The organism is Shewanella sp. SACH (assembly GCF_001887095.2).
In the GTDB taxonomy this organism is placed as follows: domain Bacteria; phylum Pseudomonadota; class Gammaproteobacteria; order Enterobacterales; family Shewanellaceae; genus Shewanella; species Shewanella baltica.
Genome location: NZ_MPDG02000003.1, coordinates 222,241 through 279,911, shown reverse-complemented (window position 1 = coordinate 279,911; position 57,671 = coordinate 222,241). Strand labels below are relative to the sequence as shown.

The following is a 57,671-nucleotide window of genomic DNA, read 5'->3' as shown; positions in this document are numbered from 1 at the left end:
CATGCTGGGCGACATTGGCGTCACCGGTAACCACGCCGCCATGCAGGCCTTCGTAGTAGAGCATGTCGGTATTTTCTGGCAAGGGTCGCCATTGGGTAAAAGTGCCGGGCATCTGGTTAAAAGGCACGGCCTCATCGAAGGTATGTAAATAGCTGCGGGTTTCACCTTGGCCTGTGGCGCTGTAATCGCGAAAGCATTGTTCCAAGCGGGCAAAGTTATTGGCCTCTGGGCCAAAATAGCTGAGGTTGCGGTTTTCAGCTTGGGATTTACGGATCATCACTTCCATTTCAGCGCGGGTAAAATGATGAAAGCTGTCGCCTTCGACAAAGGCGGCGTTAATCCCTAGTTGGCGAAAAATATGGCTAAAGGCGGTGGTGGTGGTGGTGGTTCCCGCGCCTGATGAGCCTGTAACTGCAATAATGGGATGTTTTGCTGACATTTTTTCTACCTAGCTAGGAACCAAAAGAGCCGCTTACGGGGAAGCGATAAAAACGCGAGTACTATTTATACGGTACAGAGGTAGGACTGGTCAATCTTGCTGCTGTGCTATTTGATCCGCCGAGCGTATCGCGAAGGACTCATCGTCTTCACTGTACTCTAATTTCAGCTTACCTTGTTTAAGTGCTTGTTGACATTGGACTATCGCCTGAGCCAGTTCCTGTTCATCGAGACTGGCAAAGCTGCCATCCTCCACTTGACCGAAGAGATATTCGCGGATCAGATTGGCCAGCGTTTCCTGCGGGAGTTGTAACAGGGTTTCATAGGGAATGAGCATCGGTGCTTCCTTGGAGAATATTGTCGCCGTTGATGGGGTCTACGCTAAGTGGGTCAACACTTTGATCGCCGAGTAAAAAGTGTAAAATCCGTCGCTCAAGATAGAAGCGCGGTTTCCAAGGTGTACCGCCCTCGATAAAGCCAACATGACCGCCATAGGGATGCAGTTCGTATTCTACATAACCCGATAATTGGTTTTGCTGGGGGATCACTTCATCGGTCATAAAGGGATCGTCCTTGGCATGGATGATAAGCGTCGGTTTAGTAATGCGGCTGACAAAGGGTAAACCACTGGCACGCGTATAGTAATCGTCGACGCCGTCAAAGCCGTGCAATGGCGCTGTGACTTTATCGTCAAAATCATAGAAGGTATTTAAACGGTCGACCTGCAACTGGCTCAGCGGCATAGAGATGGCTAAGTCGGGATCGTTCAGCTTATGGCTGATTTTTTGCTGCAACTGTTTGATTAAATAGCTCTGATATACTTTCGAAAAACCATTTTCTAAACGTTTTGCGCAGGCGGACAATTGCAGCGGCGCCGAGACAACCACTGCGCGAGCTAATAAACTGTCATCCTGATATTCGCCCTGATACTTAGTCAGTACATTGCCGCCTAAGCTGTAACCTACGGCTAATAAGGGCGATTGAGGATACGCGCTTTTCAGTGTCGATAGACTAAACTGTAAATCGTCCGTGTCGCCACTGTGATAACTGCGAGCGAGGCGATTAGCTTCACCCGAGCAACTTCTGTGATGATGCACGACGGCTGCAAGTTGCTGTTCTTTACAGGCTTGCAGTATCCGCCGCGCATAATGTGACTGAGCACTTCCTTCTAAGCCGTGGATGATCACCACGATAGGTTTGCCAGACTGCGGAAAATCCTGCCAATCTAAATCGACAAAATCGCCATCGGGCAACTCTAAGCGCTGCCGCTGTAATGCTGGTTTGGCCACTTTAGTGAATACGGGTAAAATCGTTTGTACATGGGGACTCTTGGCCCACCAAGGCGGCATAAAGGAATTTGGCATGGGTGTTTATCTTGGTATCGGCTATTGCTGAAAATTAAAACGTGTGTTTAATTTATATCCAAGCGACTTCAAAATGCTGAAATTCTTATTTTGAGGTCGCTTGGATATAAACGCGTGGGCAGTGTAGCACAATTGTTTTTTATGCTGATATTTAGGCCGACATTTAGATTGATATTTAGGAGATAGAGATGAAGCGACGAACCTTTTTGATGGGTGCGTTTGCCGGTACGGCGGCGTTAGCCTTAGGGGTCAATCTCTATTCTCCTGAGTTTAGTTTGCCCGAGGACAGCGAAGGCAAAGATTATCGTTTGCTGTTTAGCGTGCTTTTACCTGTGATGCTCGACGGTGCCTTGCCGGATGTGGCAACCCATAAGCTTGCGGCGCAAAATCGCACTTTAGATGCCATCAAACAGTCAATTTCTGTGCTACCCGAGGAGCAGCAAACCGAGTTATTTGAACTGCTCGATATGCTCGAAAATCGCCTCGGCTTACTCGTACTGACCTCAAGCATGACACCGTTATTGATGCGCTCTCCCGCCGAGTTAACTGAAATGCTAGAAACCTGGCGCCACAGTTATTTTGCGCTATTACAAACCGCTTATCTCGGGTTGCGGGAATTAGTGATGGCCAGTTACTACGCTTGCCCTGAACACTGGAGCCGCCTGCATTATGCCAAACCTGAACTGTTCAAATAGCTCGCCCGTTTGTAACCGAATCAAACGCCCAATAATAAGCATCTTACCCGCGACAGTGGAGCACTCAAGTTGGCAGTCATAGATCCTATAGTGAATGGTTTAAACTCAGGTTGGTTACATACCGATGCGAGCCAATTGCAAGAAAACCAACAGTTTGAAGCCGATGTTATTATTGTCGGCACAGGTGCTGGCGGCGGTGTGGTGGCCGAAATCCTCACCCAAGCTGGGCTAAGCGTGATCATGATTGAGGCGGGGCCGCTAAAATCCTCCAGCGATTTTAATATGGAAGAGCGGGTCGCTTATCCCAACTTGTATCAACAAGCCGCGGCGATGAAAACCGCCGACAAGGCGATTGGGATTTTTCAAGGCCGCGCAGTCGGTGGCTCAACCACAGTTAACTGGACCACTTCTATTCGCACGCCGACCGAGGCGTTAGCTTTTTGGGCGCAACATAAGTCGGTTGCAGGGCTTAATCGCGAGAGCTTAGACCCTTGGTTTGAGCAAATGGAGCAGCGGCTCAATATCCATGAATGGAACTATGAGCCTAACCGTAATAATGCCGCCCTGAAGCAAGGTTGTATCAATCTTGGCTGGGAATACACAGTTATTAAACGCAATGTGGCGGGTTGTTGGAATACCGGCTATTGCGGCATGGGTTGTCCGGTAAATGCGAAGCAATCTATGTTAGTCACCACTATTCCCTCGGCACTTGAGAAAGGCGCGCAACTGATCAGCCGCGCTAAAGTGACTAAGATTGAGCACCATAATGGTCAAGTGTTTGCGTTAAAAGCGCAGGCGCTGGATGTGAATTTACGACCCACTGACGTTGAGCTGTTATTTAAAGCTAAACATTATATTTTGAGTGCGGGCGCTATCCATACGCCGACGATTTTGATGCGTTCGCAGGTGCCCGATCCCCACAAACTTTTGGGTAAACGCACTTTTTTACATCCGACTTTGTTATCCGGCGGCGTGTTTGCCGATTCGATCAATGGCCATAGTGGCGCGCCGCAATCTATCTATTCCGATGAGTTTGTGTGGAAGAATGACGCCGATGGTGAGCTCGGCTATAAACTCGAAGTGCCGCCGGTGCACCCGATTTTAATTGCCTCTAAAACCTTAGGTTATGGCGCGAGTCATGCCGAGTTAATGGCGCAGTTCAATCAGTTGCAAGTGACGATTGCCTTAATCCGTGATGGTTATCATCCCGACAGTCAGGGCGGTGAAGTGCACTTAACGCCTAAGGGATTTACCCTAGATTATCCGTTGACCGATGCCTTTTGGCGGGCCGCAAGATGCGCTTTTGCCAGTATGGCTGAGTTACAATTCTCGGCGGGCGCCTTAAAAGTGTTGCCGATCAGCGATGGTATGCCTTACTTATCTTCGTGGAAAGACGCCAAAGAGAGCATTGCGCAGATGTCACTCGCCCCACTGCGCACTATCGTCGCATCGGCCCATGTGATGGGCGGTTGTCCCTTCGGCGAAGATGAAAAGCTTTCTATGGTAAATAGTTATGGTCAGTCGCACTATTTAGAAAATCTGTCTGTAATGGATGGGTCTATCTTCCCGACCAGCCTTGGCGCTAACCCGCAGCTATCGATTTATGGCATCACAGCACGTAATGCCACTGCACTCGCGCAAAAGCTCACCGATGGTAAAGGGTGATGTTACCTTCGCCAATGATTCTGATGCAGAAGCTTACTTGCAAAGAGCTCAACTGCAGAAGGTTAAGTTGCAAAAACGTATGTTGCAGCAACTTATACTGTAAAAACGTATGTTGCCTAAGACCATGCTCGCTGTGGGTTAGGGCTGAATCGGCAAATGTCCTGTTTTCACTAAGATAATGGTTTCCTCTTCGACAAAAGGAAAATGACCGCTCATGTGCGGACTGCGTATCCAAGTGTGGCGCGGATATTCCCCTTGCTCATCTTGAAACTTGCCCGATAACACCAATATTTCTTCGCCGCCAAAATGCCGATGGGGTTGAAAGGTTTCACCCTTAGGCCATTTCACTAATGCAGTATGTTCATGCTCGAATTCATGTAGCGGCATCACTTGTAAGCCGCCTATGCCTTGTAACCAAGGAGTCTGCTGAGTGTTAATCTTGACCACATCAAGATCTCGCGGATTGAATTGATTGAGTTTAACTAAGATAACGCAGCCTTCTTGGCTAAATGGTGCGTGTTGGCTCCCTAGCGGATGGCGAAGATAACTGCCCGCGGGGTAATCGCCGTTTTCATCGGAAAATACCCCCTCCAGCACAAAGATTTCCTCGCCCAGCGGATGCGAGTGGGTCGCAAACTGCGAACCCGCGTCATATTTCACTATGCTGCTAGTGTGTCCTGATTCTTTAGCCTCCCGCTCGAGTGGTTTGCGCCAAACGCCTTGAGCAGGACTTGGCAACCAAGGTTGCTGCTGTGTATCAATAACGACACGTTCGCTAAAGTTCATATTGAGCATAGTGTTAGACCTTATTTAACCTTAACTTAGAATAGTGATTGTTTACTGTGTTCGTTGCGTCTTACTGCGCTAATAGTGTGCGAGCTGCGCTCTGCGATGTTAGCTGTGTATTAGCATACTCGCTGTGTCTGCAATATTAGTTGCGTCCTGCCATCACGCCGCCATCAACATCCCAAATGGCGCCTGTCACCCAGCTGGTGTCATCGGACAGAAGAAAGCAAATGCTGTTCGCCACATCGGCTGGCGTACCGACTCGACCAATAGGGTGAAAAGCGTTGAAGCTTTCAATCACTTGGTCTAGCTCTGCCTCTGGGATAAAAGCGTTATAGATGGGCGTATTCACCACGGCAGGTGAAACCGCGTTGACGCGAATATGCTTGTCTGCCAGTTCCATCGCTAAGTGCTGGGTTAATGCGTGTAATCCGGCTTTGGCCATGGAATACGCCGACGAAGGCGTGGCTTTAACCGCTTGTTTTGCCCACATAGAACCTATGTTCACTATACTACCACCGCCCGCATCGATCATCTTGTGGGTCACGGCTTGGGTGATTTTGAATAGGGCTTTATTTAACGCCATATAGAGATCGTAATCAGCCTCTGAGTGGTCGATAAAGGATTTGGGATTGAAATAACCCGCCGCATTGACTAGGTAGCCGACCTTTTGCTCAAGCTGGGTAATGTGCGCAATCAGCCGATTAACATCCGCAGCTTGGTAAAGGTTGGCTTGAAAACCGTCGACGCGTAACTCGGCTGCTGGATGGGCATGTTTGATCGCAGCAACGGCTGCGGTGAGTTTATCTTGCTGATTACCGACGATGAGCACTGATACGCCTTGTTCGGCCAGTTGTTTGGCCGTTTCGAAACCTATGCCGCTGCTACCACCGACAATAATGGCGAGATTTGAGGTATTAAATTGCATTTTCTACTCCTAAGTATTATCAAGGTGGTAATCTTAAGAACTCAATAACTGTTTGAACAGTAAGTACAAATAGGTAAGGCAGGTACTTTTTGGTACATCTTTATGAATAACAATGAAAAAATTATTTCACGCAAATCGCCCCCTGAGCGTTCTGCCCGTATGGTCGAGACGATTTATGGCTGTAAATGGTCATTAACGGTTTATCAGCTGTTGGCCAGTGGGGTACAAAGACCGGGGGAAATGGTGCGCTCCGTTGAGGGGCTCTCAACTAAGGTATTGAATCAATGTTTAAAAAAGAACATAGAATTTGGCATCTTAGATAAGGTCATTTATAACGAGCTGCCGCCGCGTGTCGAGTATCAAGTGACTGAGTTTGGCCAAAAATTTCTGCATATTTTGGATGAGCTGGAAAAGTTACAGCAAGAAATCGATGCTTAATTAACTTTCCTTTGTAGCGGTTCAATGTCGGTAAAGTAAATCGCAGCGGTTTATTTTATCGAGATGAAGCGCTACTTGATGGAACACTACTCGATAAAGTCTGCGGCTGGTCGGAAATGGGAGTGTGTATGCCTAAAAATACATTACGGGAAGGTGGCTGCTTATGCGGCGCGATTCGTTATCAGATTGAAGGTGAACCCTTCGATGCGGATTATTGCCACTGCCGTTCGTGCCAAAAGAGTACGGGCTCTGCATTTGGGGCTTGGATGGATTTTAAAACAGGCCAAGTTAGATGGTTGAAAGGTCAGGTAACTGAGTTCGCATCGTCCGAGCTTATCCGCCGTGGATTTTGTGACCAATGTGGTACATCGTTAACCTACCGACATATTCAATATCCCGATTACTCGACCTTGAGCATAGCGAGTCTGGACGACGCTAACCAAGTTCAGCCTAAGTACCATATTTACACTGAGAGTCAGCTGAATTGGTTGGTGATCAAGGATGACTGTGAACGCTATCCACAAGGCCGCAGCTGTTAGCGGTTCAGATGATCATAGTGTTAATTTGATTGAGCTCGATCTAACTTAGCTGTGCTTGATTTAACGTGATTTGTTTGGATTAGATCAGGGCGCGATGAGGCCGATTTCGTTGGCGTCCATGTCACTGAGTCCAAACAAGCTTAAGTAGCTCACCAGATTCGTTGATTGGCCGCTTGGGCTGAGTTCATTGAGTTTATTCAAGATGGTTCGCTGCGCTTTACGTTCCATCATTAGCTCAACGGCGAGCATCTGCTGATACTCTTGCTCATTCAGGCTGGACTTAGCGAGTTTACGTAATTTGCGGTAGGGCATGAGGAATCTTTCATCCCATTCACCTACGGCGCTCATCAGCGTTTGCCATTGGTCTGTGCTGTATTGCTGCGGCCCAGACACATCCATAGTGATATCTAAATATTGTGCCAGTAGCAGTAGATTGACGTTCACCTGACAGCTATTTTGCAATTCGAGACAGAGCGCTTTGTTTTGCGCATAGCTCATATCACACCATTGCCAGAGTTGACTGTCGAACTGGGTTAAAACTGCCATACTATTTCCTTGTATTGCCGCTGCTACTGACTTTTATGTAAAAGAACGCTGGAGTTATTGTTGCTCCATGACCTCAAGTTCCATTGCATCTATCTCTTCTTGCAACTCGAGCCATTGCATTTCACTGTCTTCTAAGGTTTGCGTCAAGCTCGTTCGCTCGGTTAGTACTGAGGTTAGCTTGGCTTTGTTATCTTGATCATACAATTCGCTATCGGCCAGCAAGTGTTCTAGCTCGGCGAGGCGTTCGCTCAGCTTTTGCTGTTCGGTTTCTAACTTAGTTTGTTTGCGCTTGAGCGGCGATACCTTTTGGCGAATCTCGGCCTCGAGGCGTTTTTGCTGTTTTTTATCGGCGGCAGGTTTGATCTCGTCGCTGGTGCTGTTTTGATTCGAGTTGGCTTTCGCCGCATCGAGCAACCATTGGTGATAATCGTCTAAGTCACCGTCGAAGGCGCGCACTTCACCTTGATCGACCAGATAGTAATCGCTACAGGTTAATCGCAGTAAATGCCTATCGTGCGAGACGACAACCATAGCACCTTCAAAGGTTTGCAATGCCATCGTTAGGGCGTGGCGCATCTCTAAGTCTAAATGGTTGGTGGGTTCATCGAGCAGCAATAGGTTAGGGCGTTGCCAAACTAATAGCGCTAACACTAAACGGGCTTTCTCGCCGCCAGAAAAGGGCCGCACAGGTGAGAGCGCCATATCGCCGTTAAAACCAAAACCGCCTAAGAAGTTGCGTAGTTCTTGCTCTCTGGCATTGGGTGCAAGACGCACTAAATGCTGCATCGGCGTGTCGTCGAGACGTAAAAATTCGATTTGATGCTGGGCAAAGTAACCGATATTGACGCCAGGGTTAGGCTCATACAAACCAGTCATTGGCGACAATTGGCCCGATAACAGCTTGATTAATGTCGATTTACCTGCGCCGTTACGGCCGAGTAAACCAATGCGCGCGCCCGGCACTAAGTTTAAATGCACCTTGCTCAGGATTGGCTTATCGCTATAGCCGATCGCGACTTGCTCCATCTTAATCAGTGGATTGGGTAGGGCTTCTGGAGCGCGAAACTCCATATAAAAGGGGCTATCGGCTTGAGACGGCAACAACTCAGTCATGCGTTCTAGCGCTTTTAAGCGGCTCTGCGCTTGTTTGGCTTTACTCGCCTTATAACGGAAACGGTCAACGAAAGACTGCATGTGCGCACGTTCTTTTTGTTGGCGTTCGAAGGCAACCTGTTGCTGCGACATACGTTCGGCACGAATGCGCTCAAAGGCACTGTAATTGCCTTTGTAGAAATTGAGTTTTTGATTTTCAACGTGGACGATTTCATCAACGATTTCATCGATAAAGTCCCTATCATGGCTGATTAAAATCAGCGTGCCTTGATAGGACTTAATCCAACCTTCGAGCCAGTACATGGTATCTAAGTCTAAGTGGTTGGTGGGTTCGTCGAGGAGCAATAAGTCAGAGCGGCACAGTAACGCTTGGGCTAAGTTGAGGCGCATACGCCAGCCGCCCGAAAAGCTTTTCACTGGATTGCTTTGATCGGCTTCACTAAAGCCCAGACCCGCTAACAATGAACCCGCGCGCGAATGAATCGCATAACCACCGATAGCGTCGATTTTGCCGTGTAAGAGTGCGATGGCATTGCCGTCGTTATCTTCTTGGGCCTTGTGTAATAGGGCTTCTAATTGACGATATTCGCTATCGCCATCGATCACATATTCCAGTGCCGAGACGTCGAGCGCAGGGGTTTCTTGGGCCACAGTGGCAATTTGCCAGCCAGAAGGCAGACTAAATTCACCTTTATCTAGGCTTAAGTGACCTAAAATTAATGCGAGCAGTGAAGATTTGCCTGTGCCGTTGGCACCGACTAAACCGACCTTATGGCCGGGATAAATCGTGAGAGAGGTCTCATCTAGCAGGGTTTTGCTGCCACGGATTAATTGCGCTTGGTTGATGCTGATCATTGACTACAACTTGGTTAGAACGTGAATTCGTCAGGGCACAGATAATAGCGTACAACCCAGTTTCAAACCACAGCCTGACCCGATAACTCGGACAATTATTCGACTTTTCAGGACGATCTTCAGCGAATCGCATCACATCGGCTTAAGGCCTCATACTTTCAGGTAACACTGGTATTCAATCATCAGTGTGGCAAAATAGCGGCAATTTCTTCGGCCGAGTCCCTTGGCCCTGCTATCTGGTCCTTTATCTATTATGACAAACACTAAAATCAAAAAGCGTTTCGTAGCCGGTGCTAAGTGCCCAAAATGCAGCGCCAAAGACAGCATTTTACTCTACAAGGAAAACGGCATCGAAACCGTTGAATGTACTGAGTGTGATTACCGTGAACAGCAAACCGATGAAAAGGTGACAGAAAAAGCCACCGGCGCAGTGATCGGCGTATTTAAACCGGATTAGGTTGAAGATTCAATTCAAGTGAGAATCTGAATGTGACCACTTTTAAGGTCACATTCTGAAGCTTGGCTAACCATTCAAGATAACGGTCTCGTCAGTTGTGCAGCATGAATTGTTATTGTTTCCCAGTGACTCGCCGCCTATTTCTTTTAAAAGAAGCATCCCTGAGGACTCAACTAGAGCATTCCTGTTTTAGAAGGTCACTGGTGCAACAATACCAATCTACACTAACCCTTTGGTTGTTCGTTCAGCTAAAAAGCTATTGCCCCAAAGCTTGCTAGCATTCATTTAGTGAATCGAAAACTGACGAATGAGTTGCCCTACCGTAAAGCGACTAACAATATATGGGTATACAGTCGTATTTAAATTTAGATGCTTTTGAGTGTTTTGACACTCATTAGTTTGCGCGTTTATCCAGCCTAAAATTAACAAAAACCTTTAAAATCATTTGTATATACTTTTCCAAAATTAGTTAATAGGTTTGGAAAACGCGCATGCGCGTTTTTCCGGATGGTGTATTTGATAAAGAGCTGATAAGTTCTTTGCATACAGGTAGTTAAATGTGCGCGTTTTCACTGGTCTAATGAGGTAAACGCGCATGCGTACTAATAAAATGTTATGTATCAGGGAGGCGCCGTGCAGAAATTTAGACTGATTTTGGTACTAATCATTTCAATGCTGTTTGGTTTTGGCACCTCTATAGCATCGACACTTGAGGATAGAAAAGAAGCAATAAAGAAAATGGAAACGTATACGCCGAGCGAAGAACAAACCCAACGTAAAGCGCGTTCAGAGTCAATCCTTAAAGCGGAAAAAGTGCCGTATATTGAGCATCTTCCAGTTATTGAGTCTGAAATAGAAGCGAATATCCAAGATGAAAACGAAGTAGAGCTTAGGGCTTTATGCTTAGTGGTAGTCGCCGTTAAAGGTGAAGGTCTTGAGCAAGAAGTGATTGATGATCTAGTTTCAAGATATGGTTTAGCCAAGCACCTGACCCCGAAAGAAAATGCATTCATAAGTAATCCCTCTCCAACTCAGCACGATAAAATTCAGTTTGTTTGGCGCTATGAATCTGCCTGGGTAATGTTGTGGGCGCTAGGATTTATTGAAGAGTTGCCAAGGCCTGATCAAATTGCTGATGTCCCTAGGTTGGCTGAAATTGTTCGTAGCAATACTACTGAGTCATTTCAAGCCAAAGGCAAACTACGCAAGCCTTCGGAACTGCTAGATCAAGCAGATCTTATCTATCGTTACCATTGGGCCGTAACAGATGCACGTATCAATGGTCGGGAACCTCCGGCTGGCTTAGATGGAAGTGTTGTATATGAGCGTCATTACTCTCTCAATTGGCTTATAGGCTATATGGATGAGTCGTGGGATGATATTTCAACTGATACATAACAATGCCATAAACGCGGATGCCAAAAAGCTGCGCCGCTCGCACCTCACTATGCAGCTTTGTGGCTCCGGTTATGGCTGGCGTTAGCACTCAAGGGAAGTTCGGATGCTCGATAAGATTTATGAAATAGTAGAAAAGACAGAAATACTGAGACACCCAACTTTAATAGCACAGTTGTTAACCTCCGACTATGCTTGGTTAAGCATTAAACAAGGAGGTTTCTATGCCGCGCCCTCGCAGAACTCAGATAAGTGTTGAAGACACTCCCTATTACCATTGCTGTAGCCGTGTCGTGCGGCGTGCGTTTTTGTGTGGCGATGATGCCTATACGGGAAAAAATTATGACCATCGCCGCGCTTGGGTAGAATCGCTACTGTTTGAACTCGAAGCGGTTTTTGCTATTGATGTGGCGGCTTTTGCTGTGATGTCCAATCACCTGCATGTGGTGCTGCGGGTCGATATCGACTGCACGAATCGTTGGACTGACCGCGAAGTACTTGAGCAGTGGCATAAGCTGTTTAAAGGCGATGAATTAACGAAAAAATTCGCCAAAGGTGAGTTAGTTGAAGCGCATGAGGTCAACAGATTAAGGCATTCAATCGCCATTTATCGCAGTCGATTATGCGATATTAGCTGGTTCATGCGCTGCCTTAATGAACCGATAGCAAGACAAGCAAATCAAGAAGATAACTGCACAGGTCGTTTCTGGGAAGGTCGGTTTAAATCCCAAGCTCTACTCGATGAAGCCGCCGTTTTAGCCTGTATGGCCTATGTTGATTTGAATCCTATCAGAGCGCAATTGGTTGATACGCCAGAACAATCCGACCATACCAGTATTCAGCTGCGTATTCGGGCTGCATTAAAAGGTGAGCAGCCAAAAAATCTATTGCCTTTTACCGGCAATGAACACGAGAACCAGCCCAATGGCATTGCGTTTTCCTTAACGGACTACCTCGAATTGGTGGATAATACAGGTCGAATCATCCGCAACGACAAACGTGGTTCCATCAGTGAAAATAGCGCCAAGTTACTGACAAGATTAAATATCCCCTATGACAATTGGCTCAAGCTCACTACTGAGTTTGGCAAGCTATTTCATGGCCCAGTGGGTACGCTGCAAGAACTGACCGATTACTGCGAACATTTAGAAAAACGACGACGGCACTTTGCGGCAAGCTGTCAGCACTTTCACAGCAACTAACTATAATCCTGCTTAACCAAACTAATCACTGCCTATTTGTTTTATTGGGTGGGTTAGCATGTCTTAAATACACCAATTTTTAATGAGTTAGCTCATTTTTATGCCTCAGGTTTAGCCCTTCAACTTTTGATGACTCTACTTTAAGCAATTTTAGCTCGTACAAGTTGTAGACAAACCAAAAGTACATTATGTTGTTGAACTAAAATGGATGGCCAGATTTTTGCCGGAACTAAAATGGATGGCCAGATTTTTGCCGATTTTTGCCGATTTTTGTTACATGAGACCTTCGGCTCATGAACTATATCGTTAACTGTCAAAAGGAGCTTCAGTGCTAAAGCTATACAAATTCACGGACACGAAGAAAGAATATTGGGAAACGTGGGATAACGATGATGGTTCACATACTGTCCATTGGGGCGAGCTAGGAACAACCGGTCAATCCAAGGAAGTTAAAAGATCTCTCTTAAAGAAGCCGGAAAAAATTATCCAGAAAGAAGTAGATGAAATGGTTTCAAATGGCTTTAGGCCAATAGATGATGAGTTTACGCTTCTTATTGAATATGCAGTCGACGGCATGGGTTCTAAAGAAGATGTAGAGAAACGTCACCGTCTTCAAGATAAAATGAATGAAACATTGGGTTGGGCTGGTTTAGGGCATTGCGACGGCGGAAGTATCGGAAGCGGAACAATGGAAGTCTGTAATTATGTCGTAGATTTCGAGGTTGCCAAAAGCGTTATTGAAAATGACCTCAAAGGCACCGAATTCGAGAACTACACAAGAATATACGATGAAGAAGCCGAGTAAACAGTTAACAAGCGCGTTAATTAGGACGCTCGCAAGCTCGGGCCTATTACGCGGGCGTTATAGCGCAATTGAAATACAGCAAGATTCGGGTCGGCATTAGTCGTTCGGCCTCCTAATATAGCATCTGTTCGGGCATATGCCCTTTTATAGTAAGCAGATCCTAGAGGAATAACGATGACTATACTTGCCAACAAAGTCGCTATTGTTACCGGTGCCAGTACCGGCATTGGCTACGCAGCTGCGAAGCTTTTTGCGAGAGAAGGTGCTGCCGTAGTGGTGGCTGCAAGGCGACAGAAGGAGCTTGATGACCTGGTGGACTTAATCAACACGGAAGGCGGGCAGGCACTGGCACTAGCCGGTGATGTTGGTGAAGAAGCTTTTGCCAAAGCTTTGGTAGATAAGGCAGTAAGCCACTTTGGTGGCCTGGATATCGCTTTTAACAATGCTGCCATTCTGGGTGCTATGGGCCCTGTCTCGGAGATGTCGCTCACGGACTGGAATCAAGTTATTGCGACCAACTTAACCAGCGCATTTTTGGGCGCAAAGTACCAGCTGCCCGCCATGGCTGCCCGAAAAGGAGGTTCGTTAATTTTCACTTCTACCTTCGTTGGTTACACCGCAGGTATGCCAGGCATGGCAGCCTACGCCGCCAGTAAGGCGGGACTTATTGGACTGACTCAAGTGCTGGCATCCGAGCACGGGCCTCAGAATATCCGGGTCAATGCCCTTTTGCCCGGTGGTACTGATACGCCGGCAGGACGTGAGTTTGCCAATACGCCAGAAGCATTGGCATTTGTGCATAATCTGCATGCTCTTAAGCGTATGGCGACACCAGATGAAATTGCCCAATCTGCATTGTACCTTGCCTCCGATGCCTCCAGCTTCACCACGGGATCTGCAATGCTGGTCGATGGCGGTGTATCTATAAATCGTGTTTGAGAGGCCGGCCCATGTCAGACTATGACCGAATCGCAAGCGCTATGGCCTATTTGGTTGATCGGGCAATTGATCAGCCCAGCCTTGAAGAGATAGCCGCCCATGTGCATCTGAGTCCGTATCACTTTCAAAGGCTGTTTTGTCGTTGGGCAGGTACTACGCCGAAGCGCTTTTTACAGGTCCTGACATTGGAGCGGGGTAAAGGATTGCTTAATAATTCTCGCTCCTTGCTTGATGTCTCACATGAGCTTGGATTAAGCGGCAGTTCAAGGTTGCATGATCACTTTGTGCAGCTGGAAGCAGTCACACCCGGCGAGTATAAAAATCGAGGTAAGGACGTACAGATCGAGTATGGAGTCCATCCTACCCCACTGGGGCCCATGTTTGTGGCCGTAACCCTGCGTGGTGTTTGCCGGGCAGCGTTTATGGACTTCAATAGCATGGAAGAGTTACTGAATGACTTGTATAACGATTGGCCTCTCAGTTCGATCAGAGAAAATTTGGCATCTACGCGACACGCTATTGATGCCTTTTTTAGCAGTGACACAGCTTCCGAGCAAGGTCCGCTGTCGCTCCATGTGACAGGGACAAATTTCCAGATCGCCGTGTGGCGTGCTTTGTTGAAAATACCACCGGGCGCTGTGGCCAGCTATGCCGAAGTAGCCAGATCACTCGGCGCACCTAGGTCTGCAAGGGCTGTTGGTAACGCTATTGGAGCCAATCCAGTTGCTTTGCTGATCCCCTGTCACCGGGTTATCCAGCAAAGTGGCGCGCTGGGGGGGTATCGCTGGGGACCAACCAAGAAGCTTATGGTACAAACATGGGAAAAAATGCGTGATGAACCGGTTGCGCTATAACAATGCCATGCAACCGCCGCTCGTACATCGCTCGGCTGATGGCGAGCGTTACCCATAGAAATCTTAGTCCGAAAGTTACAAATCAGAGTATTCGCACTAAGAAGCTTTCGTCCAAAAAGTGTGTTGCGTATGTCTTTTAAATCTACAGGTTACGCTAAAGCCAAAACGGTGAGCTAGGGTGATTAGCGAGACGACCGTCCGCCCCATGGCCGCTCTTTGGCGTCCATGCCATCGCGGCATTTGTGAATCCTTTCACATCAGACGGGGCGGTCGAGCATCCAAGAACGGACTGTCTGTGAGTCGGCGAGTAAATGCTATGGCCAACCTGTGTGAGTGGGTATCAGCAATTTACCATTCTATTTTTTCGAATGTTTAGGCCGTGATTTCGCGTTATTCTTTTGTAAACTTCCTTGTTATTCTGCCTCCATCAGCAAAGCGTTTGCATCTTGTGTTAGCCACATGATTTTGGCCTTTCACGCACCGCTTTGCTCAACCGATAGGAGAGCAGCAATGAAAGTATTAAGTCAGTTTTCCGCCAAAGCCGCGATGGATGGCGATGGGGTCAATATTCGCCGTGTCGCCGATTTTGTGACGACTAAATTTGATCCTTTCTTGATGATCGACGAAATAAAATCCGATGATGAACAAGACTTTATTGGCGGTTTCCCCGCACATCCCCATCGCGGAATGGAGACCTTTACTTATATTCGTAAGGGCGGTTTTGAGCATCGCGACCAAATGGGCAATGTGAAGGCGATTCGTGCCGGCGATGTGCAGTGGATGAGCACCGGATTCGGGGTAGTGCATTCTGAAATGCCGTTGGCCGATGCTGTCGATGGTCTGCATGGGTTCCAAATTTGGGTCAACATGCCCGCCAAAGACAAGCTGCGTCCAGCTAAGTATCAAGATACTGCGGGTAGCGCTAGCGTTGAAGTGACCAATAACACTGGCGCTAGCTTAAAAGCCTTAGCGGGTGATTGGGGCTTTAAAGATCAACCTCTGATTAGTGCGGCTATCCAAGGATTAGCGGGCGAAGCTGCCATTGCTGATTTGAGCCTAGCGCCAAACGCTGAGGCCACGCTAAATTTGCCTCGGCATGAGTTTGTCGCCTTGTACTTGTACCAAGGTGACTTAAGCAAGGGTGAAGATTCACAGTGGTTATACCATGAGGGCGAGTTTTTAGTGCTTGATAGCCAAAGTGTGCTTAAGCTTAAAGCCGATGAGCGCGGCGCTGGGATGCTACTGTTTGCCGGTAAACCTATCCGTGAAAAAATCGTCCAGATGGGTCCATTTGTAATGAACACCCAAGCGGAAATTCAGCAGGCGATTCGCGATTATCAAGAAGGGCGTTTCGGCCACATCGCGTAATTTGTTAAATCTGCCGCGCTGAGCTAATTCTAAACCCAAGCCTAAATCTAAATCTAAGTCTAAGCCTAAGCCCTGTATTGCTACAGGGCTTTTTTGTTGCTGTTCACGCCTGCTATGTCTATTGCTTAAGGACTTGAGGCAAAAGCCGCGCTTTGTTGCTACAATAGCCGTGCTTTTGGGTTGAGCGAGCCTAGAGCTTAAATCTAAACTCAAGCTAGTCCAAAGCTAACCTGAATCTTGATAGAACAGTTTAATCGATAAGTAACGCAATTTCAGTAACCTAGCAGCCGCTTCGTTACCCACCACAGGATATTCACCTTGAGCAACTCTGATACTAAGCCTAATCCATCAATGGCTTTTTCGACTCTTAAGCTAAAACCCGAACTGCTTGAGAACCTTTCTTCTATGGGCTACAACGAGATGACGCCAATTCAGGCGCAAAGTTTGCCACCCATTTTAGCGGGGCAGGATGTGATAGGTCAGGGTAAAACTGGCTCGGGTAAAACGGCCGCCTTCGGCTTAGGATTACTGAACAAGTTAGACGTTAAACGCTTTCGTATTCAAACCTTAGTGTTATGCCCAACCCGCGAGTTGGCCGACCAAGTGGCGCAGGAAATCCGTACCCTTGCCCGTGGTATTCATAACGTTAAAGTACTGACACTTTGCGGCGGTGTGCCTATGGGGCCACAAGTCGGCTCGCTGGAACACGGCGCACACATTATTGTGGGTACGCCGGGTCGTATCGTCGATCACTTAGATCGCAATCGCTTAGATTTAAGCAATCTCAACATGTTAGTGCTCGATGAAGCCGATCGCATGTTAGAAATGGGCTTCCAACCCGCCCTCGATGCGATTATCGAACAAGCCCCGCGTGAGCGTCAGACGTTGCTATTCAGCGCGACCTTCCCAGAGCAAATTCAATCGATTGCTAAGCAAATCATGTATGACCCAAGCATGGTTAAAGTTGAAGGTAATCACGACAGCTTGAGCATAGCCCAACATTTTTATCATTTAGACGATGACAAGGCGCGTATGCAAGCGCTGCAATTATTGTTGTTAGAACATAAGCCTGAAAGCGCAGTGGTGTTCTGTAACACTAAACGCGAAACCCAAAAAGTGGCCGATGAGCTTGAAGGCTTAGGCTTTAGCGTATTGGCTTTGCACGGTGATTTAGAGCAAAGAGACAGGGACGAAACCTTGCTGCAATTTGCTAATAAGAGTGCCTGTGTCTTAGTGGCGACCGACGTTGCCGCCCGTGGTTTAGATATCGATGCGCTGGATGCCGTGTTTAACTATCACGTTGCCTACGACACCGAAGTCCACATTCACCGTATCGGTCGTACTGGCCGTGCGGGCAGTAAAGGCGCCGCTTATACCTTCTATAACGATCAAGACGGTTACAAAATTGCCTTGTTAGAAGAGTATTTAGAGCGCGAAATTACCAGCGAATCACTGCCATCTGAAAGCCTGCTCGGCAACACGCCTGCAGCGCCAACCATGATCACTTTGCAGATCGATGGCGGTAAGAAAGAAAAACTGCGTCCAGGGGATATCTTAGGCGCGCTGACGGGCGAAAACGGTATCGAAGGCTCACAGGTGGGTAAAATCCAAGTGACCGATTACCGCGCCTATGTGGCCGTTAATCGTAAGGTTGCCAAGAAAGCGCTGAACAAAATTACTGGCGGCCGCATTAAAGGAAAATCTTACCGCGCTTGGCCAATGAAGTAAGCTTAGCTTGAGTTGAATCGTACCTCGATTTAATTCACTTCACCTTTAAAGGGAATAAACTCAGGTTTATTCCCTTTTTTGTTGGGTGTGATTAATGCAATGACTGAGTCTTTTTGTTTTTTAAATGCTAATTAAGGTGGGCAGTTAAGTAACACTTTGTATTCGCCTGCTTAATTAATATGCCCCTCAGCTTGCCTGTGGTAGAAGTGATTCTGAGTAAAAAATAAATGAGCAGATTAACGGCTTTGTCAGGTGATAAGGCGTACATCGGTTTGGAGTATTTATGTTTCGAAGGACGATTTTACTAAGTATCTTTTTGAGCGCAGCGAGCGCTGCATCAATTCAACCTGAGTTGCAACCAGAGTCACAACCAGAGCGGCAATTAGAGTCTCAGCCAGCGTCGCAACCTTTACAGCACTACATTTACATTAATCATCGTGAGGCAAACGGAGAAAACATACGTGCCGACAAGGCGCTGCGCGATCCCCGTTTTGGCGGTGCGCAGATTGTTTATACTTGGCGCAGTTTAGAGCCTAAGCTGGGCGAATATGATTTCAGCGCGATTAAGGCCGATATTGCGTATCTCGATTCGATAGGCAAAAAATTGTGGATCCAGCTGCAAGATAAATCTTTTACGCCGAGGTTTAACGTGCCTCAGTATTTACTCGATGATCCGATTTATCAAGGCGGTGTGTTGAAGCAAAGCATGCTGAGTGCACCAGAGCGTGATCCCAATAAACCTGTGACGGATGACGAATACGGCTGGTCTGCCAAAATGTGGGAGCCTGCAGTATGTGCGCGTTATCAGCAATTGGTGCGTCAGCTAGGTCAAGAGTTTGATGGGAAAATCACTGGTATTAACTTTAGTGAAAGCTCAATTGAAGTGGGGACTGAAAACGCCGACGGAACAACCACCTTCCCCAGTGATTTTAATCCTAAAGACTATATCGATGCGATTGGCGAAAACATGCAGGTATTAGCTGAGTCATTTCAGCATTCAACCGCTATGGTGTATTTGAACTTTTTACCAGACGAATGGCTGCCATGGAATGACAAAGGCTATATGCGAGGCTTATTTGCGCAAGCCAAAGCGCTCAATATGGGCGTAGGTGGCCCAGATTTAATGCCATATCGTAAAGGCCATATGGGACAGAGTTACGCCTTTATTAAAGAATATCCAGCGGCATTGGTGAAAGGTATGGCGGTGCAAGACGGTAATTTGCGGCAGATTAATCCCAAGACAGGTAAAAAGAATACTGTGCCTGATCTGCTGGATTTTGCACAAAACTACCTAGGGCTCGACTACATTTTTTGGGTTGAAGATGAACCCTATTTTACGGATGAAGTCCTGCAGCAACTACCAGATATTAAGGCGAATTAACTTAGGTTATTGTTTAGGCTGTTGTTTAAGGCTGTGATTGTTCAAGCCGATTATTGGTCAAAGCGTAGAACAATAAACAAAGACAAACAAAAACGCCCAATTCCATGCGGAGTTGGGCGTTTCTTTTTAGGGCTTAATGCGGCTAAATCGCCAAGCGAGTTCGCTCAGCGTGTGCATTAATCCTGTGAATTTCTTGGACGACTCGCACCGTTATTTGGGCGACGGGTATTTTTCTTTGGGCCATTGGCGTAAGGGTTCTCACCCGCTTGGCCACGATTTTCGCCAGAACCTGAACGGCTTTCACTTGGACGACTAGCGCCTGCGCTATTGGCACGGCCATCGTTTGAACGTGGCGGACGTGGTTTAGCATCGGCACGGGGTGCGCTACTGGCTTCACCGCTGTGTCTTGGGTTCTTGTCGTTTGGCTTGTGGCCGCGCGCGACGTCACCGCTGCGTTGACCGTCTTTATGCTCGGCGCTTCTTGGGGCACCATCGCGTGAGCTAGGTTGGTTTGAGCTGCGGGTATTTCTACGGCTGGGTACTGATTTACCGCTGCTTTTTCCGCCGCCACCTAAACGTGACTCAGGCAATACATGGTTAAAGCCTTCAACCATTTCTCGGTCTAATACGCGATTGATCAAACGCTCGATATCGTTCAGCAGTTTGATTTCTTCGTTGCTCACCAGTGACACGGCTTGACCCGATGCGCCAGCGCGGCCAGTACGGCCGATACGATGCACATAATCTTCTGGCACGTTCGGTAAGTCGAAGTTAACCACTTGTGGTAATTGGTCAATGTCCAAACCACGGGCGGCGATATCGGTTGCAACCAGTACGCGAGCTTGACCATTTTTAAAGTCGGCCAAAGCTTTAGTTCGCGCTGTTTGGCTCTTGTTACCGTGGATAGCGGCGGCTTTAATGCCCGCATCTTCAAGGCTTTTCGCCAGACGGTTAGCGCCATGTTTAGTGCGCGAGAATACCAGCACTTGTTGCCAATCGTTTTGCTTGATGAGTTGGATCAACAGTGCCGATTTTTGGCTCTTATCGACTGGGCAAACCCATTGTTTTACTGTGGTCGCCGCCGCGTTACGTGGCGTGACCGAAATTTCGACCGGATTATTCACTAAACCTTTTGCCAGCTCACGAATTTCATCGGAGAAGGTGGCTGAGAACATCAGGTTTTGGCGTTGCTTAGGTAAAATGGCCAGGATCTTACGGATGTCGCGGATAAAGCCCATGTCGAGCATGCGATCGGCTTCATCTAATACTAAGATTTCAAGCTGGCTGAATTTCACCGCTTTTTGATTGTACAAATCCATCAATCGACCTGGTGTGGCGACTAATACGTCGACACCGTGGCGCAATTTCGCGATTTGTGGATTGATAGGCACGCCACCAAATATCACCGCTGAGCGCAGTGGTAAATTCTTACCATAGGTTTCAACACTTTCTGCAACCTGAGCCGCCAATTCGCGTGTTGGAGTTAACACTAATGCGCGCACTTGGCCTGCTTGGGCACGGTTACCTTTACTCAGGAGTTCGAGCATAGGTAGGGTGAAACCTGCTGTTTTACCTGTTCCTGTTTGGGCGGCCGCCATCACATCTTTGCCTTGAAGCACAGCTGGAATTGCTTGAGCTTGGATTGGCGAAGGTGTGTCGTAGCCTTGTTCGGCAACGGCTTTAAGTATCGGGGCCGATAAGCCCAGGGAGGTAAAACTCATAGATTGGTCTCTTGTGGCAACGCTTTGCTGCATTTATGGTCAATAGCCAGGTCTGCTGGCGGGCGTGCAGCTTACAGGATCGGGGCCCTAAGTGCCATCGAATAAAGACTTTTACAGCGGGTTTCATTCATATTGGCACATAAATCGCTTGTCAGCGGCTTTCACTCGGTCTCGCTTATCTTTTAGGCGCAAGTTTCCTCAGCCGAATTTGAGCTTATTGAGGGCGAATCTGTATCCTACGAAGTGCCGTTTTGTATTGCTAGAGGCTTTGGGGGGCACTTTTACTGTTATTTGGGGTGCGGTTGAGCCTAATTGATTCCCCAAATGTACAGTATGGCTATCAGGTTGATTCAATCAGCTAAACAAGCTGGTTTAAAGTTAACTTGTCGACTCTTTTTATCTAAAAGTTAGAGTGAGTTAGCGGTAGATCACGCTAGATAAATTTGAGTGGTATAAACTCAAGGCGATAGGAGTAGAATTCATCAATATCTATTCTCTGCATGCTTGCGATTACTCTCGTGTTTATTTTAGGATGAGCTAACGCGGGAAATGGTTAAACGCCTCTCATTTATAGGTGGATTATGACAGCGATACAGCATATTGAACGTCTTGCTCGAGGTCGCAGTGAACAGGCCGTCGCTGTGATTAAAAATGTGCAGCAGATGTCGAACATCCCCATGCATGAGATGCAACTCGCCCTCAAACAATTGCTCAACTGCGGCCGAATTGCGCTGCATTTTCACCCCGATAGAATCGACAGCCGTGGTATGACAGTGGCCGAAGGTTTGCTGCGAGATGGTCAATACCGCAGTCAGTTTGAGACCCATATTTCCAACGGTCAGTTATCCCCTGAATTAGGCGGCCCACGGGATCACTGGGAAAATCAGCTGTTTGGTGATGTATACAAGGGCACTAAATCTCGGCCTAAATATGGCGCACTCGATCTGGGGATGTGGCAGGACGGCCCTGCGCCGCGTTTTGGTAGCTGCTATTTGCTGACCCACGCCAGTGTGATGGCACGTTCAACCTTTTGTTATCTCGACTCGTACCGCAATCCGAAAGAGAAGGGCACACTGTCATGTTTCGATGATGTGTTAGCGGCGCTGCTGACCGAGAGTTTTGAGCGTCACTATGCCTTAGGCAAATCCGACTTTAAGCCGCTGAATGTGATTCATTATTTGGGGCATCAACTCAATGCTTCCTTGCTGTCACGTTTTGAGCGGCCGTTATCGAATAATCTCGATCATTATATCGAGGCGCAGATCCACGGTGATGTTTCCCTCGATGAAGATATCGCCATGCTGGTGGCCGATCCAAGTTTTAAAGGCACTGATATTGGCGCCAGCTTAAGTAAGATTTGCGACAGATATGATATTGAGCTGCAATATCATGATGGTTTTAGCTTACATACGGCGCAGATCCCAAGCGATTTTCGCGGGCCGACTATGCCATCACTCGCTAATCGTATCGCCATAGAAGACAGAGTCGATGCCTATGCCATAGGTGTGGCCGCGCGGGATTTATATCATTCACCCCAGCATTGGCGTGACCGCGGTAATCGTGCGCAAGTCGCCCACGAACTTAAGTTACTCTGGCATGTGTTAGTGAAATACGGCGCAGTGCAGTAAGGGTTACGTTTTTAAAAAACGTTTGATTGTAAAATGTGACGCTAACAAAAACAGCGAGATAACCTCAGGTTAGCTCGCTGTTTTTCTATTATATTTCAGCTGGGTATAATACCAATCGTATTGAATATCTGTTCATTCAGCGGGAGTTCAACGCGCTTTAGACAAGGCGAAGGCTTGAAGGCTTAGTGGTGCTCTGTCGAAAGCCTTAAACGCAGTATAAAGCTGCGTTGCCATGCCGTTAACATCAGCCGCCCTTCGGGAGCCACACAGGCATCACACTCCGGTGTTGCATTGACTTAAAAGGGAATGACCATTTGTGCGTCAATGCGCCTTGGATTGAGATGCCTTTGAGGCTCTGAACTGATTAGATATTTAATGTGATTGGTATAAGGTCGTTCTAGCAACCTGTGTCGACCTTGTTATAGGTGGGGACTCCCGTCGTCTCCCACTTGTAGTCGATATAGCAATTTGTCGCTTCGACTTGCGCTTGAGTCGGCGTATCAAGGTTCAGTTTTTGCTTCGGTGTGGCAATGACTTGGTAGGTACCACCAGTAGTATGGATTCGATAGGACCATTCATCGACATTGAGCCCAGCAGCCTTAAAGATCTCTGGCGGCGTAGTATAAGCGGCGCTTGGTGCTGTACCGCTGGCACTGGCAGCCCAAGGTTGGTAGTTTTCGCCACGGATCCCGTCGTAAACGACTCGATTGGTGGTGCCGCTGTTAGCAATTTCCGACTTAGCTTTGAATAGGGTGACGGCGGATTTCATCGAAGCCTGTGCACCTGAAAGCTGACTCTTATAGGCATCTGATTGTATATTAATGAATTTAGGTGCAGCAACTACAGCTAATACTCCTAGAATAATAATGACCACAACGAGTTCAATCAGGGTAAAACCGGCATTTTTATTTGGCATAGGTAGAGGATAATTAATACAAAGAGGTTCATGCTACCTAAGTTTCCCCAAACAGGCTAGTGCTAGGGAAAGTTCCGTTAACTCAGGGATTTGTTTATCTTTAGCTCGTTTTTGTGAGTCTGCTAGCAAAAGTCTGTAATAGGGTTTCATCTGCTTTAGATGCCTGCGATACTGCGTCCCTATCGGAACTCTTTAGCCGTTGCAAGCCCCTTAAACTGAGTGTTATCGATAGCCGATCCCCGCTACGAGTCGCTTAATTGTTTTCTTGTTGGAGCACTATGGATAAGTCGTTAGAAAAATCCCTTCTTGTTTGGCTTAAAGCCCAGAAAAAAGCTTGTGGCTTGTTCCTTAAATTGTCGTTATGGCTTGGGATGATAAGTGCCGTCGCTATGGTGGCGCAGGCTTATATTATCGCGATGATTCTGGATGGCGTGATCATGGGGCAGCAAGTCATACCGCTAACTGCCAATGCCCAAATGGTCAGTTCCAGCGTGAGTATTGATACTTATACTCCTCATTTGATTGCGTTAATCGCCTTGATGTTACTGCGCGCCTTGCTGGCTTATGGCCGTGAACGCGCCAGTTTTGAGGCGGGTAAGCGCCTTCGTGGTCATATCCGCGCTCAAGTAATGGACAAGTTGACTAAGCTAGGTCCGGCATTTATTAAAGGTAAACCCGCAGGCAGTTGGGCCAGCATAGTGTTAGAGCAAGTCGAAGATTTACAAGACTTTTATGCCAGATACCTCCCACAAATCAGCCTTGCTGGTTTTATTCCCGTGCTCATCTTAGCGGCTGTTTTCCCGATTAACTGGGCGGCAGGATTAATTCTGTTACTCACAGCGCCGTTAATCCCTATGTTTATGATCTTAGTTGGCATGGGCGCTGCCGATGCCAATCGCAAGAATTTCAGTGCGCTTGCAAGATTGAGCGGCCACTTTATGGATAGATTAAAAGGCTTAAGCACGTTGAAACTCTTCCACCGTGGTGATGCTGAGCTAAAGATAATCGCCACTGCTTCGGAAGAGTTCCGTAGTCGCACTATGTCGGTACTGCGGATGGCTTTTTTAAGCTCGGCGGTATTAGAGTTTTTTGCGGCGGTTTCGATTGCTGTGCTGGCGGTTTATTTTGGTTTCAGTTACTTAGGTCACTTAGATTTTGGCTACTATGGCGCCCATGCCAATATCAGCTCGAGTACAGATCCTCAAATAGTCGGTATTCCATTTAGCCTGTTTACTGGGCTGTTTATTCTGATTTTAGCCCCTGAGTTTTATCAACCCCTGCGGGATATGGGCACTCATTACCACGCTAAGGCGCAGGCCGTCGGCGCCGCGGAAGCCTTGATTACCTTGCTCGAACATCCCGAACCTGAGTTTGTCGGCCAAGTGCGTATCAATAGCATAGAAACCCTGAGTGCTGATAATCTTGAAGTGTTTAGTGTTGATGGCACGCGTTTACTCGGCCCGCTGAGTTTTGAATTAAAAGACAATCAACGTTTAGCCTTAGTTGGCCCAAGCGGCGCGGGGAAAACCAGTTTACTCAATGCCTTATTGGGATTTTTACCCTATAAGGGACATTTGCTGATCAATGGCCATGAGTTAGCCGCATTAGATTTAGCCCATTGGCGACAGCATTTAGCTTGGCTGGGCCAAGAACCGCAGTTATTCCACGGTACTGTGCGGGATAACGTAGCTTTAGCCGACCCCACTCTGCCCGACGATAGGCTGTGGCACTTGCTGGCAGAGGCCAATATTAGCGACTTCGTTAAGGCGCAGCCACTGGGATTAGACTCGCCAGTCGGTGAGCAATCTTCCGGTTTATCCGTCGGCCAAGCCCAGCGTATTGCCTTGGCCAGGGCGCTTGGGCAAAAGGCGAGTTTGTTTATCCTCGATGAGCCTACGGCCAGTTTAGATAGCCAGAGTGAGCAGGCGGTGAGTTCTGCGTTAAATCGGGCCATGGCGGGTAAGATGTGCATTATGGTGACCCATAGATTAGATCAGTTAGATCAAATGGATACTATTCTTGTGCTCGATAAAGGCTTGATAGTACAGCGGGGCGACTTTACCACTTTGTCTAACACGCACGGCTTATTCCAAACCTTGCTGCGTGAGAATATTGAGTCCGTGGCGGATATTGAACTTGTACCGTTATCGGTCAGCGCCAGCGCCACTCCGGTCGATATTGCCGCCGAGCCCACTAAAGGAGATGCCCGATGAAAGTGCTAATCCCCTTTATTCGATTGTTCTCGCGCCAGTGGCTGATGATGTCCGTGGGCTTGCTGCTGACCATCATTACCTTGATGGCTGGCATAGGTTTACTGTCACTGTCGGGCTGGTTTCTTTCTGCTACCGCGGTCGCGGGTTTGACGATAGTTACGGCCCAGTCCTTTAACTTTTTTACTCCTGCGGGCGGCGTGCGTTTCTTATCAATTGCCCGAACTGCCAGTCGTTATGGCGAGCGTTTAGCGACCCATGAGGCGACCTTTAAGTTGCTGACTGAGCTTCGCGTTTGGGCGTGGCGTAAACTCTTGCCGCTAAGCGCTAAAAATCTGCAGGGGCTACGCCGTGGCGACATGCTTAATCGCTTAGTTGCCGATATCGATACCCTAGATCATCTATATCTGCGACTGCTCACGCCTATGGCGGCATCACTGCTGATGACTGGGCTCTTGTATCTATTTCTCGCTTGGTTCGATGCCAAACTTGCCCTCAGTCTTTGCCTATTCTTAGTCGCCGTTTGGCTGGTGATGCCACTGCTATTTTATCGCCTTGGACACGCGCCGAGCCGAACTATGCTCGAAACCAAGCGCCATTATCGGGTGCAATTATTGGATATGTTGCAAGGCCAAGCCGAACTCAGCCTATTTGGCGCCAACGACAGATTCAGGCAAAAACTGAATGATGCGCAGACAGAGCTGTTTCGCAGTCAAAGTGCGATGGCCAATATCACAGCGCTCAGCCAAGCCATGTTGATCCTCTCCACTGGCTCAGCCTTGATCATGATGCTGTATTTAGCCGCTCAAGGTGTGGGTGATGCGGTGCCGCCGGGCCCAATGTTTGCGCTTATGGTGTTTGCCACTATGGCCTGCGTTGAGATGATGATGCCGATTGCGGGCGCGTTTCAGCATTTGTCTGGCTGCGTATTGGCGGCGACACGGATTAATGAAATCACCGAACAAGAGGCCGATATTCAATTTGTTGCCGATACTGGCCTGAGGGCAAAATCTGGCGCCTTACAGATTGAAGATATCCACTTTGGTTATCGAGACGATCAACACGTGCTGCAAGGCTTGTCCCTTGAGATAAAAGCGGGGCAAAAAGTCGCGCTACTTGGGCCAACGGGTTGCGGTAAGTCGAGTTTACTGGCGCTGATTACCCGCGAATGGCAAGCGCAGCAAGGGCACATCAAGCTCGATGGTCTTCCTCTTTCAGATTACAGCGAGCGCGGCCTTAGGGATGCGATAACTGTGATTAGCCAACGCATCTATCTGTTTGCGGGCACCTTGCGGGAAAATTTAGTATTAGCGCTACCTGTTATCGAAGGCGAGAAACGCACGGCCCACGACGCACGCTTGATTGATGTGTTACAGCGGGTCGGACTTGGCGCTTTACTCACGGGTGATAAACCGCTGGATATGTGGATAGGTGAAGGTGGACGTCAGCTTTCGGGCGGCGAGCAGCGCCGAATTGGTGTTGCAAGAGCGCTGCTGCGTGATGCGCCGCTGCTATTGCTCGATGAACCAACCGAAGGGCTTGATAAGCGCACCGAGCGAGAGATTTTAAGTTTACTGTTTGAATTTGCTCAGGATAAAACCTTGCTGATGATTAGCCATCGTTTAACTGCTATGGCTAAGATGGATCACATTCATCTACTCGGCCAGGGTAAGATTATTGCGTCTGGCACTCACCAGAGCTTAATTGAAAACTGTGCAGAGTATCAGGCCTTATACCAAAGACTCGCTTAAGCCTCCTGTATTCAAGCCTTTAACGCTCAAACCTTTGACGTTCAATATGATGAATAGCGATATATTTTACCCATTAAAAGCGGATATAAATCGATGAACCCTGCGATGCCAGAAGCATTAGCCCCACAAATCAATGCCCATTTTAATGGTAAGTTTGAGGTCGAGCTTAAATATCGCTTATTGGACCGCCACGCTTTTTTCGCTGCCTTGCAGATGAGAAATCCTGAGATCATGCTCGAAGATAATCTTGAGCATGACTGTTACTTTGATCTGCCATCGCAATCACTTAAAGGCGAACACAAGAGTTTGTGTATCCGTGAGATGCAGCCATCGGGGATTATGTTGTGGATAGTGAAAGGACCGGAAAAAGACCGCTGTGAAGCCGTTAATATCACCGAAGTGACCAAGGCAAAGAGTATGTTGCATACCTTAGGTTATGAGTGCGTACTGGAAATTAAAAAGCGCCGCAGTATCTATTTTCTCGGTGAATTTCATCTAACAATCGATCATCTCGAAGGCTTAGGGGATTTTGCCGAGCTTGCGATTATGACTAACGATGAAACCTTGTTGCCTAAGTATGAAGCGCAATTACAAGAACTCGCCGCCGATTTGGGTTTAAGTGAAACGCAGCGGGAGTTGTTATCCTATCGGCAGTTGCAGCAGGCTTTAAATGATCAGTGATGGTTCAATCTTGTTGGATTAAAAGCTTAAAGTTCATGGCTTAACGTTTAATAGCTTAAAGTTTAGCGGTGTAAGTTTAATGGCCGGATGCTAAATCCGGCTAAGCAATCCCTCGCAACAAACCGCTATGGCTTAGTTCAAATCCCTTTGAGCGTCACTGTCCATATCGCATTCAAGGTTTGTTTTAACTCGCTATCGACGACTTAAACTTAAGCCTTGTATTTAAACTTAAGCATCGCATTCGCATTCAAGCCACTTTCACAAACTTAAACTCAAAATCAAACGATTTAAGCTGCGGTTACCCCGCTTTATTTGCCGTTAATTGCCAAATGCGTTTTAGCCTAAGCGTTGTGAAAAGGCGAGATAGCGTTTCACTTCCGCTTCAGGAAATTTCAATTCGTCACCATCTTGAACACTCGAGAGTAAATTCTCCCGAGCGAAACGTTTGATGGTCGCAGGTGTTTTATCTAACATTTTGCACACTTCATCTAAGGTTAATAAGTTATCGCTCATAGCACTCTCCCAGTATTTCAATAGAAACATAACCCAAAGAGTATAGAACAATAATTTCAACCAAGATGATACCTGCGACCTAAACCGCTAAGGTTATGATTCTATTTTATGGTTGCGTGCCGTTTCCCGCACTTGACTCTCTATTTGTAGATGCCCTTTTGCCGCAGTGATCGCCAGAACCGCGCGGGACTTAAACTCGCGGCGATATAAGGTCGCGACCACAAATAAGCTCGCCGAGATAAAGAGTATCGGGTGTACAAACCAGCACAATACTGCCATCGAAAAGTAATAGGCGCGTAAGCCATAGTTATAGGAGTGCGCCGCTTGATCTTGCACCGTCGCCATTTGCCTTGCGTAGGCTTTGAGATTGTCGTTCGAGCCATCGCTGTCTAAAGGACCCGCGCCTATCATCACGTTCACAAAACCGTATTGGCGCATCGACCAAGTAAACTGGAAGAAGGCCATCACAAAAATACTGACTAGCAAGGCGAGCTTGACTTGCACCAGCGCATGATTCGGTGGCGTGGCGAAGGGAATCGTCGCAATAACACTTTCTAGTCGTTCAACTTGTGCAAATAAGGTCAGCACACCCGCGAGCACAAATAGGGTGGTCGAGGCAAAAAAGGCAATATTGCGCTCAAGGTTGGCCAGCAGCGCCGCATCACCCACACGCACGCCGCGGGTCATCACCTCAAGCATCCAGTAAATTCTATGCTTATGCAGACCTCGGGCAATACAGTCGGTATCTTTCGCCTTACGACGGGCAAAGGCGGTATAGCCAGCCCAAGAAACGATAAACCACACCAATGCAGAAATATCTAACAGCGAAAATGTCATAGCCACCTTATTTTAAAGTCAAAAGTAGAAGTCAAAACCATCAAGCTCAATTACTGTGTGATTATGAGGGCTTTTATCAGCCGTGCGCAATCCCCCGCAAGTGCTTTGAAATCACAAGGATTAAAAATTTGAGCTAGCTCGCACTCGTTCGATTTTAAAGGCTAGATATTTCATCCTGAGGTTTAGGAATACATCTTTGTGAGAGATAAACCGCAGCCAATAAAAAAGCCAGACTCAGTCTGGCTTTTTAGCAGGCGTTATTAGGTGCGCGAGCTTATTCTTCGCCATCACCCAGTGATAACAACGTTGCGTTACCACCGATGGCGGTGATGTTGTTGGTGCGAGTCTTTTCTGTCACAAAACGGGTTAAGTAGTGTGGGCCACCGGCTTTAGGGCCTGTGCCTGATAGGCCTTGACCGCCGAAAGGCTGTACACCGACCACAGCGCCGATTTGGTTGCGGTTAATGTACACGTTACCCACGTTCACTTTATCTGCAACTTCAAGGGCATGACCTTCGTTACGGCTGTGGATACCTAAGGTTAAGCCAAAGCCTGTGCTGTTGATCTCGTTGATCACTTGGCTTAGCTCTGCTGCTTTGTAGCGAATAATGTGCAGGATTGGGCCAAAGTGTTCTTTCTCAAGCACTTTAATCGAATCGATTTCAACCGCCGTTGGCGAAACAAAGTGACCGTTTTCAGTGCCAGCAGGAAGCGGCATTTGCTTGATAAGCTTGCCGACTTGCTTGATGTGGTCGATGTGCGCATCTAAGTTGGCTTTGGCGGTGGCGTCAATCACTGGGCCTACGTCAGTTTTTACTGAGCTTGGGTTGCCAATCACTAACTCATCCATCGCGCCTTGCAGCACTTCGATCACGCGATCGGCGATGTCTTCTTGTAGGAAGAGCACGCGCAATGCTGAACAGCGTTGACCTGCGCTAGTGAATGACGATGAAACGACATCGTTAACCACTTGCTCAGGTTGCGACGTTGAGTCCACTACCATGGCATTTTGACCGCCAGTTTCGGCGATTAAAGGAATAATCGCGCCATCACGGTTGGCCAGTGTACGGTTAATCAGTTTTGCTGTGCCAGTTGAACCGGTAAAGCATACGCCGCCGATACGCTCATCGGCCGTAATTGCGCTACCTACTGTCGCACCTGTACCGGGTAGGAATTGCAGAACCTCAACAGGAATGCCCGCTTGGTGAGCAAGTTGCACTGCACGGTAACCAATAATCGAGGTTTGCTCCGCAGGTTTCGCGATAACTGTGTTACCCGCCGCTAATGCCGCAGACACTTGGCCGAGGAAGATGGCCAATGGGAAGTTCCACGGGCTAATACACACGAATACGCCACGGCCTTGGAGGAACAGTTCGTTCAGCTCACCCGTTGGGCCAGGAAGCAGTTCAGGCTTAGCCATCATTTTCTTGGCTTGTACTGCGTAGTAACGACAGAAATCAACGGCTTCACGTACTTCGTCGATACCGTCTTGAATGCTCTTGCCCGCTTCACGGGTACACAGGGCGATCAATTCTTCGCGGTTTTCTTCTAATAAGTCAGCGAGTTTTTGCAGTGCAGAGGCACGGGTTTCAACCGGCGTACGTGCCCATGAGGCAAACGCTGCTTCAGCAGACGCGAGTGCTTGTTCTATGGCCGCATCATCGGCGAAGGCTACTTGACCCACAGTTTGGGTGGTGTCGTATGGGCTGACTATGGTTTTGTGCTCACCGGTTAAGGTTTTGCCGTTAACCAGAGGGCCTGCTTGCCATTGGGTATTTTTAAACTGTTCTATTGCCGCGAAAAATGGCTCAGATTCGGAAATGATGTTCATATTGAGTCCCTTGGAATTTTTGCGATCACTACCGAAAATATCGGCAGGTAAAACGATTCTATTGTTAGCCAGGGTTTTATAGCCCGTCAGCGTTTTTAGCGGGTGAATTACTAATGAGTCGATTGGGGTTTTAGGATCAACGAGCTTGTGGACGAACGAAGTGTTGGCCCCGTTTTCCAGCAGACGACGCACTAAGTAGGGCAGTAGATCCTTATGGGCACCAATGGGCGCATAAATACGTACCGATTTGGCGCCAGCTTCCGACAAAATCGTGTCGTACAGCTCTTGTCCCATGCCGTGTAAGCGTTGGAACTCATGGTGACGATCGCCCGCCATATCTGAAATCGCCGCAACGGTTTGCGCATTATGGCTAGCAAATTGTGGGTAGATAGCGCCGCGAGTCGCATCTGATAACAAGTAGCGGGCGCAGGCGAGGTAAGAAACGTCAGTACCGGCTTTGCGAGTGTAAAGTGGGTAAGCGGCTTCGCCAGCTTGTTGGGCCCATTTCAGTTCGCTATCCCAATAGGCGCCTTTTACCAGACGTAAGGGGATTTCATCTCCTTGCTCTTTGGCAAGACGAGTTAACCAAACCAGTACGGGCAGGGCACGCTTAGAGTAAGCTTGAACCACAATGCCGAGTAATCCCCAGCCTTTTGCCGCTTCTGAATTAAACAGTTTTTGGAACAGTTTCAGTGACAACTCGAGACGATCGACTTCTTCAGCATCGATAGAAATACCGATATTTAAGCCGCGAGCCAGTGTAATCAGGCGGATAACTGTGTCGTACAATTCAGTTAAAACGCGGTCTTCATTGGCCACTTCGTAACGTGGGTGCAATGCCGATAGCTTGATTGAAATCGTTGGGCGCGGTGATTCATTTTCGTTATAGCTTTGGGCACCGAGCTCAGTGATCGCATTGGCGTAATCGGTATAGTATTTCTCAGCATCTTTACGCGTTAACGCCGCTTCGCCCAGCATGTCGTAGGAATGGGTATAGCCTAACTTACGCTTGTCTTCGCTGTTCTTCAGGGCTTCTTTCATGTTGCGGCCCAGCACGAACTGCTTACCCATGATCTTCATCGCGGCCATCATGGCTTGGCGGATCACTGGCTCGCCGAGACGATTAACTAAGCGGCTCAGTAAGTTGCTTGGGGTGCCATCGATTTTTTTATCGAGCTTAACAATTTTACCCGTGAGCATAAGGCCCCAGGTCGATGCGTTAACGAGTACAGAATCACTCTTACTCATGTGCTCATCCCACTTAGCGCCTGAAAGCTTATCTTCAATCAGTGCATCGGCAGTGGCCGCATCAGGAATACGCAGCAGCGCTTCGGCTAAACACATCAGGATAATGCCTTCCTGTGTTTCTAAGCTGTACTGTTGCAGGAAGGCATCTATGCCAACCATCAAACCTTTTTTATCGAATTGACGAACCTTGTTAACCAGTTCGTGGGCACGACGAGTGACGCGCGCTATGGCTTCATCACTGGAGGGAACTAGTTGGATCAACTCTGACAAGTATTGTTCTTCATCGACAATGTAGTTGTCGCTGATCGCTTTGAACAGTTCGTCGAGATTGGCAGAATCGTAGCGGCCTGCCAGCACTTCACTCGCTTTGAACATAGTTATCGCTTCCATCTTGGCCGTTATTGGGGCGCTATTGTTGAAACAAATTGGGAGGCGCCAAACGCATTTGATATTTTGTATACAATATGAAGGTTTGCGCGCGCCGATTATACAACCAAAATGTGACGGACAACACTATAGCGTGAAAGATTGTGAAGCTTGTTTGATTGGCTTGTTAATAAGTAGATGTAACGCTTGATTGACAAAAAAGCCAGTGTTTGAAAACACTGGCTTTTGGAAGGTAAATGAAGACTTTTTGTGTGTCAGACTCACATCCAACGTTTTTTACTGCGACGTTGTGGTCTGGGTAAATACACTAAAATAATGCCTAGGATTAAACCCAAACCTGCGATTAACCCGCCTTGACGCCAAAGTTCAAAACGCTCGTCTTGGGCGGTGCGATCTACAGCATTCTTCAGTTGATCACGTTCTTGAGTGGTTTTGGCTAGGTTTGTTTCTAACTCGCTTAGCTTAGCTTTCAATTCGGTCACTTCGTCGGCGTGGTTATCCGTTGAACTTGATACTTCCGCTAGCTTAGCTTTAGCTTGTGCAAGCTCAGTGGTTAACGCTGGCACTTGTTCACGGAAACTTTGAGTTGAGCTGATTAAGTTAGTTTGTACCCAACCTTCACGGCCTTTATGGTCGATGATTTTAGAGTAATCACCTTGGGTTTCGTTGAGCAGTGTCACAGGTTGACCCGCTTCAATTGAGCCAACAATTCGGAACTCAGTACCAGGACCACCTAAAAGATAAAGGAACACGTTATCCGAAATGTAACGGGATTGGCCTTCGGCCAGCAGGTTGGAAGACAGCAACATCATTCCCACCAGAGTCAGGAGTCTTAACACTTTTGTATTCTCATCAACGAAATAGTCTGCACATGCTAGGGATTTGAGGCCTGTAATGCAAGAGGGAAGTCATAGACTTCCCTCAACTTTGCTGCATCCATGCTATGACCATTCCCTTTTCACTCAATCTTTCCTATGACCTTCTAGTCCTAGGCGCTAATGCTACTTAACTTCAGCAACTTATTTAGCGAAACTTCTTAATTAAAGATACCTTTAATCATGTAGAAGAAGATGATTGATAGGCCTGCGCCTGCAGGTAGGGTCACAACCCAAGACACAACGATATTACGCACTACACCGATGTTAATCGCTGCGATACCACGGGCCATACCCACACCTAATACCGCACCCACTAAGGTTTGTGTGGTAGAGATAGGTAAGCCTGTGCCCGATGCGATAACCACTGTCGAAGCCGCTGCTAATTCAGCCGCAAAACCACGACTTGGCGTCAGGTGAGTGATGTTTTTACCGATGGTTTGCATAACGCGCTGACCAAAAATCGCCAGACCCATCACAATACCTACGGCACCTAAAGGTAAAATCCACCAGACTAATGGCGATTTTGATGCAATTTCACCGCCGCTGTTAACGACAGAAACAACCGCCGCTAAAGGACCAATCGCGTTGGCAACGTCGTTTGAACCATGGGCGAAAGCCATACAACAGGCTGTCAGTACCATCAGGATCGCAAACACTTTTTCAACGTTTTTGAACTGAGTTTGACGGTCAGTTTTGTCGCTCATTTTTAAACGTGAAATCGCCACTTTACCCACTAGACCAACCACAACCGCGATTGCGCCCGCTAACATATAAGCTTCAGCGCCGCTTAAGTGAATACCCACGTGGGATAAGCCCTTAAGGATGGTCACTAAAGACATCATAAAGCCAGCAAATGCCATGTAGAAAGGCACATAACGCTTAGCATTACTCAATGGGTCATCAGTGTTGAAGATAAGCTTCTGTACGCTTTGGAATATGATAAATGCCATAAAGCCTGAGATTGCAGGGGTAATCACCCAAGAACCTACGATACCGCCCACTTTACCCCATTCAACCGAATCAGTGCCTACACCAACAGCCGCGAAACCAATAATGGCGCCGACAATAGAGTGTGTAGTCGATACTGGCCAACCTAAAGCAGACGCGACGACTAACCAAATACCTGCCGCTAATAGCGAACCTATCATGCCGTAAACCAGCAATTCAGGTGTATTAGTGAAGTAACTGGGGTCAATAATCCCATTACGGATTGTACTGGTGACTTCGCCACCCGCTAAAAACGCGCCCGCAAACTCAAAGATCATCGCGATAATAATCGCTTGTTTGATCGTAATTGCGTTTGAACCTACAGAGGTTCCCATCGCATTGGCAACGTCATTCGCGCCAATACCCCATGCCATGAGAAAACCAAATGCAGCCGCAACGGCAATAAGCCACGGGCCATTGGTGACTAAGACGTTAGCCACCTCAATACCTGCATCAACCATATTGATACCTTGATAACCTTATTTGTTAAACGCGAGCCAGCATAAGCTCAAGACGTGAACCGACGCGTTCGGCGAGATCTGCAAGACCACCGACCCACTCAATCGTTTTGTATAGGAACATCACATCGACAGGATTCAATTCAGATTCCATGGCGAATAACTGACGGCGTAACTGAATTTGTAGATCGTCAGTATCTTCTTCGATGATATCGAGTTCGTTGATCATTTTTGCCACTAAGTCGACTTCACGACCACGGAAACCTGTTTCTAACAGATCTTCGAGTTCATTAATGACTTGCTTTGCTAGTGCTACCGCATCAATACAGCGTTGTAGATAAGCAATAAAAGGGACTTGCATGACCTGAGGGATTAACAGCTGACGGCCGATAACACGACCAGAAATATCTTTTGCTTTGTTGGCAATCTTGTCTTGTTGAGTTAAAAGTTCCAATAAATCTGTACGTTCTACTGGCATAAACAAACCGCTTGGCAGAGTAAGGCGAATTTCACGCTTTAGTGAATCTGCTTGCTTCTCGGCTAAACTAATTTGCTTACGTAATTGAACCGCACTGTCCCAGTTACCTGTGATAGTGGCTTCGAAAAAGGCGACGAGTAACGATGCACAATCGTGTACTTTGTCCATGTGCTCTTGAAGAGGCTTAATTGGCGATTTTGCAAACACGCCCAAAATAGAGTTTACTGGCATTGCCGTTTACCTATTTAGATTGTTCCATTATTGGAAAAAGCGGGCGCATGTTAACCTATGCGTCCGCGTATTGAAACTGTGTTTTTTCAGAAAAAACGACAGGTTTATTCTAACGGGTTATATACCAACTGCAAAACCAAATCCTACGGGATTTTTATGACACATTTGTGACATTATGAACTAAAGATGACGCATCAATGAATGTTTGATGACAAAATGAGCGGTAACGCAATGAATGCTGAGATTGAATTAAAACTGTTTTTCCTGCCGATATATCAAGAATCCCTGATAAATAAGTTAGATAGTCTCGACAATGCCGTACCTCAAGGTAAACGTCGTTTGGCGAATGGTTACTTCGACACCCCTGACTTACAACTGCGTCAGTGGGACATGGGATTGCGGGTGCGCGGTTACGATGGGTACAGAGAGCAGACCATAAAAACCGCAGGACAAGTCGTGGGCGGGATTCATTCGCGGCCCGAATATAATGTGACTATCCAAGCTGATAGCCCAGATTTAAGTCTATTCCCAGCCAGTATTTGGCCAGCCGATGCCGATTTAGCGGCCACTCAAGCCCAGTTGACCTGTATATTTCACACCGATTTTTATCGCCGCGCTTGGCATGTCCAAATTGATAATAGCGTGGTCGAAGTGGCGTTAGACATAGGTGAAATCACCGCTAATGGTCAGCAAGAAGCCCTGTGCGAGTTAGAGTTTGAACTCCTCAGTGGCGATACCGAAGCGCTACTTAAACTCGCAATTCAAGTGGCGAGTGTGGTGCCCGTGCGTTTAGGCAAAGCCAGTAAGGCGCAGCGCGGCTATCGATTGGCGGGTAAAGCTAAGCCGCTCGATTTAACCGCGTTAGAATTTCTGCCTCTTGCTGAACCCCGCGATTCTTCTACACAGGATTTAACCGCAAACTGCCAAATCCTGCTTGAAACCGCGCTTGAGCGTTGGCAATTATTAGAAAGCATGATTGCAGAGGAAAGCAAACCCGAAGCTTGTGTGGCGCTGTGGTGGCGGATGCGCGCCTGTATTCGTTTACTGCGGATGACCTTAAGTCAGTTCGAATTATTGAATGTGACACTGTCGAGTCAATTCATGTCTATTGAAAAACAGCTCGATTTTATCGAGCAAGCACAGGCGCTAACCGCCTTGCTTGGGAGCCAAAGGGGCTTATTCGCAAAACTTGGCCAACATGCCCAAGTTAAAGCGCGGCTCATGGCGCAGCTGAGTGAAATGAATCTAACAGAACGTTTACTCTCCTTGTGGCAGCAAACTGAATATGGTCAATTACAGCTGGCGATTGTCGAGATTTTGCTTAAGGTCAGCGCCGGTGAAGTGGATATCAGCAATCAGCCTAGCTTACGCCAGCATGCTGACCGCGCCCAGCAAGCCTCTTGGATGGCAATCGTGGAGGTGATGCCACTCAATACTGTCATGACTAGCGCAAATTACCTGCAAGTGGCTGCAGTGCTTGATGAGAGCATCTTAGTCGGTCACGCCTATGGCAGTTTATATGAAGCGAAATCACGGGATGCATTTCGCGCACCTTGGCAAGATTTAGTGCTTGGGATTAAAACCTTAGCCTGTTACCGCGCGGTGCAGGATGCGAGCCGAGAGTTGGATATCGATTTAAATGAATGGCTGGAAGATAAACAGCAGAGTTTGTTATTTGCCATGGAGTCGACGCGTCGAAATGCGATGCAGCAACAGGCCTATTGGTAGGGTTATGTTTATAACTTTGAACTGATTCTAAGTCTATTGACTGGCGCTGCACTGATTCTAGCTCGGCACTGAAAAATACTAAGGGCTCAATCCACATTGGATTGAGCCCTTTCTTTTGCAGATTGTTAGCCCATTCTTCGCTAAATCAGTTATTTCTGGTTTCGATAACCTGTTTAAGCTCTGCAATTTTGGCGAGCATTTGCGCTTGGTTTTGTTCCATTTTCTGCTGGTTTTCTTCCATTCTCGCTAAGGCTAATTCAAGCTCTGATTTGATTTCGGCTTTATGGGCCTCTTGACGTTCCTGACGTTCAGTTTCATCGGGTGCGACAAATACCGATGCCATATAACCTGAGATCACCCCGAAAAAGCTCACGCCGCTGACAATCACAATACCGCCTATGATATGGCCAGCTGTCGTCACCGGATAATAATCGCCGTAACCGACAGTAGAAATAGTCACTAACGCCCACCAAATCGCTTGTTCTGCGGTTTGGATATTAGCGCCTTCTGTGCCGCTTTCGACGATCAAAATGATCACTGAGGCCAAGGTCAGAATCGTCACCATGGCGACGAGCAAACTGGCTAAGGTGGCTTGTTTACGTTGTTTGATCAGCGGAAGCAGCAGTGAACGACTCATACGGATCAGGCGTATTACCCGCAGTATTTGAAACAGCCGCGCCATGCGCAGGGCTTCAATTGCCGGAATACTGGCAATAAAATCAATCCAATGATGCCGAATGAAAAAGCGCTTATCGCGAGCACGGACCAACCCAATAAAGAAGTTGATCATGAAGATCATACAAATGCTGGTATCGACGAAAAAGAGTAAGCGGTAGGTTTCGCTATCGAGGCGACCGAAGGTCATGACGAGCACTATGATCACCGACAGCAAGGATAACAGCATCATCGCCATTTCGAATGGAGAAGGGGTGCCAAGGGTGCGAAGTGACCATGGGGTTTTATCTGTCATGCCAAACATGATCCCTGTTAAGTGCGGCGAATATCTCAACTAAAGTAAAAGACTTTAGGCTATGAGTAAATTGTCTTAGTCAATAAAAGGGCTATTTGTCGATTAATCACGCCAGCCATTCACATAAAGGGCTGGCGCGTGAAGTGATTGCGGCGTTAGGTTTCATCCACAAAGTGAACTAAATCGTCGAGTACACGGCGTTTAATTTCTAGCTGCGAATCGGCGCTTAACCCATATTTTTCTGCCAGTTGCACATAATCATCGGCATTGAGTGACACGGTAAGGCGCGGACGCGATGGCCGCTTCGATACGCTCAAGCCCAAAATAGTGCGAATTTGATCCGAAGGGCTCACGCCTGCATCTAACGCGGCTTTACGAATTGAGTATTGAAATTTTTCATCGAGATCGAAGGCCACTTGCGTTGCTTTTGCGGCTTGTTGGTTCTTCAACCATTGCTCGGGGAGAGGGTGTTTGGTTTTACTCATGGCGTATTACCTATTGCTATCAACCGTTTCTAGCGCTTATCTGTGAGATTGTATTGGGATTATCGATAAAGTGCGAGCACGCACTTTATCTTATTTTTGGGTTATTTCGCTGGCCAGTAATCTCGAATATCCGTCAGTGGACGATATAGGGTCAAGACAACATCAGTGTCGCCACCTTCGTAGACTTCCACTTCGACGGCGCAGCTTTCGTCGTCATCGAGCAGTAAATAGTACTCGAAGGGCTCACCCGTGGCGCCATTGGCGTCTTGTGGTGGTTTTTGACCGCGGTAATCTTGACGATGGAAATAGCCAAAAGCGGCAAACGTCACTTGGTGATATTGCTTTCCAAGCCATTGTTCCAGTTGTTCCGCTAAGTCTGCCGGTAATATTTGAGTGGTTAACTCGGCATGACCCGGTTCATCGAACAGGGCGCTGAACTGCTCAAGATCGAATAACTGTTCCACTTGGGCGCGGGAAATCTTAATCGAAAAGGCGAGATAGGTTTCGTCGTCTTCTTCGATACTTAAAAAGAGTGTATCGCTGCCATGACCTTTGAGTAACCATTCGGTTTGCTGTTTACGTTCAGACTCGTAGGTATGTACGGCTTCGACCCTCAATTGTTGACCACGAAGTTGTGGCGGCAGGGCAAAACTGTCATCAATTGAGATCATGTCGCCCACATTGAGCTGGGATGGGTGATTGAGCTCGCGCTGTGGCGCTGCTTTCTTACCAAAAATACTATTGAAAAATCCCATAGTGACTCCTGCTGACTATGCTCGCGTGCGGCTTCAAATCGATTAGCTGCGGATCGTAACGGGCAATAGTGGTCAATTATTTTATGCGGATGAAACAAAAAAATGCCGAGGTCAGTAGGGGGTGATGATCCCACTGAGACTCGGCATTCGGTCAATCATTGCTTAGCTTTTACGTGCTTTGATTCGGTCTAGCACAGCATTTGCATTCGACTTTTGCTCACCAATACCGGCTTCGGCTAGCTTAGATTGCAGTGACTTGTCACTGTTTTCATCGGCTAAGGTTTCTGCCGCTTTCAGGCGGTCGTCAAACTGCTGCTGACGTGCCTTGATGCGCTCGAGTGAATCTTTAGCGTTCAGCAGCTTAGAGTTGCTAGACGCGAACGAATCAGTAATGGTTGCCGTGGCTTTTTGCACGCTTTCAGTGGTTTTAACCATGCTCAGCTGACGTTGATAATCAGACAGTTGGCGCTCGGTTTTCTTCACTAAGTCTTTCAAACGTGCAGCATGGGCGCTAAAGCTATCGTTGGCGCTTTGTTGCTCAGACAGCTCTTGATCTAACTCGGCAATCTTCTCTGCAATTTCAATTGCTAAGGCTTCATTACCTTTGTCCAACGCTTGAGTCGCATAACCTTCGTGTTCGGCAATCGAACGTTTCAGGCGGTCGATTTCACGGCTGGCTTGCATTTCTTTCGCCATAACATCGGTCAGTTCACGTTTAGCATTGGTTAAATGCTTTTCTGCGTCACGGATTTCCTGTTCGAAAATACGGGTTGAGTTTGCGTCAACGATGCCTTGACCCACTTCGGTAGCACCACCACGAAACGCTGTTAAAATTTTATTCAGAATGCCCATTTTGTGGCTCCTTATTTCAGATAATCGACCATTTCATCGATAACTTCTAAACAGTTATCGGATAAAACTGATAATTCTTGCTCGATTTCGAGCATGCTAGATTGTAGTGATAGCGCACCGTAAACTACGTATTTGTCATCAATTTTTGCAAAGGATGACAGAGGCATTGGAATGTTGAGCTCTAGCATGGTTTCAAACATTTCACTGCGACGATCTTGGTTTACTTCGTTCTCGCCCCACAGGTAGCTGATGCAGAGCACTTGGTTGTCCGTCACCGATACAAATACCGGGATTTCTTCACGGCCAACCACATTCACTTGCAACACTTCGACTTCACCATCGATTGGATAACAATCAAATTGAAAGCCAGTTTGGCTGGTGTTGCCAAGACTGTTGAGGTGATTGGCAATGGTATGGATATTCATATTTGTCCTTATTGACATATTATGTCTGTGTTCAAAGATAGCACTGGGACATAATATGTCAAGCACTATCTCATCCTATTAAAAAAGATTCAGTCCCTGATTCTCGGACCAATCTTGCAAATGGTAGTGATACAGCTGCAACGAACCCAATTCATTGGGTTTTATTTTGGCGGCATCTTGATAAAAATTTGCTGGAAACTCAAAGGCGCCATCCACTAAACCTAAGGTGAGCCAGTCATCTCTGATGGGCAGCTCAGTTAACTTAGCTAATCTGTGTTGTGCATCGAGTCCGCCTGCGGTGGCTATACTCCAGCCCCATTCGCCAAAACTGGGCACATTATGGTGGTACTGTTTGACGTCAAATCCTGCCAATGCCAAGGTTTTTGCTACCGAAATAAAGGCCTTAGGGGCATGGTAAGGCGATGTTGACTGTACAGTCAGAGCGCCATCACTGCTCATAAGTTCCTTTAATTTACGGTAGAAATAATCCGAATACAGCTTATTAAGATCGGGATGGCTCGGATCGGGCAAGTCCACGATAATTGCATCGTATTTCACGCCTGTTGCAATCAGCTTATCGACGCCATTAAATGCATCGTCGTTGATCACAGTGACACGGGGATCGTTTAGCGCATTGCCGTTGAGCGTCAACATAGCGCGGCTCAAACGCTCGGGCATATCCGTATCGGGCGACTTAAATAATTGCACTAGGCCGACATCGAGATCGAGCAGCGTCACTTGCTCAGGCTCCCAGCGCAACACTTGCTTAAGACCGAGTCCATCGCCGCCGCCAATGATCAACACCTTGTTATGGCGGGCACTGGCTGCGAGTGTAGGGTGCACAAGAAACGCATGGTAGATGTGTTCGTCTATGCTAGAAAACTGTAAGCGACCATTGATGTATAACGCATAAACGGGCGGCAGACCGTTACCGCGCAGTCGCTCGGTGAAGGTCAGCTGTTGGAAACGTGTCGCCTTGGCGTAAACCACTTTGTCTTTATAGAGCAAATTATTGAATTCTTGCTCCCAGCGTGGGCCGTGGATGGCTAACACGAGTAAAATGCCAGTCACGATAAAATGCCCAGTTAAAAGCAGTTTAGGGCGGCGGATTTTAGGCCAGAAGCGCCAGATAAACACAAAACCCGCCAACAGGTTAAAACTGGCGGTTAAGGCAGCGGCAAGTTGGATATCGATGGCGAGCATAAAGCCCACCCAAATGGCGGCACCTATGCCTGCGCCTATGTAATCGGCGCCGTAAATTGTCCCCGCATTGTGCAGCAAATGCTCGTCAGAAAGTGACTGGCGCACCCTGGCGATCAGTGGGATTTCCATACCAATCATCAGGCCCAGTAACACGCCCCACACATAGGGTAAGTATTCGCTAAGTTTTTGCAGCGAGCCTATCATGCCGCCTTCAGGCAGTTGATCTGGCGGTAAACCTAAGGTGTTGGCAATTATCAAGGGCAGTTGTTGGCCGAAACCAATCACCGCCGCTGTGATTAAAATGGCGAGTGAGCCACAGAGTGCGACTGTGAGTTCTAAGATCACAAAACCGGTAAAGGCATCACGGATCTTACGGGCGGCGAAGGCACCTAACCCCATGGAGACTATCATCAAGCCAATCATGGTGTAGATGGCGGCTTCTAATGCGCCTAAAATGCGCCCCGCATAGTGGGATAAAAGATATTCGTAAATCAGGCCGCAGCCTGCTAATACGGCCATGATGCCCAATAATAGGACATCGTCGAACCAACCTAGGCGGCTAGGTTTAGCCGCCGAGGGGGTTAAGCTGGTTTCTTGCATTCGATTAGGCCATCAGTGCCGTGAGGATAAGTGCGATAGCGATACTGATCGCCATTTCAACGGCGGCGATGCCGATATTGTGTTGTCTTTCTACTTCATCGGCTAAATCGATACGGGCTAATACCAGTTTCTTCACCACGAACAGCAGTAAGGAAAGCGCGATCAGCATGATGACTGAGAACACTAACCAACCGATCACGTTAGTCACATAAGCCGTTGGATTGAATATAATAAAGTGGCTGGCAGCGTTAAAGCTCAGCGCCATTGCTATCATATAACCCGCATGACGCAGTGCTAATGCCGTATGACCTTGTACTAAGGCTTGCTGCATTGACGAGTCTTGATTGCGGCTCGCAAAACGGTTTTCACGCCAGCGCGTCAGTAGCACTAACATCAACTGCGAAATCGCAAAGGCGCTGAAGATAGCGATAAAGGTATCTAGGGTTAAGTCTTCTGCCCATAACAACACGGCGCGGATAATAATCGCAGTGGCGATGGCGGCACTGGCATCGACAATCGCGACAGACACATTACCTTTGATGATTTGCTCGTTCTTATCGAACTCGTTTAACGCAATCTTATCGTGGAGGAAACGACCCAGTTTAATCAGCACTAAGCCGAATAAACCGTAGGCGCTCATGCCAATGGCTTCATTCAGATAAGAGTGCGCAGCAGCACCAGTGATAGCGCCCGTTAGCACTATACCCAGTGCGGCAACGGCGCCCGCGGTACTGATACCGAAGGCAAAGTTATCACGCTCCGCCAGTTCTTTACTGCTGTTAACCTTTACGCTCCAACCTTGCAAATAACGCATCAGCGTTAGCAAAATTACGGCTATGGTGAGATCGATAGCCAGAATGATGGCTAGCTCTGGTGTGATACCGAAATCCTGAAATAGTGTCATTGGAAATCCTTAGTTACTTGCCCCGGCGCACACTGCGGGTCGTGCGATTACTGGAATTACGGAAACTGCTGTCTTTAGCATAGTTAGAGCGGAACTTACTACTCGAACTCTTGCTTGCGCTCGTGGTGTTGCTGGCCTTGGGCGTGCTGGTACTTTCACGGGATAACGCCGTGCCACCGGTACGCGGTTTGGCATAAGGGCTGTCGAAGCGCTTACCTTGGGAATCGAAACGTTTTTTCGTTTGTTCGAAGGTCTTATTTTGCGCATCCGCTTGTTTGGGTGAGGTATAGCGATAACGACCTACGTCATTGTAATAGCTGTAACCTCGGTTACCCGACCAACGATCGTAGGAAACTGGGCGATTGAAGACATTCGAAAACATCGAATACATGCCATACCAAGCCCAAAACGAAGTGCCGCTCGAGTCGGTTTGCCAGTTACCGTAAGACGGATTACCAACGAGCTGGCTGCCTGGACCAAAATCTTCGCCGCCATTGGCTAATGTTGCGGCCTCACGGCTAATCGCATTCACGCGGGCTAGCTTGCCGTCGGACATATCGGCGACCACGTTGACAGGGTCGGACAACATATCGTTAAACAAACTGGGATCAGCGGCTTGATAAAGATTTTCCGCTTCGGCCAGCTGTTGATCGAGATCGGCAAAGTTACTCGCCACTTTCGACTCATCTAATCGACGTTTCAGCGAGGTATACATGGGACCTTGGGTGCCAGAATCCTTTGCTAATTCATCAAGTAATGGGGCTAAATCAGGTTTCTGCTGCTTTAACAGTGTGGTGTATTGTTTTAAGAGGTTAGCGTTACGCAACTGCCCGTCATCGATCATTGTCGTGAGCGTAGCGAGACGTTGCTGCGTGAGTTGTTGATACTTCGCGATTTTATCCGGTCTCTCATCGCCACATCCCGTCAGCGATAGCATAACGGCTAAAAAGAGGATCGATGTGAGAACACGGGTTAGCATTCCTGCCATGTTTTCTCCAAATGGTAATGAAATAAAACTCAAATACTCGCAGGCAATAATAATCTGCTTGCCCAATATGCCTGCTGCGCAGGTTATAGTACCCTTAAATGCCACAGATAAAAGGGAATACCTTTATTTGTGTGCTACATCAGGTAGCTGCAAGTCTCGTCGAACATAACATGATGTGGCGTCAATCTATATCATTTACGACATAATATGTCGATAGCTAAATTTGTTAGGGATTATTATGACCATGCAAAAAGACAGTAATAAGTCATTGTCTATTCTCGTTAATCAAACCGCTGAGCACAACTGGCTGCGGTTAGAGGAAGTATGGTCCGAAGGACTAGCACAATTAACACCTGCCCAGCAGCAAGAACTCAAAACGGTTCTAGGGCTCAGTGATTACGTGGCGGCCCAGTTATGCCGACATCCCGAGTGGATTAACAGGCTGTTTGCCGGCGAGTTAAGCTTGATTGAGCGTAAAAACTTTGATCTTGAGTTACACGAAGTGCTGAGCAGCGCCACAACTGAAGAGATGGCAAAAGCCAGCCTGCGACGGTTTCGTAACTACCAAATGGTGCGCTTAGCTTGGCGTGACTTTTTAGACTACGCCAGTTTAGAGGAATCCCTGCTCGATCTGTCGGCGCTTGCCGAAGCGTTAGTGATTTGCGCCCGCGACTGGCTCTATAAAGATATGTGCGCCCAATACGGCACGCCGATGGATAAAGAAGGCAATGCACAGCCATTGCTGATTTTAGGCATGGGCAAATTAGGCGGCCGCGAGCTCAATTTCTCCTCTGATATCGACTTGATTTTCACTTTCCCTGAGCATGGTGAAACCGTCGGTGGTCGTCGCAGTTTAGACAATCAACAATTTTTTATCCGCATGGGACAAAGGCTAGTGAACTTGCTCGACCAAGTTACCGTCGATGGTTTCGTGTTCCGCGTGGATATGCGTTTGCGCCCCTACGGTGAAAGTGGGCCGCTGGTGGTGAGTTTTAGTGGTCTTGAGGATTATTACCAAGAACAGGGCCGAGATTGGGAACGCTATGCCATGGTCAAGGCGCGTGCGCTCGGACCTTGGAGCCATTTCTCCGATGAATTACACAGCCTGCTCAGACCCTTTGTGTATCGCCGCTATATCGACTTTTCAGCGATTGAATCCCTGCGAAAAATGAAGCAACTCATCGCCCAAGAAGTGCGTCGCCGTCATTTGACCGACAATATTAAACTCGGCGCGGGCGGTATTCGTGAGGTCGAGTTCGTGGTGCAGAGTTTCCAATTAATTCGTGGTGGCCGCGAGCCTGCGCTGCGTCAGCAGAGTTTATTCGGCGCTATCGATACGCTCTACAGCTTAGGGCAGTTTGAATATTTGGCGGTCGATGAGCTTAAACACAGCTATTTACTGCTGCGCCGAGTGGAGAATTTACTGCAAGCCATAGACGATAAACAAACCCAAACCTTGCCGAATAATCCGCTGGATTGGGCGCGATTGTGCCATGTGCTCGATATGGCAAACGAGGTTGATTTACGCACCCATATTGAAGCGGCAATGAGCAAAATCCATCGTCACTTTAAAGCCACCGTGGGCGGTGAAGAAGGCGAAGAAAAAGCCGAACACTGGACGGCGCAGCTGTGGCATGTGCAAGATGCTGATGATGCCGTCGCGCTATTGGCCGAACAGCAAATCGACGATGACAAGCTGTGCCCTATGCTCAGCAGCTGGCGTGAGACTGTCACTAAGCGTTCTATTGGTCCACGCGGGCGCGAAACCTTAGATAAATTAATGCCAAGATTATTGGAAGAGTTGATTAATCAACAGAGTCCATCGGCTGCCTTTGAGCCCGTGTCTAAGGTGCTGGAGCAGATTTTAACTCGTACCACTTACCTTGAGCTTTTATGTGAAAACCCTGGCGCGCGGCAACAGTTAGTGAGCCTGTGCTGCGCCAGTCCTTGGATTGCCGCACAGTTGGCTAAATTTCCCATGCTGCTCGATGAGCTTATCGATCCCTCGCAGCTTTATGACACGACCTCCATCGATGATTATCCTAGCGAGCTGCGTCAGTACATGTTGCGGGTGCCCGAGGATGATATGGAGCAGCAGATGGAAGCGCTGCGACAATTTAAGCTGTCACAACAACTTAAAATCGCCGCCGCCGATGTCACTGGGGTTTTACCCGTGATGCAAGTGAGCGATCACTTAACCTTTTTAGCCGAAGCCATCATAGAACAAGTGGTGATGCAGGCGTGGCAACAGGTTTCAGTGCGTCACGGCGTGCCCGCTCACCTTGAGGGCAGTGACACTGGCTTTGCCGTTGTCGGTTATGGCAAGCTTGGCGGGATAGAGTTGGGTTACGGCTCCGATCTCGATTTAGTCTTCCTGTGTGAAAACAAAGCAGATAACAGCCAGACCAATGGTGAACGGCCGATTGAAGTCGGCCATTTCTACCTCAAACTCGCCCAGCGTATTCTGCATTTGTTCTCTACTCGTACCACTTCGGGTGAGTTGTATGAAGTGGATATGCGTTTGCGTCCTTCTGGCGCCTCGGGTTTGATGGTCAGTGAGATTGAACGCTTTGGCGAATACCAAGCTAACGAGGCGTGGACGTGGGAACATCAAGCCTTAGTGCGCTCGCGTTTTGTTTTCGGCGACAATAGTTTAGCGGTCAAATTTAGCCGAATTCGTGCTGCGATATTAGAAAAACCACGGGATAAAGTTGAGCTGCAAAAAGCGGTACGTGAGATGCGTCAGAAGATGCGTGATCACTTGCTCAAAGCTAGTGATGGCATGTTTGATCTAAAACAGAGTCCCGGCGGTATTGCAGATATCGAGTTTATCGCCCAGTACTTAGTGCTGGCTAATGCCCATGAGTATCCTGAGTTGACGATTTGGTCTGACAATGTGCGGATTTTTGGGGTGTTGGCTGAGCTTGAACTCTTACCTATGATGAGTGCCCAGCATTTAACCCAAACCTATTGCTTGCTCAGGGATGAAAATCATCGCCTGACTCTGCAACAAAAGGCGGGGCAGTTACCTGTGTTAGAGGTTGAGGAACATGCCGAGCGAGTGCTCAATATCTATCGCGCAGTGCTTGAATAGTACAGTCATCTATACAGTCATTTAAAGGGAGTAAGGCTGAAACGAATATCAGCCTTAACACCGCAAGAATGCACAATTTAGGCTAGAGTTTAATGAGAGCAGTTAGCAGAGAGCACCATGCAATTACCTACTATCCCTGAAAACGAGCTGCAACGTTTGGCCACGTTACGCGCACTCAATGTGCTCGACACCGATGCCGAGGAACGTTTCGATCGTATCACTCGGCTCACGCGCAGAATTTTCTCCTTGCCGACTTGTGTTGTGACCTTAGTGGATGCCGAGCGGCAGTGGTTTAAATCTCGCCAAGGATTGGAGGTGACTGAAACACCACGGGAAATTTCATTTTGTGGCCATGCGATCAATCAAGACGATATTTTTATCGTGAACGACGCCCTCAAAGATCCGCGCTTTAGTGACAATCCTCTGGTGACCGAGCAGCCGCATATTCGCTTCTACGCTGGCTATCCCTTAACCATTCACAGGCAATATCGAGTAGGGACCTTGTGTTTAATCGGCACTGAACCGCGAGAGTTTACAGCTGTAGATATTGAAACCTTGACGGATTTAGGTGAAATGGTAGAGGCGGAATTACTCTCTATCGCGCAAAACACCTTAGATCCTTTGACCACGATTTCGAATCGGCGTGGATTTGAGTTACTGGCCCATCAGGCGCTGGCGAGTTGTCGACGTACCGAATCTGAGGCGGCCTTACTCTTCTTCGATCTCGATTTCTTTAAGGAAGTGAATGACAACTTTGGTCACCTCAAGGGCGACCAAGTCTTATACGATTTTGCCCATATCTTGATGACCGCTTTTAGGGAGTCGGATGTGATTGCAAGGCTTGGCGGTGATGAGTTTGTGGTGCTATTAAGTTTTGTGCATAGAGATACAGTCGATCGCGTGATTGAGCGTTTTAAGCAATTACTTGAGCAATATAATCAACAGCATCCTAAGCAACATAGCTTAGCGACCAGTATTGGTATCGCCCATTGGACGCCAGATTCTGATGTGAGCTTAGAGGATCTGTTAGATTCCGCCGATAAAGCCATGTATCAGGATAAAGCCGCGCACCACAGTGATGCGCCTTAAATTATGTGCACTAAATGATGCGCCTTAAATCATGTGTGCTTAAGCAAGATGAAAAGGGAGACAATAATGTCTCCCTTTTCATTGGTTTTTATTCGGCGAAGAAGTACTAAACTGCACCATTAAGCCGTAATGAGCATGACCCAGTGTTGATATAAAGGTAGGCCAATTAACACGTTAACCGGGAACGTAATGCCGAGTGAGGCCAGCATAGCCAGTCCGATATTAGCTTCGGGTATTGCGGCTCGAATGGCCGCAGGCGCTGCGATATAAGATGCACTGGCACTTAATGCCGCTAGCACTAAAATGCTGCCAGAAGGTAAGTCCAACCATAATCCTACGGCAATACCGCACCAAGCCAATACAAAGGGCGTTACGGCGGCGAACACCAATAAGCGCCATTGTTTTAGTGGTAGCGGCAAACACACTTTGGCCGTCACTAAGCCCATTTCCAGTAAAAATAATGCCAGTAAAGTTTTGAATCCGCCTAGTAGCACAGGTGTGAGCGGCGCAAGCCCCGTTGGGCCGTAAAGCCAACCTATCACTACTCCACCCACGAGTAAGACAACGCCGCGGCTGGTTAACGCTTCGTGCAATACGCTCGATTGAGTTTCATTCTTGGGTGATGTTTCAATTGCTTTTTTGGCGCTTAAGTACCTGTGTAGCCAGAGCATCACGACGATCGCCGGCAGCTCCAGCAGCACGAGATACAGGGTGGTTTCGGGTCTTAATATCAACCCTGATTTTTCCACCATAGCCATCACCACCGCAAAGGTTCCCGCGCTAACGGAGCCGTAATGGGCGGCAATGCTAATGGCATCTGTGTGACCAATGCGAACCAGCCGAGTTAACACTGGGTATAGGGCCAAGGGGATAATAAAGCCTAAAGCAACAACCGCTAACAGCTCAGTGATCACTAAGTTTTGGGTGTGACCGTGGAGCGCCATTCCGCCCTTTAAGCCCAAAGTGAGCATTAACAGTATGGATAGGGTTTCGTAGATCGCGGGGGGGACTTTAAGATCTGACTTCACTAGGCCAGCTAACAAGCCTAAGGCGAAAAAGGCAATGACAATATCGGGCATAAGTATCTCATTAAGTTTGATTTTTAAGCCGTGTAAAACAGGCTTAATTGTCGGGTGATCCTGATGGCTGGTGATTTTGGACCTAATTGGTTATATTGAAAAATAAATTGTTTACCACTTAGGTATAGATAATTGTCTATGGATAAGCGTTCGTCATCGACTCAGCTTAAATTGCGGCACTTGAGTTTCCGTTTGCTGCAGGTGTATGTGCAAGTGGTGCGGTTAGGCAATATTTCCGCAGCGGCGAGGGCCTTGCATTTAACCCAACCCACAGTGTCATTACAGCTTAAAAAGCTGGCCGATGTATTGGGTGAGCCGTTACTTGAGAGTCGTGATGGCCGCATGTTACCGACCTTGATTGGCAATGAACTCTACCGCGCCGCCTGCGATACCTTGAGTCGTTTTGAGGATTTCGATGCCTTTATGCAGCAGGCCAAAGGTGGCAGCGTCGGGCATATTAATATCGGTATCGTCACTACCGCCAAATACGTGTTACCACGGATTTTAGGGGCTTTTTATCGGCAGTTTCCGCAGGTTAAAGTGACCTTAAACATAGGTAACCGTGCCCATGTGTTGGGCCGATTTGAGCACCAAGAGGATGATTTATATCTGTTTAGTCATCCTCCTAGTGGCGATAACGTGCTATCTGCGCGGATCATTAAAAATCCGCTGCAATTGATTGCGCCAAAAGATCATTGGGCGGTGGGCCGTGAGCAAGTGAATTTTAACGATCTCAAACATGAGCGTTTTATCGTGCGCGAGCCAGGTTCTGCCACCCGCTTGATGTTCGAGTCTTGGTGCAGCGGTCAAGGCATCACGCTTAGTGACACTATGCAAATTGAGAGCAATGAGGCGATACGCCTAAGCGTCGCGTCTGGCTTAGGCTTGTCAGTGATTTCGGCGCACACGCTGCAAGAAGGGCGCGAAAAACCGGCTATTTTGCCGGTAACGGGTTTTCCGCTCGAAAGTAACTGGTATCTGGTTGGCCGCAAAGATCGACGCTTGCCCTATGCTGCCATGCAGCTGGTGGACTTTATGGCGGCGCATTTGGCCGAGTGTATCGAGCCAGAATGGGTTGCCGCCGATATCAGTGAACTGGCTATGCACTTTAATCATGCGCCGCAAACTCGGTCTTAGCTGAGTTCATGTTTTTGATACTGAATGATTTTATTAAGTTAAAGATGTGGTGATACATTGAGGGTAACGTTTTTTCGCACATCTTGTGCGTTACCCTCTGGTTCCCTTGTAAAACGAGATTTGACTTCAAATCGAAAGCGAGACTTTTGACCTTAAATCGAGACGACTTTACTTGGCGACTTTACACCTTAAAGCGCGTCAGTAGGTTGTTCAGTTCAACTGCTAACCTTGATAGTTCATGTGCCGATGCACTGGTTTGCTGCGCTCCCGCGGCGCTTTGGCTGGCGAGATCGCTAATGTTAACAATGTTTTTATCAACCTCACGGGCGACTTTCGCTTGTTCTTCGGCGGCGCTTGCGATGACCATATTACTGTTATTCATCGTACTGATTTGAGCGTTAATCGTGTTTAATGCATCCCCAGCGAGCCTTGCGACAGCGAGTGCTTGCTCTGCCTTTTGGCCACTGTGCTGCATCGATAGCACAGCGGTTTCGGTGCCGTGCTGGATCTTGTTGATCATATCTTCAATTTCACGGGTCGAAGACTGAGTACGGTGGGCTAGCGCGCGCACTTCATCGGCAACGACCGCAAAACCACGGCCAGTATCGCCCGCTCGCGCCGCTTCAATGGCTGCGTTGAGGGCCAGTAAATTCGTTTGCTCGGCAATTGCGCGGATCACATCTAAAACTTTACCAATATCGACAGCTTGCATGGCTAAGGTTTGGACAATTTGTGAACTTTGCGTCACATCCTGATTCATGTCGATAATGGCGGCGACGGTTTGATCTACCTGTTTTTTACCTAATTCAGTATTGCGGGCGGTTTCTTCTGAGGCCTCTGAAGCGAGGACTGCGGTATTAGCGACTTCATCCACCGCCGAACTCATCTCGGTAATTGCGGTTGCAGCCTGTTGTATTTCATCATTTTGTTGCTGTATACCGCGGGAAGCATCTTCAGTCACAGAATTGAGTTCTTCGGCGGCGGAGGCGAGTTGGTTAGAGGAGTTTGCGATGTGGGATAAGGTATCGCGCAGGTTCTGCTGCATCCCTGCTAATGAACGCATCAGCTGACTGGTTTCATCATTGCCATCTGTACGGATTTTCTGCGTTAAATCACCGCTTGCGACCGTCACTGAAATATCTACTGCTTCTTTCATCGGCTGCACAATACTGCGGGTTAAGAGTGTGGCCACGACAAATGCGGCAATCAAGGAGGCTATTATCACTACGCTGTTGAGTAGCTTACTTTCCTCGTAGGCTTGTGCTGTGATCTCGCCCTGTTTGCCTGCATATTCGGTATTTAAGTCGCCAATGCTGATAAGCGTTTTAGTTATTTTATCAGCTTGTAACGTCATCACTTCATCCATTATCCGTTTAGCTTCAGTCGTGTCATTGGCCTGCAACTTACTGATCATTTGATCTTGATTCTGTAAATACAGCTCTAAATTATGACTAAAATCCTGATAGAGGGCTTGCTCACCAGGCAAACTAATTAAAGGCTCGTAGGCCTTTTGATCCGTTTTAATGTTCTCGCGAATTTGCCTTAAGGTTTCGAGCCCTTTGTCACGCTCAGCCGCCGAATCGGCGAGTAATAGACGAAATGTAAATACCCTAGCGCGCATCACGTTAAGATTGATGCTCGATAGCGTGACGAGTGTCGGCAGGGTATTTTTTTCAATTTCTTCTGAGGAGACTCGCATGGATGACATAGTTTGTAATGACATCAGCCCCTGAAGTAACAAGACTAGACCGAGTAAGCCAAACGCAGTAATGAGTCGTGAGCCAATTTTAATTTGTCGTAACCACATAAGCGAATCGTCCCTGTATTTAAATTAGTTCCGTCTAAGGTCGTTCTTAACTGTCTTTGAGCTAATACTTTCGAACTACTGCAGTCGAGCCATAAAGTTCGAGTAAATAAAGTCGAACTTATGCTTCCTAACTTTAAAACTAAGCGTTATTGCGCAGAGTCGGAACTATGAGTCTTTGGTTTAATACACTATAGATTATATTTTTAAAATTTCTTGTCGTAGAGTGTAAATTTAATTGATTAAAACCTATAGGGCGTAAATTAGCATAATTGAAACTAAGTTATACCGTACCTTAAATATCTAGGTTAGCAAACCGTATTGCTGAATTGAGTGGAGTAATGCCTCTGGTTTTATTAAGGTTAGTAGTCTAAATAAAGGAGTGAGCTGTGATTAGTTTTTTGATTTTAAATGGTTAAAGTGAAGTTTTGTGCTGATTTGATAAGGTTTTAGATTGGCAATCTAGGTCTTTAGGCTCATGTGTCATGTCTGTCGTTTTAAAGGTGTTATTCAAGCTTTTGCTATTCTGATTGTATAAGTGACTTCGTAATCCACTGTTCCTTTGGACGTTTTTATTTTTTTGCTAATGATTGTCCAATAATAGTTTGAGCAAAATTTTGGTACTTATTTATTGTCTCTTTTTTTGTCTCTGAAAAGCGATAATTCCTTGTCTCTGCAAAGCGATAAAGAATCAATTTTTTTACGCTAATTCATGTCGGCTCATTTCTATTAATCGGCTGTAGGTGCGGCGGAATTCAAAACTAAGTGCGCCACCTTGGTAGAGTTCGCTCAGTGGCACGTCGCAGCTGAGATAGAGGCTGACATTTTGATCGTATAACTCATCAATTAAGCTGATAAAACGTCGCGCAGGGTCGTCGTTGGCGGCGTAGGAGAGTTTGCGCTCGCCCGTAGTTGCGGCTTGGTTTTCTCCTGTGCCGTCCTCCGTGCCGCGGGCACGGATCCAGCCTTTCACTTCGCCGCCTAATTTGGGAACGCCGCTCACCATTAAGATCTTAAATCGACTGGCGATTTCGATGTAATCGAGTTGGGATCTCGGGCCGTCACACAGGGCATAAAAGTTGAACCAAGCAACAGCGTTGTCTATGGGCTCTAAAGCTGCGCGGATCACTGGGATTTCACGGTTGCAGATGGTGAGGCTAGCATTGCTCATTCTGCTATCACTCATGCTAGAACCGCTAATGCCAGTACTACTAATGCCAGTATCGCTAATGCCAATAGCACTCATACTGAGCGCATTTGGCGTTAACCCATTCACTAGCTTGTCAAAAATCTGCTCAAAATCGAGTGTTCCGGTAATGCCGATATTGCGGGAAATCGAGGTACTCATTTCAGCGCTATCAACGGCAATCTCGTTGTTTAATGCGGCATTGATGGCGTGCATCCTGTGGTCTTGGTTGCCATCGAGATGCAGCATTTGCGTGTGTGTTTGCAGCAGTTGGATACAAGGTAAAAATCTGTGTCTGGCTAAGCCGTTCTCATATAAGCGCTCAATAGGAATATTAGAGGTCGCGACCAGCACCACACCTTGTTCGAATAGGCACTCAAATAGCCCTGCGAGTATCATGGCATCGCCAATGTCTGAGACAAAAAATTCATCGAAACACAGCACCTTGCACTCTTTCGCGAGATTTTTAGCAATCAGGGTTAACGGATCGCGTTTACCCGAATGCTCACGCAGTGCATTGTGTATCCGTGCCATAAAGCGGTGGAAATGCAGTCTTAACTTGCCATCACTCTGCAAACAATCGAAAAACAAATCCATCAGAAAGGTTTTACCCCGACCGACATCACCCCACAGATACAAGCCTTTGATGGATTGTGAATGGGAGAGGCGAGCTGAATAGGATTGTGGCATCAAGTGTTTAAATAACATATCGAGCGCCAACACCGCCTGTTGTTGCGCCGGATCGTCAATTAGATTTTCGCTCACTTTGGCGCGATACACTTCCAGTGGCGTCATCATTGGCGTTATCGATTGCGAGCTAGCGGAGTTTGAATGAGCCATGTCGGGGTCTCGTTGGCGGTTGTTTTAGGTGTTTACTGCAGTCAGTGTGTGCTTTAGCTTTGATTAAGTGCGATATCAGCGCTCGCCTTTTGAGGCATCATGCTACTCATACTTAGGTACTCGGGAGCCATATTGCACTAGCGCAGGGTAACATAGTCGCTGGCGTGACTTAAATCCCGCTCTGAGGCTTAGGTCAAATACTAAACGAAACCAGTGCTTTATTCTCGGGGACTTTTACCTTAACATCTTTGTCACAAAAATAATGATATGGAATGAATCCTATGGCTAGCAAAGGCAATGGCATTACTTTTATCAGTGCACAAACCTCGATTGAGGGTGACATCCAGTTAGAGAGCACGGCATTAATTGCGGGTAAATTGCAGGGCAAGATTGGTTCAGCGGGACAAATTAAGATCGAACTTGGCGGCGAGATCTCCGGTGAAGTCAGCTGTGATGAGTTGCGGGTGTGCGGCGTATTTAGTGGTCGAGTCTGTTGCAATAAGTTGATTATTACCAGTTCTGGTGTGGTTGACGGTGAAGTTGCCAGTCATCAGATGGAGATTTACGAAGGCGGCCAGTTTATTGGTCAGCGGATTAAAGGCCCTGAGCTTGATGCCTTGCCTGACATGCTAAAAGCGATCGAGCCAGCGGCTCAACGCTCGGATGCGCACCTATATGCCAGTGAGAGCGGTTCATTAAGAGGCGATAATCGGGCGATTCGTCCTTGGTTGTATGTTGCTGCGGCAACTGTCGTCATCGCCTTGGGCTTTAGTTTTGGACCCGAGCCATTGCGTGAGTGGTTACCTAATGTGAGTGATAGCACGCTTAACACTGAAGTGTCTCCCGTGACTCAGGAGCTGGATGTTGAAAAGGGTTTCAATCCATTACTCACAGAACAAACGACTGCGCCAGATACCGCGAATGCCGACAATACGGCGGCGGTATCTGCAGATCCGGATCCGCTGGCTTTGTCGCAGGATTCGGCGATGGAAGATTTACAGCAAATGGAACAAGGCCATGCACAGATGGCGCAGGGTGATAATGGCACCGCGCCCACCAGCGAGAATGCAGGCAATAAGCTCTGATTGCTAAGCGAAAGCTCGAATCTATTAGCTTGAATCAATTAGCTCGAATCAATAAGTACTAGCATAATTGGGTCGAGCATTTGGTGTTTTTTGTTCGACCACTGTTACTTGCTCATCGTTGCTAATGCTTGTCACCGAAATCCAGCTCAATCCTACTCAATATCCCTTCAAGTATTGATGCTAGTTCCCTCAGAAGCGCTTAATGGCGCTTTGCTTTTATGGATGGCTTCTATGCTTAATTTAACGTTCTAAGGGTAAATCCGTCCTATTTTTATGCTATTTCACTCATCTGTTAACATTCAGCGTCCGCTAGTATTCCTGTCATATTTTCATTGAGTTATCTCTCATTCTTACCCGTTTTGTGCACTTCAAGCCGTTTCCCTTGAGTTAAGTTCATTTTGTTCATGAACTTTATGATTTTTAGTCACCTTAAGTCCCTTAATGAAGATTAAGTGCGTTAAATATCTTTAACGAAATGTTAACGATACATTTCCTCCTCTGGACGAGGAAGTAGTCCGTCACAGACCTGACACAATTCTAATAACACAGGCATTCCCACAGGGAATGGCAGACTGCAATACAGGAGGCATTGATGCCTAGATTGACCTTACTTGCCGCGGCAACCGCTGTGGCTTTTACTGGTTTTGCGAATGCGCAAGACTTAACGCCTCAAGAGCTTCAAGCACAACTCACCCAATTGACTCAAGAAGTTAACCAGCTAAAACAACAGCAGGCAGCGAATGCCACTGCGACTCCATCTAAGCCTAGCGCGCCAGCTTTTGAGATAGGTGGTCGCATTCAACTCGATTACAACCTCTTCAATGGTGCCTATAACGCCGAACATAACGGCAGTAGCGCGCAGGATATTTTCCCTCGCCGAGTCCGTACCTTTGTTGAAGGCGAATTACAGGATTGGGATTACAAGCTACTGCTTGAATTTGCTGAAAATACCGCTGAAATCGTCATGGCTCGGATGCGTTATTCGGGTTTTGAGAATGGCCCTAAACTGCAATTTGGTAAGTTGCGTGAGGATATCAGCCTTGATGCGCTCACCAGCAGTAATCACATTGCGCTGATTGAACGTTCTAGCCTCGCCGATACTATGTCGCCGTACTTCCGCTGGGGTGTTTCTGCCTATCAATATTTCCCCAGCACAGGTTTACGTTACGCTTTGGGTGTTTATAAAAACGATGCCT

Annotated in this window: 49 protein-coding genes (2 of these 49 only partly in view); 23 read left to right on the top strand and 26 right to left on the bottom strand. The window is 47.6% G+C overall.

Annotated elements, in window-relative coordinates:
• From BM607_RS15360 to BM607_RS15350, 3 genes are all read right to left on the bottom strand, one after another.
• Positions 1-439, bottom strand: the beginning of a protein-coding gene (locus tag BM607_RS15360) for a phosphoribulokinase (protein ID WP_006082963.1). 449 nt of this gene lie to the left of the window's left edge; only the first 439 of its 888 coding nucleotides appear in the window; the start codon lies at positions 437-439; its stop codon lies beyond the left edge, outside the window.
• A gap of 90 nt (positions 440-529) precedes the next feature.
• Positions 530-775 carry a YheU family protein gene (locus BM607_RS15355; protein WP_012196716.1) on the bottom strand — a complete coding sequence of 82 codons (246 nt, stop codon included), beginning with the start codon at positions 773-775 and terminating at the stop codon, positions 530-532.
• Positions 759-1,802, bottom strand: a complete 1,044-nt coding sequence (locus BM607_RS15350) for a hydrolase (protein WP_071940079.1) — start codon at positions 1,800-1,802, stop codon at positions 759-761. The genes BM607_RS15355 and BM607_RS15350 overlap by 17 nt, the downstream gene beginning before the upstream one ends.
• A gap of 188 nt (positions 1,803-1,990) precedes the next feature.
• Here BM607_RS15350 and BM607_RS15345 point away from each other — a divergent pair, with 188 nt between their 5' ends.
• Positions 1,991-2,497: a hypothetical protein gene (locus BM607_RS15345; protein ID WP_006082960.1), complete on the top strand. Its 507-nt coding sequence runs from the start codon at positions 1,991-1,993 to the stop codon at positions 2,495-2,497.
• Between the two features lie 69 nt (positions 2,498-2,566).
• Positions 2,567-4,162 carry a GMC family oxidoreductase gene (locus tag BM607_RS15340; RefSeq protein ID WP_071940080.1) on the top strand — a complete coding sequence of 532 codons (1,596 nt, stop codon included), beginning with the start codon at positions 2,567-2,569 and terminating at the stop codon, positions 4,160-4,162.
• Positions 4,163-4,300: 138 nt separating this feature from the next.
• Here the strand turns inward: BM607_RS15340 and BM607_RS15335 are convergent, their stop codons facing one another.
• Positions 4,301-4,957, bottom strand: a complete 657-nt coding sequence (locus tag BM607_RS15335; protein WP_071940081.1) for a cupin domain-containing protein — start codon at positions 4,955-4,957, stop codon at positions 4,301-4,303.
• 136 nt (positions 4,958-5,093) lie between these two features.
• Entirely contained in the window at positions 5,094-5,876 is a 783-nt protein-coding gene (locus BM607_RS15330; RefSeq protein WP_071940082.1) for an SDR family oxidoreductase, read from the bottom strand.
• A gap of 102 nt (positions 5,877-5,978) precedes the next feature.
• Here BM607_RS15330 and BM607_RS15325 point away from each other — a divergent pair, with 102 nt between their 5' ends.
• Positions 5,979-6,314 carry a helix-turn-helix domain-containing protein gene (locus BM607_RS15325; RefSeq protein ID WP_006082956.1) on the top strand — a complete coding sequence of 112 codons (336 nt, stop codon included), beginning with the start codon at positions 5,979-5,981 and terminating at the stop codon, positions 6,312-6,314.
• Positions 6,315-6,442: 128 nt separating this feature from the next.
• Complete coding sequence (locus tag BM607_RS15320) at positions 6,443-6,853, top strand: GFA family protein (protein ID WP_071940083.1); 411 nt, start codon at positions 6,443-6,445, stop codon at positions 6,851-6,853.
• Positions 6,854-6,937: 84 nt separating this feature from the next.
• Here BM607_RS15320 and BM607_RS15315 read toward each other — a convergent pair whose 3' ends face one another.
• Together BM607_RS15315 and BM607_RS15310 are read right to left on the bottom strand one after the other, a co-directional pair.
• On the bottom strand, positions 6,938-7,399 hold the full coding sequence (locus BM607_RS15315; RefSeq protein WP_012586880.1) for a TIGR02444 family protein: 462 nt from the start codon (positions 7,397-7,399) through the stop codon (positions 6,938-6,940).
• 54 nt (positions 7,400-7,453) lie between these two features.
• Positions 7,454-9,367 carry an ABC transporter ATP-binding protein gene (locus BM607_RS15310; RefSeq protein WP_006085975.1) on the bottom strand — a complete coding sequence of 638 codons (1,914 nt, stop codon included), beginning with the start codon at positions 9,365-9,367 and terminating at the stop codon, positions 7,454-7,456.
• A 253-nt stretch (positions 9,368-9,620) separates the two neighbouring features.
• Here BM607_RS15310 and BM607_RS15305 point away from each other — a divergent pair, with 253 nt between their 5' ends.
• The 9 genes from BM607_RS15305 to BM607_RS15265 all read left to right on the top strand — a co-directional run bounded on the left by BM607_RS15305 (position 9,621) and on the right by BM607_RS15265 (position 19,496).
• On the top strand, positions 9,621-9,824 hold the full coding sequence (locus tag BM607_RS15305) for a YheV family putative zinc ribbon protein (protein WP_012088350.1): 204 nt from the start codon (positions 9,621-9,623) through the stop codon (positions 9,822-9,824).
• Between the two features lie 633 nt (positions 9,825-10,457).
• Positions 10,458-11,222, top strand: coding sequence for a DUF4272 domain-containing protein (locus BM607_RS15300; protein WP_212669162.1), 765 nt, complete (start codon positions 10,458-10,460; stop codon positions 11,220-11,222).
• Positions 11,223-11,443: 221 nt separating this feature from the next.
• Positions 11,444-12,421, top strand: a complete 978-nt coding sequence (locus tag BM607_RS15295) for a transposase (protein WP_071940084.1) — start codon at positions 11,444-11,446, stop codon at positions 12,419-12,421.
• A gap of 328 nt (positions 12,422-12,749) precedes the next feature.
• Positions 12,750-13,226, top strand: a complete 477-nt coding sequence (locus BM607_RS15290; protein WP_071940085.1) for a hypothetical protein — start codon at positions 12,750-12,752, stop codon at positions 13,224-13,226.
• A gap of 174 nt (positions 13,227-13,400) precedes the next feature.
• Positions 13,401-14,165, top strand: a complete 765-nt coding sequence (locus BM607_RS15285) for an SDR family oxidoreductase (RefSeq protein WP_071940086.1) — start codon at positions 13,401-13,403, stop codon at positions 14,163-14,165.
• An 11-nt stretch (positions 14,166-14,176) separates the two neighbouring features.
• Positions 14,177-15,019 (top strand): methylated-DNA--[protein]-cysteine S-methyltransferase, encoded by an 843-nt coding sequence (locus BM607_RS15280; protein WP_071940087.1) that lies wholly within the window; start codon positions 14,177-14,179, stop codon positions 15,017-15,019.
• A gap of 510 nt (positions 15,020-15,529) precedes the next feature.
• Positions 15,530-16,387, top strand: coding sequence for a pirin family protein (locus tag BM607_RS15275; RefSeq protein WP_071940088.1), 858 nt, complete (start codon positions 15,530-15,532; stop codon positions 16,385-16,387).
• Between the two features lie 351 nt (positions 16,388-16,738).
• A complete protein-coding gene (gene dbpA / locus BM607_RS15270; protein ID WP_011847678.1) occupies positions 16,739-18,115 on the top strand; it encodes an ATP-dependent RNA helicase DbpA in 1,377 nt (458 codons plus the stop codon).
• Between the two features lie 283 nt (positions 18,116-18,398).
• Positions 18,399-19,496, top strand: a complete 1,098-nt coding sequence (locus BM607_RS15265; RefSeq protein WP_071940089.1) for a hypothetical protein — start codon at positions 18,399-18,401, stop codon at positions 19,494-19,496.
• 176 nt (positions 19,497-19,672) lie between these two features.
• On the opposite strand, the gene BM607_RS15260 is transcribed toward BM607_RS15265, so the two are convergent.
• Positions 19,673-21,217: a DEAD/DEAH box helicase gene (locus BM607_RS15260; protein ID WP_006085968.1), complete on the bottom strand. Its 1,545-nt coding sequence runs from the start codon at positions 21,215-21,217 to the stop codon at positions 19,673-19,675.
• Between the two features lie 581 nt (positions 21,218-21,798).
• Between BM607_RS15260 and BM607_RS15255 the strand changes: the two genes are divergently transcribed.
• Positions 21,799-22,845, top strand: coding sequence for a DUF3626 domain-containing protein (locus tag BM607_RS15255; protein ID WP_071940090.1), 1,047 nt, complete (start codon positions 21,799-21,801; stop codon positions 22,843-22,845).
• 397 nt (positions 22,846-23,242) lie between these two features.
• Here BM607_RS15255 and BM607_RS15250 read toward each other — a convergent pair whose 3' ends face one another.
• On the bottom strand, positions 23,243-23,761 hold the full coding sequence (locus BM607_RS15250; RefSeq protein ID WP_071940091.1) for a prepilin-type N-terminal cleavage/methylation domain-containing protein: 519 nt from the start codon (positions 23,759-23,761) through the stop codon (positions 23,243-23,245).
• 278 nt (positions 23,762-24,039) lie between these two features.
• Between BM607_RS15250 and cydD the strand changes: the two genes are divergently transcribed.
• The 3 genes from cydD (at position 24,040) to cyaB (ending at position 28,403) form a co-directional block, all read left to right on the top strand.
• Complete coding sequence (gene cydD, locus BM607_RS15245) at positions 24,040-25,974, top strand: cysteine/glutathione ABC transporter permease/ATP-binding protein CydD (protein ID WP_071940092.1); 1,935 nt, start codon at positions 24,040-24,042, stop codon at positions 25,972-25,974.
• Complete coding sequence (gene cydC, locus BM607_RS15240; RefSeq protein WP_071940093.1) at positions 25,971-27,722, top strand: cysteine/glutathione ABC transporter ATP-binding protein/permease CydC; 1,752 nt, start codon at positions 25,971-25,973, stop codon at positions 27,720-27,722. The genes cydD and cydC overlap by 4 nt, the downstream gene beginning before the upstream one ends.
• Positions 27,723-27,815: 93 nt before the next feature.
• Positions 27,816-28,403, top strand: coding sequence for a class IV adenylate cyclase (gene cyaB, locus BM607_RS15235; protein WP_071940094.1), 588 nt, complete (start codon positions 27,816-27,818; stop codon positions 28,401-28,403).
• 336 nt (positions 28,404-28,739) lie between these two features.
• On the opposite strand, the gene BM607_RS15230 is transcribed toward cyaB, so the two are convergent.
• The 6 genes from BM607_RS15230 to BM607_RS15205 form a co-directional block, all read right to left on the bottom strand.
• Entirely contained in the window at positions 28,740-28,916 is a 177-nt protein-coding gene (locus tag BM607_RS15230) for a helix-turn-helix domain-containing protein (RefSeq protein WP_006082937.1), read from the bottom strand.
• A gap of 93 nt (positions 28,917-29,009) precedes the next feature.
• A complete protein-coding gene (locus BM607_RS15225) occupies positions 29,010-29,753 on the bottom strand; it encodes a DUF599 domain-containing protein (protein ID WP_006082936.1) in 744 nt (247 codons plus the stop codon).
• Between the two features lie 274 nt (positions 29,754-30,027).
• The gene (gene putA / locus BM607_RS15220) at positions 30,028-33,222 is read right to left on the bottom strand and encodes a bifunctional proline dehydrogenase/L-glutamate gamma-semialdehyde dehydrogenase PutA (protein WP_012196729.1); all 3,195 of its coding nucleotides are present in this window, start codon (positions 33,220-33,222) and stop codon (positions 30,028-30,030) included.
• A 257-nt stretch (positions 33,223-33,479) separates the two neighbouring features.
• Entirely contained in the window at positions 33,480-34,028 is a 549-nt protein-coding gene (locus BM607_RS15215) for a TIGR04211 family SH3 domain-containing protein (protein WP_012088362.1), read from the bottom strand.
• 227 nt (positions 34,029-34,255) lie between these two features.
• Positions 34,256-35,545: an inorganic phosphate transporter gene (locus tag BM607_RS15210; protein WP_006082932.1), complete on the bottom strand. Its 1,290-nt coding sequence runs from the start codon at positions 35,543-35,545 to the stop codon at positions 34,256-34,258.
• Positions 35,546-35,570: 25 nt separating this feature from the next.
• A complete protein-coding gene (locus BM607_RS15205) occupies positions 35,571-36,251 on the bottom strand; it encodes a TIGR00153 family protein (protein WP_006082931.1) in 681 nt (226 codons plus the stop codon).
• A gap of 231 nt (positions 36,252-36,482) precedes the next feature.
• Between BM607_RS15205 and BM607_RS15200 the strand changes: the two genes are divergently transcribed.
• Positions 36,483-37,979, top strand: coding sequence for a CYTH and CHAD domain-containing protein (locus BM607_RS15200; protein WP_071940223.1), 1,497 nt, complete (start codon positions 36,483-36,485; stop codon positions 37,977-37,979).
• A gap of 145 nt (positions 37,980-38,124) precedes the next feature.
• On the opposite strand, the gene BM607_RS15195 is transcribed toward BM607_RS15200, so the two are convergent.
• From BM607_RS15195 to BM607_RS15160, 8 genes are all read right to left on the bottom strand, one after another.
• Entirely contained in the window at positions 38,125-38,949 is an 825-nt protein-coding gene (locus tag BM607_RS15195; protein WP_006082929.1) for an ion transporter, read from the bottom strand.
• A 155-nt stretch (positions 38,950-39,104) separates the two neighbouring features.
• Positions 39,105-39,434, bottom strand: a complete 330-nt coding sequence (locus BM607_RS15190) for a hypothetical protein (RefSeq protein ID WP_006082928.1) — start codon at positions 39,432-39,434, stop codon at positions 39,105-39,107.
• Between the two features lie 101 nt (positions 39,435-39,535).
• The gene (locus tag BM607_RS15185) at positions 39,536-40,189 is read right to left on the bottom strand and encodes a hypothetical protein (RefSeq protein ID WP_006082927.1); all 654 of its coding nucleotides are present in this window, start codon (positions 40,187-40,189) and stop codon (positions 39,536-39,538) included.
• A 162-nt stretch (positions 40,190-40,351) separates the two neighbouring features.
• Positions 40,352-41,041, bottom strand: a complete 690-nt coding sequence (locus BM607_RS15180; RefSeq protein ID WP_006082926.1) for a PspA/IM30 family protein — start codon at positions 41,039-41,041, stop codon at positions 40,352-40,354.
• A gap of 11 nt (positions 41,042-41,052) precedes the next feature.
• On the bottom strand, positions 41,053-41,466 hold the full coding sequence (locus BM607_RS15175; protein WP_006082925.1) for a DUF2170 family protein: 414 nt from the start codon (positions 41,464-41,466) through the stop codon (positions 41,053-41,055).
• 78 nt (positions 41,467-41,544) lie between these two features.
• Positions 41,545-43,269 (bottom strand): polyamine aminopropyltransferase, encoded by a 1,725-nt coding sequence (locus tag BM607_RS15170; RefSeq protein WP_087486551.1) that lies wholly within the window; start codon positions 43,267-43,269, stop codon positions 41,545-41,547.
• Positions 43,270-43,273: 4 nt separating this feature from the next.
• Positions 43,274-44,173 carry a DUF350 domain-containing protein gene (locus BM607_RS15165; protein WP_006085958.1) on the bottom strand — a complete coding sequence of 300 codons (900 nt, stop codon included), beginning with the start codon at positions 44,171-44,173 and terminating at the stop codon, positions 43,274-43,276.
• Between the two features lie 13 nt (positions 44,174-44,186).
• Positions 44,187-45,161 carry a hypothetical protein gene (locus BM607_RS15160; RefSeq protein ID WP_012088366.1) on the bottom strand — a complete coding sequence of 325 codons (975 nt, stop codon included), beginning with the start codon at positions 45,159-45,161 and terminating at the stop codon, positions 44,187-44,189.
• A 238-nt stretch (positions 45,162-45,399) separates the two neighbouring features.
• Here BM607_RS15160 and glnE point away from each other — a divergent pair, with 238 nt between their 5' ends.
• Together glnE and BM607_RS15150 are read left to right on the top strand one after the other, a co-directional pair.
• On the top strand, positions 45,400-48,255 hold the full coding sequence (gene glnE / locus BM607_RS15155; RefSeq protein WP_071940095.1) for a bifunctional [glutamate--ammonia ligase]-adenylyl-L-tyrosine phosphorylase/[glutamate--ammonia-ligase] adenylyltransferase: 2,856 nt from the start codon (positions 45,400-45,402) through the stop codon (positions 48,253-48,255).
• Positions 48,256-48,372: 117 nt separating this feature from the next.
• The gene (locus BM607_RS15150; protein ID WP_071940096.1) at positions 48,373-49,344 is read left to right on the top strand and encodes a sensor domain-containing diguanylate cyclase; all 972 of its coding nucleotides are present in this window, start codon (positions 48,373-48,375) and stop codon (positions 49,342-49,344) included.
• A 119-nt stretch (positions 49,345-49,463) separates the two neighbouring features.
• Here the strand turns inward: BM607_RS15150 and BM607_RS15145 are convergent, their stop codons facing one another.
• Positions 49,464-50,423, bottom strand: coding sequence for a sodium-dependent bicarbonate transport family permease (locus tag BM607_RS15145; protein WP_012586902.1), 960 nt, complete (start codon positions 50,421-50,423; stop codon positions 49,464-49,466).
• A gap of 138 nt (positions 50,424-50,561) precedes the next feature.
• Here BM607_RS15145 and BM607_RS15140 point away from each other — a divergent pair, with 138 nt between their 5' ends.
• The gene (locus BM607_RS15140) at positions 50,562-51,560 is read left to right on the top strand and encodes a LysR family transcriptional regulator (protein WP_071940097.1); all 999 of its coding nucleotides are present in this window, start codon (positions 50,562-50,564) and stop codon (positions 51,558-51,560) included.
• Positions 51,561-51,741: 181 nt separating this feature from the next.
• Here the strand turns inward: BM607_RS15140 and BM607_RS15135 are convergent, their stop codons facing one another.
• Together BM607_RS15135 and zapE are read right to left on the bottom strand one after the other, a co-directional pair.
• Complete coding sequence (locus tag BM607_RS15135) at positions 51,742-53,367, bottom strand: methyl-accepting chemotaxis protein (protein WP_071940098.1); 1,626 nt, start codon at positions 53,365-53,367, stop codon at positions 51,742-51,744.
• A gap of 697 nt (positions 53,368-54,064) precedes the next feature.
• Positions 54,065-55,390, bottom strand: coding sequence for a cell division protein ZapE (gene zapE / locus BM607_RS15130; RefSeq protein WP_071940099.1), 1,326 nt, complete (start codon positions 55,388-55,390; stop codon positions 54,065-54,067).
• Between the two features lie 281 nt (positions 55,391-55,671).
• Between zapE and BM607_RS15125 the strand changes: the two genes are divergently transcribed.
• Both BM607_RS15125 and BM607_RS15120 read left to right on the top strand, forming a co-directional pair.
• Positions 55,672-56,475 carry a polymer-forming cytoskeletal protein gene (locus BM607_RS15125; RefSeq protein ID WP_071940100.1) on the top strand — a complete coding sequence of 268 codons (804 nt, stop codon included), beginning with the start codon at positions 55,672-55,674 and terminating at the stop codon, positions 56,473-56,475.
• Positions 56,476-57,067: 592 nt separating this feature from the next.
• Positions 57,068-57,671, top strand: partial view of a porin gene (locus tag BM607_RS15120; protein ID WP_071940101.1) — the beginning only. It continues 677 nt past the right edge of the window; the window shows 604 of its 1,281 coding nt (coding positions 1-604); the start codon lies at positions 57,068-57,070; its stop codon lies off the right edge, out of view.

Coding starts and splice junctions, on each gene's coding strand:
- BM607_RS15355 (WP_012196716.1), bottom strand. CDS start 775: ATGCTCATTCCCTATGAAACCCTGTTACAACTCCCGCAGGAAACGCTG.
- BM607_RS15350 (WP_071940079.1), bottom strand. CDS start 1,802: ATGCCAAATTCCTTTATGCCGCCTTGGTGGGCCAAGAGTCCCCATGTA.
- BM607_RS15345 (WP_006082960.1), top strand. CDS start 1,991: ATGAAGCGACGAACCTTTTTGATGGGTGCGTTTGCCGGTACGGCGGCG.
- BM607_RS15335 (WP_071940081.1), bottom strand. CDS start 4,957: ATGCTCAATATGAACTTTAGCGAACGTGTCGTTATTGATACACAGCAG.
- BM607_RS15330 (WP_071940082.1), bottom strand. CDS start 5,876: ATGCAATTTAATACCTCAAATCTCGCCATTATTGTCGGTGGTAGCAGC.
- BM607_RS15325 (WP_006082956.1), top strand. CDS start 5,979: ATGAATAACAATGAAAAAATTATTTCACGCAAATCGCCCCCTGAGCGT.
- BM607_RS15320 (WP_071940083.1), top strand. CDS start 6,443: ATGCCTAAAAATACATTACGGGAAGGTGGCTGCTTATGCGGCGCGATT.
- BM607_RS15315 (WP_012586880.1), bottom strand. CDS start 7,399: ATGGCAGTTTTAACCCAGTTCGACAGTCAACTCTGGCAATGGTGTGAT.
- BM607_RS15310 (WP_006085975.1), bottom strand. CDS start 9,367: ATGATCAGCATCAACCAAGCGCAATTAATCCGTGGCAGCAAAACCCTG.
- BM607_RS15305 (WP_012088350.1), top strand. CDS start 9,621: ATGACAAACACTAAAATCAAAAAGCGTTTCGTAGCCGGTGCTAAGTGC.
- BM607_RS15295 (WP_071940084.1), top strand. CDS start 11,444: ATGCCGCGCCCTCGCAGAACTCAGATAAGTGTTGAAGACACTCCCTAT.
- BM607_RS15285 (WP_071940086.1), top strand. CDS start 13,401: ATGACTATACTTGCCAACAAAGTCGCTATTGTTACCGGTGCCAGTACC.
- BM607_RS15280 (WP_071940087.1), top strand. CDS start 14,177: ATGTCAGACTATGACCGAATCGCAAGCGCTATGGCCTATTTGGTTGAT.
- BM607_RS15275 (WP_071940088.1), top strand. CDS start 15,530: ATGAAAGTATTAAGTCAGTTTTCCGCCAAAGCCGCGATGGATGGCGAT.
- dbpA (WP_011847678.1), top strand. CDS start 16,739: ATGGCTTTTTCGACTCTTAAGCTAAAACCCGAACTGCTTGAGAACCTT.
- BM607_RS15265 (WP_071940089.1), top strand. CDS start 18,399: ATGTTTCGAAGGACGATTTTACTAAGTATCTTTTTGAGCGCAGCGAGC.
- BM607_RS15260 (WP_006085968.1), bottom strand. CDS start 21,217: ATGAGTTTTACCTCCCTGGGCTTATCGGCCCCGATACTTAAAGCCGTT.
- BM607_RS15255 (WP_071940090.1), top strand. CDS start 21,799: ATGACAGCGATACAGCATATTGAACGTCTTGCTCGAGGTCGCAGTGAA.
- BM607_RS15250 (WP_071940091.1), bottom strand. CDS start 23,761: ATGCCAAATAAAAATGCCGGTTTTACCCTGATTGAACTCGTTGTGGTC.
- cydD (WP_071940092.1), top strand. CDS start 24,040: ATGGATAAGTCGTTAGAAAAATCCCTTCTTGTTTGGCTTAAAGCCCAG.
- cydC (WP_071940093.1), top strand. CDS start 25,971: ATGAAAGTGCTAATCCCCTTTATTCGATTGTTCTCGCGCCAGTGGCTG.
- cyaB (WP_071940094.1), top strand. CDS start 27,816: ATGAACCCTGCGATGCCAGAAGCATTAGCCCCACAAATCAATGCCCAT.
- BM607_RS15230 (WP_006082937.1), bottom strand. CDS start 28,916: ATGAGCGATAACTTATTAACCTTAGATGAAGTGTGCAAAATGTTAGAT.
- BM607_RS15225 (WP_006082936.1), bottom strand. CDS start 29,753: ATGACATTTTCGCTGTTAGATATTTCTGCATTGGTGTGGTTTATCGTT.
- putA (WP_012196729.1), bottom strand. CDS start 33,222: ATGGAAGCGATAACTATGTTCAAAGCGAGTGAAGTGCTGGCAGGCCGC.
- BM607_RS15215 (WP_012088362.1), bottom strand. CDS start 34,028: ATGTTGCTGTCTTCCAACCTGCTGGCCGAAGGCCAATCCCGTTACATT.
- BM607_RS15210 (WP_006082932.1), bottom strand. CDS start 35,545: ATGGTTGATGCAGGTATTGAGGTGGCTAACGTCTTAGTCACCAATGGC.
- BM607_RS15205 (WP_006082931.1), bottom strand. CDS start 36,251: ATGCCAGTAAACTCTATTTTGGGCGTGTTTGCAAAATCGCCAATTAAG.
- BM607_RS15200 (WP_071940223.1), top strand. CDS start 36,483: ATGAATGCTGAGATTGAATTAAAACTGTTTTTCCTGCCGATATATCAA.
- BM607_RS15195 (WP_006082929.1), bottom strand. CDS start 38,949: ATGACAGATAAAACCCCATGGTCACTTCGCACCCTTGGCACCCCTTCT.
- BM607_RS15190 (WP_006082928.1), bottom strand. CDS start 39,434: ATGAGTAAAACCAAACACCCTCTCCCCGAGCAATGGTTGAAGAACCAA.
- BM607_RS15185 (WP_006082927.1), bottom strand. CDS start 40,189: ATGGGATTTTTCAATAGTATTTTTGGTAAGAAAGCAGCGCCACAGCGC.
- BM607_RS15180 (WP_006082926.1), bottom strand. CDS start 41,041: ATGGGCATTCTGAATAAAATTTTAACAGCGTTTCGTGGTGGTGCTACC.
- BM607_RS15175 (WP_006082925.1), bottom strand. CDS start 41,466: ATGAATATCCATACCATTGCCAATCACCTCAACAGTCTTGGCAACACC.
- BM607_RS15170 (WP_087486551.1), bottom strand. CDS start 43,269: ATGCAAGAAACCAGCTTAACCCCCTCGGCGGCTAAACCTAGCCGCCTA.
- BM607_RS15165 (WP_006085958.1), bottom strand. CDS start 44,173: ATGACACTATTTCAGGATTTCGGTATCACACCAGAGCTAGCCATCATT.
- BM607_RS15160 (WP_012088366.1), bottom strand. CDS start 45,161: ATGGCAGGAATGCTAACCCGTGTTCTCACATCGATCCTCTTTTTAGCC.
- glnE (WP_071940095.1), top strand. CDS start 45,400: ATGACCATGCAAAAAGACAGTAATAAGTCATTGTCTATTCTCGTTAAT.
- BM607_RS15150 (WP_071940096.1), top strand. CDS start 48,373: ATGCAATTACCTACTATCCCTGAAAACGAGCTGCAACGTTTGGCCACG.
- BM607_RS15145 (WP_012586902.1), bottom strand. CDS start 50,423: ATGCCCGATATTGTCATTGCCTTTTTCGCCTTAGGCTTGTTAGCTGGC.
- BM607_RS15140 (WP_071940097.1), top strand. CDS start 50,562: ATGGATAAGCGTTCGTCATCGACTCAGCTTAAATTGCGGCACTTGAGT.
- BM607_RS15135 (WP_071940098.1), bottom strand. CDS start 53,367: ATGTGGTTACGACAAATTAAAATTGGCTCACGACTCATTACTGCGTTT.
- zapE (WP_071940099.1), bottom strand. CDS start 55,390: ATGGCTCATTCAAACTCCGCTAGCTCGCAATCGATAACGCCAATGATG.
- BM607_RS15125 (WP_071940100.1), top strand. CDS start 55,672: ATGGCTAGCAAAGGCAATGGCATTACTTTTATCAGTGCACAAACCTCG.